The 55,931-nt window shown below is 71.0% G+C and carries 47 protein-coding genes, 2 tRNA genes and 2 pseudogenes (1 of these 51 cut by a window edge); 22 read left to right on the forward strand and 29 right to left on the reverse strand.

Annotation, left to right across the window (positions count from 1 at the left end; genetic code table 11):
* Positions 1-292 carry the 3' portion of a hypothetical protein gene (locus ABH935_RS24500; protein WP_370380254.1) on the forward strand. It extends 125 nt beyond the left edge of the window, so the window shows 292 of its 417 coding nt (coding positions 126-417); its start codon lies off the left edge, out of view; its stop codon occupies positions 290-292.
* Positions 293-439: 147 nt separating this feature from the next.
* Here the strand turns inward: ABH935_RS24500 and ABH935_RS24505 are convergent.
* Positions 440-513 (reverse strand) — tRNA-Ile (locus ABH935_RS24505).
* Between the two features lie 150 nt (positions 514-663).
* Positions 664-736, reverse strand: a tRNA-Asn gene (locus ABH935_RS24510).
* A gap of 194 nt (positions 737-930) precedes the next feature.
* Between ABH935_RS24510 and ABH935_RS24515 the strand changes: the two genes are divergently transcribed.
* The gene (locus tag ABH935_RS24515; protein ID WP_370380255.1) at positions 931-1,224 is read left to right on the forward strand and encodes a YtxH domain-containing protein; all 294 of its coding nucleotides are present in this window, start codon (positions 931-933) and stop codon (positions 1,222-1,224) included.
* A 246-nt stretch (positions 1,225-1,470) separates the two neighbouring features.
* Positions 1,471-1,554 (forward strand): annotated as a pseudogene (locus ABH935_RS24520) (oxidoreductase); the annotation flags it as partial.
* A 106-nt stretch (positions 1,555-1,660) separates the two neighbouring features.
* Here the strand turns inward: ABH935_RS24520 and ABH935_RS24525 are convergent.
* The 3 genes from ABH935_RS24525 to ABH935_RS24535 form a co-directional block, all read right to left on the reverse strand.
* The gene (locus ABH935_RS24525) at positions 1,661-2,116 is read right to left on the reverse strand and encodes an SAM-dependent methyltransferase (RefSeq protein ID WP_370380256.1); all 456 of its coding nucleotides are present in this window, start codon (positions 2,114-2,116) and stop codon (positions 1,661-1,663) included.
* 107 nt (positions 2,117-2,223) lie between these two features.
* The gene (locus tag ABH935_RS24530) at positions 2,224-2,913 is read right to left on the reverse strand and encodes a DUF4352 domain-containing protein (RefSeq protein WP_370380257.1); all 690 of its coding nucleotides are present in this window, start codon (positions 2,911-2,913) and stop codon (positions 2,224-2,226) included.
* A gap of 92 nt (positions 2,914-3,005) precedes the next feature.
* Positions 3,006-3,731 (reverse strand): GNAT family N-acetyltransferase, encoded by a 726-nt coding sequence (locus ABH935_RS24535; protein WP_370380258.1) that lies wholly within the window; start codon positions 3,729-3,731, stop codon positions 3,006-3,008.
* A gap of 75 nt (positions 3,732-3,806) precedes the next feature.
* Here ABH935_RS24535 and ABH935_RS24540 point away from each other — a divergent pair, with 75 nt between their 5' ends.
* Positions 3,807-4,730 (forward strand): hypothetical protein, encoded by a 924-nt coding sequence (locus tag ABH935_RS24540; RefSeq protein ID WP_370380259.1) that lies wholly within the window; start codon positions 3,807-3,809, stop codon positions 4,728-4,730.
* Between the two features lie 68 nt (positions 4,731-4,798).
* Here the strand turns inward: ABH935_RS24540 and ABH935_RS24545 are convergent, their stop codons facing one another.
* Positions 4,799-5,686 (reverse strand): NAD-dependent epimerase/dehydratase family protein, encoded by an 888-nt coding sequence (locus tag ABH935_RS24545; RefSeq protein ID WP_370380260.1) that lies wholly within the window; start codon positions 5,684-5,686, stop codon positions 4,799-4,801.
* Positions 5,687-5,827: 141 nt separating this feature from the next.
* Here ABH935_RS24545 and ABH935_RS24550 point away from each other — a divergent pair, with 141 nt between their 5' ends.
* Together ABH935_RS24550 and ABH935_RS24555 are read left to right on the forward strand one after the other, a co-directional pair.
* The gene (locus tag ABH935_RS24550) at positions 5,828-6,679 is read left to right on the forward strand and encodes a helix-turn-helix transcriptional regulator (RefSeq protein ID WP_370380326.1); all 852 of its coding nucleotides are present in this window, start codon (positions 5,828-5,830) and stop codon (positions 6,677-6,679) included.
* 66 nt (positions 6,680-6,745) lie between these two features.
* Complete coding sequence (locus ABH935_RS24555) at positions 6,746-7,048, forward strand: hypothetical protein (protein ID WP_370380261.1); 303 nt, start codon at positions 6,746-6,748, stop codon at positions 7,046-7,048.
* A gap of 74 nt (positions 7,049-7,122) precedes the next feature.
* On the opposite strand, the gene ABH935_RS24560 is transcribed toward ABH935_RS24555, so the two are convergent.
* From ABH935_RS24560 to ABH935_RS24575, 4 genes are read right to left on the reverse strand one after another with little or no spacing between them, the layout of a single operon-like run.
* Positions 7,123-7,617 (reverse strand): GNAT family N-acetyltransferase, encoded by a 495-nt coding sequence (locus tag ABH935_RS24560; protein ID WP_370380262.1) that lies wholly within the window; start codon positions 7,615-7,617, stop codon positions 7,123-7,125.
* Positions 7,618-7,669: 52 nt separating this feature from the next.
* Complete coding sequence (locus tag ABH935_RS24565; RefSeq protein ID WP_370380263.1) at positions 7,670-9,265, reverse strand: FMN-binding glutamate synthase family protein; 1,596 nt, start codon at positions 9,263-9,265, stop codon at positions 7,670-7,672.
* A gap of 11 nt (positions 9,266-9,276) precedes the next feature.
* Positions 9,277-10,686, reverse strand: coding sequence for a GntP family permease (locus tag ABH935_RS24570; RefSeq protein WP_370380264.1), 1,410 nt, complete (start codon positions 10,684-10,686; stop codon positions 9,277-9,279).
* Entirely contained in the window at positions 10,683-11,369 is a 687-nt protein-coding gene (locus tag ABH935_RS24575; RefSeq protein WP_370380265.1) for a gluconokinase, read from the reverse strand. The genes ABH935_RS24570 and ABH935_RS24575 overlap by 4 nt, the downstream gene beginning before the upstream one ends.
* Before the next feature lie 198 nt (positions 11,370-11,567).
* Between ABH935_RS24575 and ABH935_RS24580 the strand changes: the two genes are divergently transcribed.
* Positions 11,568-12,287, forward strand: a complete 720-nt coding sequence (locus ABH935_RS24580) for a FadR/GntR family transcriptional regulator (protein WP_370380266.1) — start codon at positions 11,568-11,570, stop codon at positions 12,285-12,287.
* A gap of 39 nt (positions 12,288-12,326) precedes the next feature.
* Positions 12,327-13,241: an amidohydrolase family protein gene (locus ABH935_RS24585; protein ID WP_370380267.1), complete on the forward strand. Its 915-nt coding sequence runs from the start codon at positions 12,327-12,329 to the stop codon at positions 13,239-13,241.
* Between the two features lie 7 nt (positions 13,242-13,248).
* Here ABH935_RS24585 and ABH935_RS24590 read toward each other — a convergent pair whose 3' ends face one another.
* Positions 13,249-13,791, reverse strand: a complete 543-nt coding sequence (locus ABH935_RS24590; RefSeq protein WP_370380268.1) for a DinB family protein — start codon at positions 13,789-13,791, stop codon at positions 13,249-13,251.
* Between the two features lie 44 nt (positions 13,792-13,835).
* On the opposite strand from ABH935_RS24590, the gene ABH935_RS24595 reads away from it, so the two are divergent.
* Positions 13,836-14,789, forward strand: a complete 954-nt coding sequence (locus ABH935_RS24595; protein ID WP_370380269.1) for a 2-hydroxyacid dehydrogenase — start codon at positions 13,836-13,838, stop codon at positions 14,787-14,789.
* Between the two features lie 423 nt (positions 14,790-15,212).
* Here the strand turns inward: ABH935_RS24595 and ABH935_RS24600 are convergent, their stop codons facing one another.
* A complete protein-coding gene (locus ABH935_RS24600) occupies positions 15,213-17,453 on the reverse strand; it encodes an MMPL family transporter (protein ID WP_370380270.1) in 2,241 nt (746 codons plus the stop codon).
* Positions 17,454-17,540: 87 nt separating this feature from the next.
* Between ABH935_RS24600 and ABH935_RS24605 the strand changes: the two genes are divergently transcribed.
* Entirely contained in the window at positions 17,541-18,209 is a 669-nt protein-coding gene (locus ABH935_RS24605) for a TetR/AcrR family transcriptional regulator (RefSeq protein WP_370380271.1), read from the forward strand.
* Between the two features lie 370 nt (positions 18,210-18,579).
* Positions 18,580-19,098, forward strand: a complete 519-nt coding sequence (locus ABH935_RS24610) for a DUF3145 domain-containing protein (protein ID WP_370380272.1) — start codon at positions 18,580-18,582, stop codon at positions 19,096-19,098.
* A 117-nt stretch (positions 19,099-19,215) separates the two neighbouring features.
* Here ABH935_RS24610 and ABH935_RS24615 read toward each other — a convergent pair whose 3' ends face one another.
* Positions 19,216-20,157: a nitrilase family protein gene (locus tag ABH935_RS24615; RefSeq protein ID WP_370380327.1), complete on the reverse strand. Its 942-nt coding sequence runs from the start codon at positions 20,155-20,157 to the stop codon at positions 19,216-19,218.
* 73 nt (positions 20,158-20,230) lie between these two features.
* Here ABH935_RS24615 and ABH935_RS24620 point away from each other — a divergent pair, with 73 nt between their 5' ends.
* On the forward strand, positions 20,231-21,109 hold the full coding sequence (locus ABH935_RS24620; RefSeq protein ID WP_370380273.1) for a LysR family transcriptional regulator: 879 nt from the start codon (positions 20,231-20,233) through the stop codon (positions 21,107-21,109).
* 50 nt (positions 21,110-21,159) lie between these two features.
* Here the strand turns inward: ABH935_RS24620 and ABH935_RS24625 are convergent, their stop codons facing one another.
* Positions 21,160-22,140 carry a DUF5937 family protein gene (locus ABH935_RS24625; protein ID WP_370380274.1) on the reverse strand — a complete coding sequence of 327 codons (981 nt, stop codon included), beginning with the start codon at positions 22,138-22,140 and terminating at the stop codon, positions 21,160-21,162.
* Between the two features lie 152 nt (positions 22,141-22,292).
* Between ABH935_RS24625 and ABH935_RS24630 the strand changes: the two genes are divergently transcribed.
* Positions 22,293-22,796: a tetratricopeptide repeat protein gene (locus ABH935_RS24630; RefSeq protein WP_370380275.1), complete on the forward strand. Its 504-nt coding sequence runs from the start codon at positions 22,293-22,295 to the stop codon at positions 22,794-22,796.
* Positions 22,797-22,817: 21 nt separating this feature from the next.
* A complete protein-coding gene (locus ABH935_RS24635) occupies positions 22,818-23,849 on the forward strand; it encodes a hypothetical protein (RefSeq protein WP_370380276.1) in 1,032 nt (343 codons plus the stop codon).
* Positions 23,850-23,925: 76 nt separating this feature from the next.
* On the opposite strand, the gene ABH935_RS24640 is transcribed toward ABH935_RS24635, so the two are convergent.
* From ABH935_RS24640 to ABH935_RS24665, 6 genes are all read right to left on the reverse strand, one after another.
* Positions 23,926-25,383 carry an acyl-CoA carboxylase subunit beta gene (locus tag ABH935_RS24640; protein WP_370380277.1) on the reverse strand — a complete coding sequence of 486 codons (1,458 nt, stop codon included), beginning with the start codon at positions 25,381-25,383 and terminating at the stop codon, positions 23,926-23,928.
* Between the two features lie 17 nt (positions 25,384-25,400).
* Positions 25,401-26,645: a beta-ketoacyl-ACP synthase II gene (gene fabF, locus ABH935_RS24645; protein WP_370380278.1), complete on the reverse strand. Its 1,245-nt coding sequence runs from the start codon at positions 26,643-26,645 to the stop codon at positions 25,401-25,403.
* Between the two features lie 92 nt (positions 26,646-26,737).
* The gene (locus tag ABH935_RS24650) at positions 26,738-26,986 is read right to left on the reverse strand and encodes an acyl carrier protein (RefSeq protein WP_370380279.1); all 249 of its coding nucleotides are present in this window, start codon (positions 26,984-26,986) and stop codon (positions 26,738-26,740) included.
* An 89-nt stretch (positions 26,987-27,075) separates the two neighbouring features.
* Complete coding sequence (locus ABH935_RS24655; RefSeq protein WP_370380280.1) at positions 27,076-28,086, reverse strand: ketoacyl-ACP synthase III; 1,011 nt, start codon at positions 28,084-28,086, stop codon at positions 27,076-27,078.
* Positions 28,087-28,118: 32 nt separating this feature from the next.
* The gene (locus ABH935_RS24660; RefSeq protein ID WP_370380281.1) at positions 28,119-29,312 is read right to left on the reverse strand and encodes an acyltransferase domain-containing protein; all 1,194 of its coding nucleotides are present in this window, start codon (positions 29,310-29,312) and stop codon (positions 28,119-28,121) included.
* 80 nt (positions 29,313-29,392) lie between these two features.
* Positions 29,393-30,616 (reverse strand): PucR family transcriptional regulator, encoded by a 1,224-nt coding sequence (locus ABH935_RS24665; RefSeq protein ID WP_370349788.1) that lies wholly within the window; start codon positions 30,614-30,616, stop codon positions 29,393-29,395.
* 257 nt (positions 30,617-30,873) lie between these two features.
* Between ABH935_RS24665 and ABH935_RS24670 the strand changes: the two genes are divergently transcribed.
* Positions 30,874-32,427 carry a hypothetical protein gene (locus ABH935_RS24670; protein WP_370380282.1) on the forward strand — a complete coding sequence of 518 codons (1,554 nt, stop codon included), beginning with the start codon at positions 30,874-30,876 and terminating at the stop codon, positions 32,425-32,427.
* 181 nt (positions 32,428-32,608) lie between these two features.
* On the opposite strand, the gene ABH935_RS24675 is transcribed toward ABH935_RS24670, so the two are convergent.
* Both ABH935_RS24675 and ABH935_RS24680 read right to left on the reverse strand, forming a co-directional pair.
* Positions 32,609-34,567 (reverse strand): peptidoglycan-binding protein, encoded by a 1,959-nt coding sequence (locus tag ABH935_RS24675; RefSeq protein WP_370380283.1) that lies wholly within the window; start codon positions 34,565-34,567, stop codon positions 32,609-32,611.
* Positions 34,568-34,922: 355 nt separating this feature from the next.
* A complete protein-coding gene (locus tag ABH935_RS24680; protein ID WP_370380284.1) occupies positions 34,923-36,167 on the reverse strand; it encodes a peptidoglycan-binding protein in 1,245 nt (414 codons plus the stop codon).
* A 211-nt stretch (positions 36,168-36,378) separates the two neighbouring features.
* On the opposite strand from ABH935_RS24680, the gene ABH935_RS24685 reads away from it, so the two are divergent.
* The 3 genes from ABH935_RS24685 (at position 36,379) to leuS (ending at position 42,111) form a co-directional block, all read left to right on the forward strand.
* Complete coding sequence (locus tag ABH935_RS24685; RefSeq protein WP_370380285.1) at positions 36,379-38,229, forward strand: phosphatidylglycerol lysyltransferase domain-containing protein; 1,851 nt, start codon at positions 36,379-36,381, stop codon at positions 38,227-38,229.
* Positions 38,230-38,315: 86 nt separating this feature from the next.
* The gene (locus tag ABH935_RS24690) at positions 38,316-39,008 is read left to right on the forward strand and encodes a lysoplasmalogenase (RefSeq protein WP_370380286.1); all 693 of its coding nucleotides are present in this window, start codon (positions 38,316-38,318) and stop codon (positions 39,006-39,008) included.
* A gap of 223 nt (positions 39,009-39,231) precedes the next feature.
* Positions 39,232-42,111: a leucine--tRNA ligase gene (gene leuS / locus ABH935_RS24695; RefSeq protein ID WP_370380287.1), complete on the forward strand. Its 2,880-nt coding sequence runs from the start codon at positions 39,232-39,234 to the stop codon at positions 42,109-42,111.
* Positions 42,112-42,733: 622 nt separating this feature from the next.
* Here leuS and ABH935_RS24700 read toward each other — a convergent pair.
* Positions 42,734-44,042: pseudogene (locus ABH935_RS24700) on the reverse strand (MFS transporter).
* 131 nt (positions 44,043-44,173) lie between these two features.
* Between ABH935_RS24700 and ABH935_RS24705 the strand changes: the two are divergent.
* Positions 44,174-45,100: a LysR family transcriptional regulator gene (locus tag ABH935_RS24705; protein WP_370380288.1), complete on the forward strand. Its 927-nt coding sequence runs from the start codon at positions 44,174-44,176 to the stop codon at positions 45,098-45,100.
* 48 nt (positions 45,101-45,148) lie between these two features.
* Here the strand turns inward: ABH935_RS24705 and ABH935_RS24710 are convergent, their stop codons facing one another.
* Complete coding sequence (locus ABH935_RS24710; protein ID WP_370380289.1) at positions 45,149-46,000, reverse strand: DegV family protein; 852 nt, start codon at positions 45,998-46,000, stop codon at positions 45,149-45,151.
* 122 nt (positions 46,001-46,122) lie between these two features.
* Here ABH935_RS24710 and ABH935_RS24715 point away from each other — a divergent pair, with 122 nt between their 5' ends.
* Positions 46,123-46,533, forward strand: coding sequence for a RidA family protein (locus ABH935_RS24715; RefSeq protein WP_370380290.1), 411 nt, complete (start codon positions 46,123-46,125; stop codon positions 46,531-46,533).
* 98 nt (positions 46,534-46,631) lie between these two features.
* Here the strand turns inward: ABH935_RS24715 and ABH935_RS24720 are convergent, their stop codons facing one another.
* The 3 genes from ABH935_RS24720 to ABH935_RS24730 form a co-directional block, all read right to left on the reverse strand.
* Positions 46,632-47,531 (reverse strand): hypothetical protein, encoded by a 900-nt coding sequence (locus tag ABH935_RS24720; protein WP_370380291.1) that lies wholly within the window; start codon positions 47,529-47,531, stop codon positions 46,632-46,634.
* Between the two features lie 209 nt (positions 47,532-47,740).
* Positions 47,741-48,439, reverse strand: coding sequence for a response regulator (locus ABH935_RS24725; RefSeq protein ID WP_194922270.1), 699 nt, complete (start codon positions 48,437-48,439; stop codon positions 47,741-47,743).
* Positions 48,436-51,108 carry an ATP-binding protein gene (locus ABH935_RS24730; RefSeq protein ID WP_370380292.1) on the reverse strand — a complete coding sequence of 891 codons (2,673 nt, stop codon included), beginning with the start codon at positions 51,106-51,108 and terminating at the stop codon, positions 48,436-48,438. The genes ABH935_RS24725 and ABH935_RS24730 overlap by 4 nt, the downstream gene beginning before the upstream one ends.
* A 238-nt stretch (positions 51,109-51,346) precedes the next feature.
* Between ABH935_RS24730 and ABH935_RS24735 the strand changes: the two genes are divergently transcribed.
* Both ABH935_RS24735 and lysA read left to right on the forward strand, forming a co-directional pair.
* The gene (locus ABH935_RS24735; RefSeq protein ID WP_370380293.1) at positions 51,347-51,739 is read left to right on the forward strand and encodes an SAV_915 family protein; all 393 of its coding nucleotides are present in this window, start codon (positions 51,347-51,349) and stop codon (positions 51,737-51,739) included.
* Positions 51,740-51,807: 68 nt separating this feature from the next.
* Positions 51,808-53,184 (forward strand): diaminopimelate decarboxylase, encoded by a 1,377-nt coding sequence (gene lysA, locus ABH935_RS24740; RefSeq protein WP_370380294.1) that lies wholly within the window; start codon positions 51,808-51,810, stop codon positions 53,182-53,184.
* A gap of 74 nt (positions 53,185-53,258) precedes the next feature.
* On the opposite strand, the gene ABH935_RS24745 is transcribed toward lysA, so the two are convergent.
* Together ABH935_RS24745 and ABH935_RS24750 are read right to left on the reverse strand one after the other, a co-directional pair.
* Positions 53,259-53,849 (reverse strand): hypothetical protein, encoded by a 591-nt coding sequence (locus ABH935_RS24745; RefSeq protein ID WP_370380295.1) that lies wholly within the window; start codon positions 53,847-53,849, stop codon positions 53,259-53,261.
* 141 nt (positions 53,850-53,990) lie between these two features.
* Positions 53,991-55,661 (reverse strand): amidohydrolase, encoded by a 1,671-nt coding sequence (locus tag ABH935_RS24750; RefSeq protein ID WP_370380296.1) that lies wholly within the window; start codon positions 55,659-55,661, stop codon positions 53,991-53,993.
* Positions 55,662-55,931: the final 270 nt, after the last annotated feature.

The following is a 55,931-nucleotide window of genomic DNA, read 5'->3' on the forward strand; positions in this document are numbered from 1 at the left end:
GGTCCTCAAGAGAGCGCGGCAGGCGGTTCTCAGCGAGGAGCAAGTCGCCTCGGCGCTGGCCAAGACGCTGTATGACTGGCGCCACCTGTGCCTGACCAACTGGCTCAACCGTGGCATCCCGCCGGCGAACGTCGCCCAATGGGTCGGCAACTCTGTGCCGGTACTGTTCGCAACCTACGTGAACGTCATCGACAACGAGGCGGTGCTGCGCGGCCTGCTCGACCGGATGTACGACCTGCCGGTCGGCGCGGATGCCCTACGGGACCTGAGCGGAGATCAAGATGACTGTTGACCTGGGAGGCCGTTCAAGATCTTTTGTCGCGTATTTGCTGCGGCCAGCCGGACGAGTCTCGCTCAAAGTCAACCGCTTGAGTCGAGCAGAACGGCCCTGACCTGGTCATTCCCTGGTCAGGGCCGCAAATCTTCATTGAGTTAGGAGTGGGGCGTGAGGGACTCGAACCCACGACCAAGGGATTATGAGTCCCCTGCTCTAACCAGCTGAGCTAACGCCCCAAGTGTGAAGTGTTTCGCCGCTCACGACGATGCTGGGCATCTGCCCGGCGTCGTGGCGGATCAACCCTCCCCTGTGATCGACCCCCCTACTGACGGCAAACGTCTCCGGATCGCGTGGGCTGCCACGTGAGCGGAGACGTTCGTCGTGCGCTCCTGCAATAGGACTCGAACCTATAACCTGCCGGTTAACAGCCGGCTGCTCTGCCAATTGAGCTATGCAGGATCGTTCTGGTTCCGTCGGTCCTTGGCGCTTGTCGCGGTTCCGGTCCAGCGGTGCGTGACTAGGTTAGCGCATCCTGGGGGGAGATCCGCAATCCGCTTTGTCGGGCAGGTCGGGGCGGGTGTGGGAACTCTGGTGGGTCGCCCGTCCGTCGTAAGGTCCGTTCGTCGGATCGGGTCGGGGGTATTGGGGTTGCCATGAAGGCTGGGACGAAGATGACGTTGGCCGCCGGGCTCGGGGCCGGGTATGTGCTTGGCACGCGTGCCGGGCGCGAGCAGTACGAGAAGATGCGGGCGGCGGTGCGGAAGGTCGCCGACGCGCCGGCGGTGCGGCAGACCGCGAACGTGCTCCAGGTGCAGGCGTTCGAGATCACCCGGAACACCGCGTCCAAGGGGCGTGAGGCGGTCGGGCACGTGGTGGAGACGGTGCGGCATCGCGGGGACGGGGATGGGGACGGTGCTGACCCCGGTGCCGGGGATGACCTGCGGTAACGCGATTTAGGGGGCGTTGAGCGCGGCCGAGCGGGTGCAGGCTGACCTGATGCGGGCCGTGCGGCGATGGCGCATGGCCCGGGGCGGGGCCCGGGACTGTCTGCTGACTGGGGTCAGCCGACTGGCGAGTCGGGGCGTCGGGCCGCCGACCAGGGTCAGCCCGCAGTGCTTGACTCTCACACTGATGGCAAGGATCGATCCTTTCGTCACGGGCTCACACCGGGCCCGCGACGAAAGGAACCGATGATGAACGACCTGGCCGGAACCGTAGCCCTGGTGACCGGCGGCAGCCGCGGGATCGGCGCCGCGATCGCCCGCGAACTGCCCGCGCGGGATCACCGCCACCGTCGTCGACCCGGGGCCGATCGATACCGACATTAACCCGGCGGAAGGAAGACTCAGAAGGAGAACTCAGAGCGATCGTCAGAACCGAAGCTCAGTAGTACTCGCGCATCAGCTCGGTGGCCCACTCCGGCTGCGTCACGTCGCCGATCGGCCCGAACTCCGCCATGTACGGCTTCACGTCCAGCACCGGCGTCCCGTCCACCGCGTCGAGCCCGGCGACGTGCACCTCGCGCCCCTCGACCTTCACCAGCCGGCAGCGTGAGACCCCGATCCGGTTCGGCCGGTTCTTCCCGCGCTGCGCGAAGATCCCTACCAGCGGCCAGTCTGTGTTGTTCCGCGGATGACGGGCGCCGGTCTGCACCTTGTCGGGGTCCACCAGGTGGAACTGGTAGACGACCTCCACGTGCGAGAACGCGTCCAGCCCGGCCAGCGCCTCGGGCCCGAAGTGCTCGTCGAGTCGGATGACGGCCTGCTCGCCGCCCCAGTCGTCGTCACGGGGCTCGGTACGGCCGCCGACCACCTGGCCGATCGGAACGATGTTGCTCATGCGGCTCAGGATAGGCAAGTCCTGCGAGGAGGGCGGCCTCCGGGTCCGGCGGGGCACGCCTCGCCGAACCCGGCCGCCGTCACCTGCGCCGCGTCACTTGCCCGCCGTCACTTGGTCAACGAGATCGACGGCGGGTTCTGGCTGGCATGCCACATGTTCCCGTTGAAGATGAGCCGGAACGGCCCGCCGCTCTGCGGCAGGTCGAAGACCACCTCGCCGCGCGCCGTCTCGCCGGGCTTCACCTCGTGGTCCTGGAACAGCTTCCCCGCCGGGAGCGTGTCCCCGGGCACGACCGACGTCAGGTGCGAGGCGTTGGCGTTGTCCCGAAGGTCGAAGGCGCCGATGGTGTCGAACATCGACTGCGCTCCGCTGACGTTGGTGACCGAGAAGTCCATCATCAGCCAGCTCCGGGTGGCCGCGGGCGTGAACTGCGAGCCGGCCGGCGGGTTCCAGGGCATCGTGATGGAGTTGATCTTGAGCGTGAAGCCGCCTTCGGTGACGCTGTCGGTCAGCTTGTAGAGCTTGCCCGGCGTGCCGGCGGACGACGAGCTGTCCGACGCCGGCTGGTCGACCGACGAAGCGGAGTCCGCCGGTGAAGCCGATGACGAACTCGACACCGCGGACGGCGAATCAGAACCCGAAGTCGTGGAAATCGTCGGCGAACCGGTCACCCCCGAAGCCGCCGCCTGCCCAGCCGTCACCCCCTGCGAGGCGCAGCCCGCAGCGGCCAAAGACAACGCTCCCACCGCGAGCAGAGCGCGGACAGGCAGGCTGGAACGCCGAGAACGCAAAGACATTACTTCCCCCATGTCTGAAATCACCCCTGTGCGCGGCCCCTCCCGAGGACGCGCGCACGCAAGGTTAGCGGGCCGCAGCGCCTCTTGCCAGGTCAACCCCGGGGCGCGAGATGCAGCCACCACGTGATGCCCGCGCCGATCTGGCGGAAGCCGCAGGACTTGTACAGCAGCTTCCCCTCCGGCGTCGCGTTCAGGACCGCGTTGCGTGCCCCGGCATCCGCGGCAGCCGCGACCACCGCACGTAGCAGCCCACTGCCAAGCCCCCGCCGCTGGAACGCCGGCCACACCTCCATGTCGAACACGCCGGCCGTCTCACTCGCCGTCTCTGTGCTCATATGCGACCACGCACGACCCGCGAACCGGCCGCTCGGATGGTCGTAGGCGGCGGCGTACCACGTGTGCTGAGGACGCACGCGGGTCATCAGCAAGGTCTTCCCGTAGTCCGCGTACTCGCCGGTGTAATCCAGCGTGTCCTGTTGAAGCTCGACCCGCGGGTCGGCGGCAGCGCCGACGCCGGCCACCGCCGCCGTCATCCACCACGGCTCCCACCCGCGCTCGAACCCCGCAGCCGCCAACGCCGACGCGTCGACGTCCGCCCCCAGCCACGCCCCGATGATCCGCACGCCGGTCTCCCGGGCCCGCTCCACACCGCGCAGGACGGCGTCGGCCGGAAGCCGCTCCGGGAACATCAGACTCTGCTCGTCGCCCTCGCGGACCCAGGTCAACGGTCCATCGGTCCAGGTCTGGCCGCCGAGGACCTCGGCGCGACACGTGAACCAGCAGGTCTGAGCGGCTTCGCAGTCCTCGACGGTCGGCATGCGGCGACCGTAACAACCGCCGCGCGGCGCGCGTCGAGTATCACGCAGGAGGAACCGAGCCGGAAGAGGTGACAGGTGCGCGACGATCTGCCTCAAGCCATGCGGGAGACCGCGCGCCAGTTGGAGCCGGACGTCGTGCGGCTCGCCGCCGGCGGCGTCACGCGCGGGACGCGGATGCGGCGTCTGAAGCGGGGGGTCCAGGTGCTGGGCTCGGCGCTGGCTGTGGCGGTGGTGTTCGCGGCGGTGGTGGTGTTCGGGTCGCATCCGACTGGCGGTGTCGGTGTCGGTGTCGGTGCCGGAGGCACGCCGACGACCAGCACGCCGACGCCCGGCCAGTTGACGAACAGCCTGCCCGGTACGCCGACCGCCACTGCACCGACAGCTGATATAGGCACAGGGACCGGGACCGGAACCGGAACCGACGCCCAGGACGCCGGCACCCCCGCCTCCACCGGCGCCCCACAGGTCACCGGCAACGAGCTCATCAGTACCCTGAAATCCAGATTCCAAGGCACCGGCGTCACCGGCAGCTCCTACCTGGCCCGCGGCAGCGACCTCGCCGCCCCCGCGAACATGATGCCCCTGGGCATGATCATGGTCAGCGCACGCCTTTCCACCCAGCAGAACATCGGATCCATCGCCATCATCGTCTCCGGCCACCAGGGCACCGCCTCCGGGTTGGGCACACCGCAGGCCGTCGGCGGCGGTTCGACCGTATACGTGAACCAGGCCCCCGGAGGCACCGACGGCCCGCAACCCGACCACCTCACCCTCGACGTGACGCTGGTTCGCGCCGACGGCTCAAGCCTGACCGCCATCGAGACCAACTCCCCGAACGACAAAAGTCCCGCAGCGCCCGGCGCACCGTTGCTCCTGACCTCGGATCAGGTCACCACGCTGCTGGACAGTTCGGTTTGGGACGCGGCCATCGCCGCGGCCAAAGCGCTACCCGATCAGGAGCCGACTCTCGCAACGTATTCCGCAACGGCTTCCGGGTGAGCCACACAGCGAAGCGGGCGGTTCGCCGATGCGAACCGCCCGCCTGGCTTCCGGCTGAAACAGGACCCTCACATAGCCCCGGCGTCCACGGCCTGCCACATCGTCGGGTACAGCGGACGGTACCCGAGCACCCGGCGAGCCTTGCCGTTCTGCACGATGCCGAACCAGGGCTCGGTCACTTCCCGCTCGGCCATCTCCGGCGTCAGCTCGCGGCCCATGTAGCGGTAGATCTCCGCGACGGTCGCGGCGGAGTCGTCGGCGATGTTGAACACCTCGCCGCTCAGGCCTTCGGCGCGCAGTGCGAGCAGTACGCCCTGTGCCACGTCGGCGTGGTGCACCATCTGCAGGCGGCGGGAGGAGTGCCAGTCCAGGGGGCGCTGCATGAACTCCTCGATGTGGGGGTCGCCGTCGCCGTAGACGAAGGCCAGGCGTACCACCCGGAGGTCGAGACCGCGCCGGATTCGCAGGTCCTGCAACGACTTCTCGGCGGCGACCTTGGACTCCGGGTACGGACCGCCCCATGCGATCGGCCCGAGTTCGGTCTGCTCGTCCTGCGGGGCGTGGTGGCCGGCTCCGTAGACCAGGTTGGTGCTGGCGAACACGAAGCGCGTGACGCCGGCGTCCAGTGCGGCCTCGGCCAGGGCCGTCGACGCGTCGGTGTTCACCGCGGTGGCCCGCTCCGGGGTCGGGGCGTCGCGGAAGGTGGCGGCGAGGTGGATCACGGCGGCGGTGCCGTCGACGACGTCCTTGAAGCCCGCGGCGTCCAGGGTCGCCAGGTCGCCGACGACGAGCTCGGCGCCGGCCGCGCGCAGCTGTAGCGCCGCCTCCGACTCCGGGTCGCGGACCAGGGCGCGGACCGGATCGCCCTGGGACAGCACGCGCGGGATCAGCCGGCTGCCGACCTTCCCGGTGCCACCGGTGATGAGGATGGGCTTGGCGGAAGTGGTGGTGGTCATGAGGTTCGTCTCCTTCGGGCGACTGCTGATGTCCAGAACGTTGCCGCAGGTCGGAGCCGGTGTGCAGAGACCCGCTCATCCTGGGACTCGCGATCCCTGGATAGCTCGCGGCGGGTGCGCGATGCTGGAGGGGTGCTCAAGATCGATCGCCCCGAACTCGCCGCCTTCCTGCGCACCCGCCGTGAGCGGCTGCGTCCGGAGGACCTCGGTCTGCCCGCGAGCAGCCGCCGCCGGACCGCCGGCCTGCGCCGCGAGGAGGTCGCGATGGCCGCGGGCATGTCAGTGGACTACTACATCCGGCTGGAGCAGGCGCGCGGGCCGCAGCCCTCGGCCCAGCTGCTCGGCGCCCTCTCCCGCGCGCTGCGCCTGACCCGCGACGAGCACGACCACCTGTTCCACCTGTCCGGCGTGATGCCGGAGAACGACAGCTTCGTGCCGACCGACCACGTCCGTCCCGGCGTCCTGCATCTGCTGGACAAGCTGGACGACACCCCGGCGCTGGTGTGCAGCGACCGCGGCGACATGCTGGCCTGGAACGCGATGCAGGCCGCCCTGATGGGCGATCCCGGTCGCTTCCCGGTCGAGCAACGCAACATCGCCTGGCAGCACTTCTGCAACCCGGAGGCCGCGGAGTTCTTCCTGCCCGAGGACTTCGTCCGCAACGGCGAGCACACCGTCGCCGATCTGCGCGCCGGGCTCGCGGCCCGGCCCGACGACGCCCGGCTGCGGGCCCTCGTTGAGGAACTCAAGACGCGCAGTCAGCGCTTCGCGGACCTCTGGGAGCGGCACGACGTCGCGCGCCGCCGCTCCGACCACAAGACCGTGCTGCACCCGGTCGTCGGCCGCATCGACCTGGACTGCGAGGTCATGCTGTCGCCGGAGCACGACCAGCGCCTGATCATCCACTCGGCGCGGGCCGGGACGCCGGCGCAGCAGGCGCTGCAACTGCTCAGAGTGATCGGCACGCAGCGTATGGCCGAGGTGGATACGTAGGCAAAATACGTCGCGAAACGGAGGAGGCGCTCCCGCGTGCGGGTGCCCCCCGATACGGTTGTCAGCATGTTGGCGAGGGCAACGAAGGTCGGACTGGTCGTCGGTGTGGTGCTGGTGATCGTGGCGGCATACTCGATGTATAAGGGCTCGAACACCATTCCGACCTGCGACGGCCGGCAGATGACCGCGACGGACAGGTGCATCACGCACTATGCCGACGGCCACTCCGTCACCGAGGACTACGCACAGGCCAAGCACTACGACGACGCGGGCCTGGCCTGGGTCCTGCTGATCGCCGGCGTCGCGATCGGGGCGGCGTCGGCCGCGGGTTGGCAGCGGCGGCGCGGGTTCCGGCTCAGCGAGGCGTGAGGCGCTGGGACTGAGGCGCTGGGACTGAAACGTAAGGGGTCAGGCCCGAGGCGCGAGGCATCAGGCCCGAGGCCTTATGCCCGGGGCCGATCCAGCGCGTAGACCGTGCAAGGCATCCCCAGCACCGTGTCCTTGCGGCGCGGCGTGAACCCGAGCCGCTCGGCGACCGCGATCGACGCCTGGTTGCCGAGGGCGATCATCGCAGTGATCTGATCGAGGTCGAGCTTGCCGAAACCCCACTCCAGCACGGCCTGGGCGGCCTCGGTCGCGTACCCGTTGCCCCAGTGCTCGCGCCGGAACGTCCACCCGATCTCGGTCTCGCCGAACTCCTCCCACCAGTTGAGTCCGGACCGGCCGATCGCCTCGCCGGTGTCCAGCAGCTCCACGATGCACAAGCCGTAGCTGCGCGCGGCCCAGCTGTCCGAAATGCGACGAAGCCGATCCTCGGCACGCTCTGCGGTGTACGCGCCGACGAACCTGTTGACCTCCGGATCGGCGTGCAGGTCGACCCAGAAGTCGACGTCTTCCATGGTCGCGGGGCGCAGCCGCAGGCGCTCGGTGGTGATCATCACACCACTCTAGGCCGCACAGCGATCAAGCCGGCCGCGGGTTCGCGACGTGCTAGTCCTTTTTCACCCCCACCGCCCGGAACGTGTCCGGATCGGCGGCCTGCCAGTCCTCGTCCCAGCCCTGGACCGGCTCGGCGAGCAGTTCGCCCGGCCGCAGGTAGTGGTAGAGCTCTGCGTAAGTGCTCGTCTTGCGCTGGCTCACGCGCCGCTGCACCATCTCCGGCCGCAGCTCGTGCGGGCCGCTCAGGCCCATCGCGGCGATGAGCTGCTGCGCCTCGGCGACCGTCGCGGACTGGAAGCGCTTCACGCGCAGCGCCTTGTCCGGCACGTCCAGGGCCCGGTAGCGCTTCGGATCCTGGGTGGCGACGCCGACCGGGCAGTGGTTGGTGTGGCACTTCTGCGCCTGGATGCAGCCGACGGCCATCATCATGGCGCGCGCGGCGTTCGTGTAGTCGGCGCCCTGCGCGATGCGCTTCACGATGTCGGTACCGCGCGCGATCTTGCCGCTGGCGCCGATCCGGATCCGGTCCCGCAGCCCCGCGCCGACCAGCGCGTTGTGCACCGTCAGCAGGCCGTGGGTGAGCGGCGTCCCGACGTTGTCCTCGAACTCCAGCGGCGCCGCGCCGGTGCCGCCCTCGGAGCCGTCGACCACGATGAAGTCCGGGGTCACACCCTCGGCCAGCATCGCCTTGCACACGGCCAGGAACTCGCGCCGTGAACCCACGCACAGCTTGAAGCCGGTGGGCTTGCCGCCGGACAGCTCCCGCATCTTCGCGATGAACAGCACCAGCTCGCGCGGCGTGCTGAAGACCTTGTGCGACGGCGGGCTGGTGACCGTGACGCCCTCCGGGACACCGCGGATGTCGGCGATCTGCCGCGTCACCTTCGGCCCCGGCAGCACGCCGCCGAGCCCCGGCTTCGCGCCCTGGCTCAGCTTCAGCTCCACACACTTGATCTGCGGATCTGCGGCCTTGTCGCGGAACTTGTCGGGGTCGAAGTTCCCGTCGGCGGTCCGCGCGCCGAAGTAGCCGGAGCCGAGCTCCCAGACCAGGTCGCCGCCGCCTTCGCGGTGGTACGGCGAGATGCCGCCCTCGCCGGTGTCGTGCGCGAAGCCGCCGGCCTTGGCGCCCTTGTTCAGTGCGAGGATCGCGTTCGCGGACAAGGCGCCGAAGCTCATCGCCGAGACGTTCAGCAGCGCCATCTCATATGGATGCTTGCAATCCGGGCCGCCTATGAGGACCCGCGGCTGCTCCGGCGTCGGCTGCAACGGCGACATCGAGTGCTCCAGGAACTCATAGCCCGAGGACTCGACGTCCAGCTCGGTCCCGAACGCCTGGTCGCCGTGGATGCCCTTGGCCCGTTCGTAGACCACCGAGCGGGTGTCGCGGTCGAAGGGACGCCCGCCGGTGTTCGTCTCGATGAAGTACTGCTGAATCTCCGGGCGTATGTACTCCATCATGAAACGCGCGTGGCCCAGGACCGGGAAGTTCCGCAGGATGGAGCGCCGCGGCTGCAGCACGTCGTAGATCCCGAGCACCAGCAGCAGGGCCAGGGGGATCAGGGCGAAGAGCCAAAGGGGCGAAAAGGACACTGCCCACGCCGAAAGCAGCGTGAGCAGCGCCAAAGCCGGCAGCATGAGCAGTCCCATGCCGCCGCACACTAGTGCACGAAGGTTCCGAGGATCAGGATGACCACGATGGATACGGTCGACAGGATCGTCTCCATCGCCGACCACGACTTGAACGTCTGCTTGACGTCCATGCCGAAGAACTCCTTAACCAGCCAGAAACCGGCGTCGTTGACGTGCGACAGGAACAGCGAGCCGGAGCCCACCGCCAGTGCCAGCAGCGCGGTGGAGGTGTTCGTGTGGGACGCCGCGATCGGCGCGATGATGCCGGAGGCGGTGACGGTCGCCACCGTCGCCGATCCCGTGGCCAGCCGGATACCGACCGCGATCAGCCAGGCGAGCAGCAGCAGCGACAGGTGGGAGTTGTTCGCGGCCTTGCCGATCGAGTCGGCGATGCCGGTGCCGACCAGCATCTGCTTGAAGCCGCCGCCGGCGCCGATGATCAGCAGGATGCCGGCGATCGGGCCCAGCGAGGCGCCCATGACGTCGGAGGCCTTGCGGCCGAAGCCGAGGGCGAACACGGCGTAGACCACGCCGACGATCATCGCCATGATCGGGTCGCCGACGAAGTCCATCACCTTGTGCAGCTCGGAGGCCGGGCTGCTGTCGGCGATGTCGACCACCGTCTTGACCAGCATGATGACCACCGGCAGCAGGATCACCGAGAGCGTGGTGAGCACCGAGGGGGTCCTGCCGTCGGCCCGCTCGGTCGTCGTGTACTGCGCGGCAAGGTTCTCCGGCGGGTGCGGGTGCACGCGCTTGGAGATCCAGGTGCCGTAGAGCGGTCCGCCGATGATCGCGGTCGGGATCGCGACGATGACGCCGAACAGCAGCGTCGTGCCCAGGTCCGCGTGCAGGGCGTTGATCGCCACCAGCGGCCCCGGGTGCGGCGGGATCAGGCCGTGCAGGATGGACAGGCCGGCCAGCGCCGGGATGCCGACGCGCAGGATCGAGCCGCCGGTGCGCTTCCAGACCAGGTAGATGATCGGGACCATCAGGACCAGGCCGACCTCGAAGAACATCGGGATGCCGACGACCATCGCGGCCACCACCATCGCCCACGGCGCGCGCTTCTCGCCGACCCGGTCGACGATCGCGCCGACCAGCCGGTCGGCGCCGCCGGAGTCGACCAGCATCTTGCCGAGCATGGCGCCCAGGGCCACGATCACGCCGACGTTGCCCAGGACGCCGCCGACGCCGGTCTCGGTGGTCGACAGGAGCTTGTCGACCGGGATGCCGCCGGCGACGCCGACGAACAGGCCGCCGATGAGCAGGGCGAGGAAGGGGTGGATCTTCGTCACCGCGGTCATCAGGACGACCAGGGCGATGCCGGCCAGGGCGACGAGGATCAGGCGGGTGTCGTGGCCGGTCCAGGCGGTGGACTTGGCGGTTTTGGCGGCGGCTTCGGCCAGGGCCGGGTGGGAGGCCAGGGCCGGGATCATGCGCCTGCCTCCTTGTCGTGCGCGGCCTTGTCCTGGGCGGCCTGGTTCTGTGCGGCCTTGTCCTGTGCGGCATGGCCCTGCGCTGCTTCGTTATGCGCTGCTTCGGTCCGGTCGTGCGCGGCCTCGACGGCTTCCAGCTTCTCGGCGTGGATCAGGCGCTCGGCGACGGTCAGCGGCGAGTCGTGGTCGTCGACCTTGACGCGTACCGGGTGCTCGTCGTCGGCCGGCGGCTCCAGATCCCCGAACTGCGAGTCGAGCAGCTCCGGCGGGAAGAAGTGGCCGTTGCGCGCGGTGAGCCGCCGGGCCACGGTCTCGCGGTCGGCGTCCAGGTAGATCAGGCGCACCTGCGGACGCCCGGCCAGCAGCCGGTCGCGGTAGACGCGCTTGAGCGCGGACGAGGTGACGACGCCGGGGCGTCCGCGGGCCGTGGTCTCGTCGATCCAGCGCCCGATGTTGTCCAGCCAGGGCCAGCGGTCCTCGTCGGTCAGCGGGTGTCCGGCGGACATCTTGGCGATGTTGGCCGCCGGATGGAAGGCGTCCGCCTCGGCGTACTCCCAGCCCAGCCGGCCGGCGAGCAACGAGCCGATGGTGGTCTTCCCGCTGCCGGAGACCCCGGTGACGAGCAGGATGGGCGGCTGGGCGCCCGGAACGGCGGGCGATGCTGCGGGCGATGCGGCATTCACGGTTCAGTCTCCTTTGACCCCGTACGCGACACCTCGTGACGCGCCACGCGTCACGGTAGGCCAAAAAGTATGACGATTGAAGAGGTGGTGACTATTCCGTAATACGAAACAGCTCGCGCCGGGGCGCTGAACCGGCGTCGTCGGCGCGATGATGGTCTCGGACTCACCCGCACAGGACCTGGCAACGAGAGGAACGGCATGCCGGAGTTGGGCAAAGGACTGGCCGGCAAGGTCGCGGACGACCTCGGCCACGCCATCGCCGGCGGCCGCCACAACCCCGGCGACGTGCTCCGTACCGACGACCTCGCGGAGAGCTTCGGCGTCAGCCGCACGGTGGTGCGCGAGGCGGTGCAGGCCCTGCAGTCGAAGCGGCTGTTGCGCAGCTCCCCGCGCGTGGGACTGACGGTACGGCCGGTCCGCGAGTGGCACCTGTACGACCCGGACGTGATCCGCTGGCGCCTGGCCGGAGCGGAGCGCACGACGGTGCTCGACGAACTGACGGAGCTGCGCGGCGCGGTCGAGCCGGCGGCTGCGGCCGCGGCGGCCCGGCAGGCGGACCGCGCGAAGCGCACGAGCCTGCTGGAGAGCTCGGCGCGGATGCGCGCGGCGGCGGCGGTGGGGGACCGGACGTCGTTCCTGGAGGCGGACGTCGACTTCCACCGGCTGGTGTTGGGCATGTGCGGCAACCCGCTGTTCGCACAGTTGGCGCCGGTGACGGAGGAGCTGCTGCGCGGGCGCGCGGCGCTGAAGCTGCTGCCGACCGCGCCGGACCCTGCCGACGCGGACCGGCACGACGCGGTGGCGGTCGCGGTCGCGGCGGGGGATCCGGAGCGGGCGGAGGTGGCGATGCGGGCTGTGGTGGCGGAGTCGTTGGAGGACATTCACATGCGGCTGGAGGGGCGGCAGGGTTCCGACTAATAACAGGCCTTACAGGACAGGTCGGCTACGGTGGATCGCGTGTCAGAGACAGATCTTGTGTCGGAAACAGATCACGCGGCCACGGCCGAGGAGACTTCCGACGTCCGCCGTTTCTGGCAGGCGTTGGGATTGCCGGGACTGATCGACCTCCACACCCACTTCATGCCGCATCGCCTCCTGGACCGGATCCAGGCCTACTTCGACGCCGCCGGTCCGCTGATCGGGCGTGAATGGCCGATCCGCTACCGCCAGGACGAGGAACAGCGGCTGGAGATCCTGCGTGGCTTCGGCCTCCTCGCCTTCACCTCGCTGGCCTATCCGCACAAGCCGGGCATGGCTGAGAGTCTGAATGCCTGGACCGCCGATTTCGCCGCACGCACCCCCGATTGCCTGCACAGCGCCACGTTCTTCCCCGAGCCTGAGGCGGCCGCCTACGTCCCGGCGGCGATCGAGGCCGGCGCGCGCGTCTTCAAGGCGCACATCCAGGTCGGCGACTACGATCCCGCCGATCCGCTGCTGGATCCGGTGTGGGGGGCGTTGGCGGAGGCTGGGATCCCGGTGATCGCGCACTGCGGCTCGGGGCCGGTCGCGACTCGCTTCACGGGCCCGGCGTCGATGGCGCCGGTGCTGGCCGCGCACCCGACGTTGCGGCTGATCGTGGCGCACTTCGGGATGCCTGAGTACGTCGAGTTCCTCGACCTGGCCGAGCGGTATGACGGCGTGCTGTTCGACACCACGATGGCGTTCACGGACTTCTTCGGGCGCGTCGAGCTGCCGGACCGGGAGCGGAAGCGGATCGCAGAGCTCGAAGAACGGATCCTGTTCGGGAGTGACTTCCCGAACATCCCCTACTCCTACATGCAGGCGCTGGACGCCTTGTCCCGCCTCGATTTCGGTGACGACTGGCTCCGCGCCGTGTGTCACGGGAACGCGGCGCGGATCTTCGGGGCGTGAACTCGTTTCAGCCTTCGTGGCGGCGGCCGGTCACGTCCCACAGGTGGTGGATCGGGTCGTGGACGAAGTAGCGGGCCAGCGACTCGATGGTGAAGTCGGAGCCGTCGCTGCGGTGGCCGGTGCGTTCCCACTCGTCTTCGGACACTGATTCGAACTTCGCGGCGATCACGTCGGTGCTGTCTACGAGTGCTGCGATGACCGTGTCAGGGTCCTGTTCGCCGTACTTGTCGTCCACCGCCGTGGCGTCCTGGTCCCAGTTCGCGTACTGCGGATCGTCCTGCTCGACCATCAACTCGACGCGGCGCAGGTAGACCTGGTTGCAGTCGCGGACGTGGCAGGCGTACTCCAGCGGCGACCACTTGGTCGGCTCCGAGCGCGTGCGGACATGCTCGGCGCCGTTGTCGGCGAAGTAGGTGCGCCAGCCTTCGGCGTTGGCACGCAGCAGGGCCGGGATCTCCTCGCGGGCGACGGCGCCGGCCGCGAAGCCGCACTCCGGGCAGGGGCGCTGGAGGACCCAGGTCCAGTTCTTGGTGTCCGGTGTGATCGTCATGGCGTCACCCTAGCGGCGGCGGCGCGGTCGGTAGAGTGCGTTCCATGCCGCAGACAAGCTCACGCCGGGTATGGGTGCCGTACGGACAGTCGGCGAAGGAGGTGCCCGAGGGGCTGGTGGCCGACGTGTTCACCGGCCGGGACCTCGATGCGCCCGGCGGGGTGCCGGAGTCGATCGACGAGGTCGAGTTCTTCGTGCTGCCGTACATGTTCGTCAACGCGCATCCCGAGTTCATGGGGCGGATGCCGCGGTTGAAGGTGGCGCAGACGCTGACGGCCGGGTACGAGAACGTGCTACCGCATGTGCCCGAGGGCGTGACGCTGTGCAACGCCCGCGGGCTGCACGACGCCTCGACGGCGGAGCTGGCGGTGACGCTGACGCTGTCGGCGCTGCGGGGGATCCCGCGGTACGTGCGGCAGGCAGAGCGCGGCGAGTGGCGGCCGACGTACGCGGTCGACATCGACGCGGTCGACGACGCGCTGGCCGACAAGACGGTGCTGATCCTCGGCTACGGCTCCATCGGCTCCGCGATCGAGCGCCGCCTGGCCGGCTTCGAGGTCGACGTGCTGCGCGTCGCGCGGACGGCGCGCGAGGGCGTGCACCCCTTCACGGAGATCGACGCCCTGCTGCCGCAGGCGGACGTCGTGATCGTGATGGTGCCGGCGACGGACGAGACCCGTGGGATGGTCGACGCGCGCTTCCTGGCCCGGATGAAGGACGGCGCACTGCTGGTGAACGTGGCGCGCGGCGTCGTGGTGCGCACCGAGGCGCTGATGGCGGAGTGCGCCTCGGGCCGCCTGCGCGCGGCGATGGACGTCACGGACCCGGAGCCCCTGCCCGCGGACCACCCGCTGTGGCACACGCCGAACGTCCTGATCACGCCGCACGTCGGCGGCGCTTCGACGGCGTTCCTGCCGCGGGCGCTGCGGATGATCGACGCGCAGCTGCGGCGGTTCGCGGCGGGGGAGGAGCTGGCGAATGTGGTGCGGGCGGGGTGAGGGGCGGGGCGGGGCGTTTGGCGGCGCTGGGCTGAGCGCTGGCTGGGGGTGCTGGCTGGGGCTTGAGGCGCGGCGCGCCGCGACTGGTGCGCGCGGCTGGCTTGGGGCCGGAGTGTTGCGGCTGCGGCTGCGGCTGCGGCTGCGGCTGAGGGCGGCGCGGGCGGGAGGTCTGAGTCGGGGCCAGCGTCGCAGCGGCGGTGCGCGGCTGACGGTGTTGGTGAACCACGCCCACGTTCGGCCCAACTTCGCCGCGGATTCAGTCCCCGAGCATTGACGGCGGAGCGCGCGCCACCGATCCTGAACTGGATCCGGTGGCGCGCGCTCCTTATTTGAGGTGGTCAGCCCCCTTGGTAGGGCGGGGCCCTACACACTGGGGCTTTGCATGCTCGGGCCCTGAGCGGCGGCTATAGCCTCAGCAACGCCCTACGCCTCGTTCCGCGAAGTCCCGACCAGTTCGACCGGTCGGCCTTCGGCTCCGCCGCTTCCGGCGCCGTCACCCGCGTCCTCGCTGAGCCCGAACCGCTCGTGCACCCACCGCAGCGGTCCCGGCGCCCACCAGGCGCTGCGTCCCAGGACGCGCATGGCGGCGGGGACCAGGATGCCGCGGATTAGCACGGCGTCGATCAGAATCGCCACGCCGCAGCCCAGGCCGAAGAACTGCAGGAAGCTCACCGACGCGGTTCCGAAGGCGAAGAAGCTCACCGCCAGCAGCCCTGCCGCTGTCGAGACGATGCGGCCGGTGCGTGCCAGTCCCTCACTCACCGAGTGGCGCAGGTCCGCGCCCTGCGTGTGGAGTTCCTTGATGCGGCTCGTGACGAAGACCTCGTAGTCCATCGAGAGCCCGAACGCGATGCAGAACAACAGTACTGTCATCGCCGTGTCCATCGGCCGGGCCGTGAAGCCCAGTAGGCCGGACAGGTGTCCCTGCTGGAAGATCCACACCATTGTGCCGATCGATGCCGACAGCCCCAGGGTATTCAGCACCAGTGCGCGCAGCGGCTGCGTGACGCTGCCCGTGAACAGGAACAGCACGATGAACGTCGTCAGTACCACCCACCCGATCGCGTACGGCAGCCGCGCCGTGATCCCGTGCTCGGAGTCGATCAGCCGCGCCGTCTCGCCGCCGATCAGCGTCGACGTGCCCGCCGGGCCCGGGACCGCGCGGGCGTCCCGCACCAGCTGCTCCGCCGCGGCCGAGTGGCTTTCCGCGGACGTGAACACCGTCAGTTCCTGGGCGGACTTCGTCCCCATGCCCGCGTCGGAGGGGTTCATGCCCTGCGCCGCGCCGTGGGCGTACGAGCCCGCGCTGCTGTCCACGCGCACCGCGCCCGGCAGTGTCGAGAGCTTCGCCGCGTACGTTCCCACCGAGGCTGTGTCGGCCGGTCCCGTCGTGACCACCTGGACCGCCGTCGCCTGGTTGCCCTGGAAGTCGTTGTGCAGGGCGTCGGCGGCCTGGCGCGCCGGGGCACTCGTCGGCAGCACTGTCTCGTCGGGGGTGCCGAAGGACGCACCCAGGAGTGGCGAGGCCAGGAAGGCCAGCACCGCGACCACCGGCAGCGCCATCAGGGCCGGCCGCTTCATCACGAGCGAGGCCAGGCGGCCCCACGCCGGCGCCGCCGAGCCCTGCTGCGCACCCCGTGCCCAGGGCAGTCGGCCGGCGTTGACGCGGGTGCCGAGCGCCGCCAGCAGTGCCGGCATGATGATCAGGGCGCTGGCCGCCGCGATCGCGACCACGCCGATGCCGGCGTAGGCGAACGAGCGCAGGAAGTAGAACGGGAACACCAGCAGCGCGGCCAGGGCGGCGGCGACCGTCAGCGCCGAGAAGGCGATCGTGCGGCCGGCCGTGCGCATCGTCCCCAGCACCGCGTCCTGGACGCTCGTGCCGTGCGACAGGTACTCGCGGTAGCGGGCGACCATCAGGAGGGCGTAGTCGATGCCCAGGCCCAGGCCGAGGGCGGTGGTGATGTTGATCGCGAAGACCGAGACGTCGGTGATGCGGCCCAGGATCGCCAACTCGGCGAAGGTGCCCAGGATCGCGACCAGGCCGATCGCCAGCGGCAGCAGCGCCGCCACCAGGCTGCCGAAGGCCAGGACCAGCAGGATCAGGGTCAGCGGGACGGCGATCGACTCCGCGACCGCCAGGTCCTTGGTGACCTGGTCGGTGACGTTGTGGTTCACCGCCGCGTCGCCGCCGGCCTGGACCGTCACCGCCGCGTTGTCCTTGACGTAGTCGCCGAGCAGGCGGTTCGTGGTCTTGCCGACCTGGTTGTCGTCGCCCAGGACGCGGACCAGGACCATCGCGTCGCGGCCGTCCGTGGAGCGCAGGCCCGGGCTGTGGTTGGCGAAGTAGGACACGACGTTGCTCACGCCGTGGTCCGCGGACAGTTCCTGGGTCAGGGTCTGACCGGCCTGCGCCGCGGCGCCGCTGTCGACGTCGCCGGTGCGGGCGCCGACCACCAGGACCAGGTTCGGCTGGCCGCCGAACTGGGCGTTGATCGCCTGCTGGGACCGCCAGGACTGGGAGCTGGTGTCGTCGAAGCCGCCGGACTTCAGCACGCCGAACGCGCCGATGCCGACCACGGCCATGGCCACCAGCAGTATCGATGCTGCCGTCAGGACGGCTTTGGGCCGCCCTACCGCGAGTCTGCCGATTCTTCCGAGCATGGTGTTACAGACCCCCTCCGGGTCGGGCGTCGCGTCAAGTTGACGCCGTTAACATCGAGCATGCCGATCATTGTTAACGGTGTCAACATGAGGCACGATGAACAGGTGACCACGTCGAAGACCACCCCCCGGACCCGCTACCACCACGGCGACCTGCGCAACGCCATGATGGAGTCGGCGGTGGAGCTGGCGCGGACCGGCGGGCCGGACGCGGTGGTGCTGCGCGAGGTGGCGCGGCGGGTCGGGGTGTCGGCGACCGCGGCTTACCGGCATTTCTCTGATGCTGAGGCGCTGCTGGACGAGGTGAAGCGCAGCGCGCTGGAGGTGCTCGCCGAGGCGATGGCGGCCGCTGTGGCGCGGGTCCCGGTCGACGGCGACCCCGGCGACGTCGCGGTGGCCCGGCTGCGCGCGGTGGCGCACGCCTACATCGACTTCGCGGTCGAGCAGTCCGGGCTGTTCATGACCGCCTTCTGCCGCACGAACACCGTGCCCGGCCACGAGTACGGCGGCGAGCCGTACAACGAGACCGAAGCGTTCCGGGGGCTGGGGGCGCTGCTCGACGCGCTGGTCGCGACCGGCCGGATGGCCGCCGAACGCCGTCCCGGGGCCGACATCGCGGCCTGGTCGATGGTGCACGGGTTCGCGCTGCTGCTGGTCGACGGGCCGTTGCAGCGGCACCTGTCGGCCGAGGAGCAGGACTTCGCGCTGGAGCGGACGGTGGACGTGATCGTCCGGGGGCTGACGGCCGGCGAGTGAACGGCCGGCGAGTGAGTGGCCGACAGGGCAGTGGGGGGGCGAGAGGCGGAGTCGGCGTTCCGGTAGTTCGGCGCAGGTATGGGGAAAACCCCGAACCGATCCGTCGCGTATACGACGGTCTGCTCATATCAGTGATCATATCTAAGGACTCAGAGGGTCTGGTGGGTTCTGATCCGTTTGGAGATCACCCAATTGGCGGCCTGTGCGCGGGCCGCTGGGCAGCTTAGAGTGCAAGAGCACTAAGACAACTGGTGCCGCGCCCCGAGCGTGCGGCAGAATAAAGGCCGCTGACATGGGGCTCCACGAGTTGTGGTGCGGGCAAGGCCGCTGGGGAAGGCGAACCTCGCCGCAGCACAGCCAGGAGGTCCCGATGACGGCACAGTCGGCAAACAAGACAGTGACAAGCGGAGTCCTCTACATCCACTCCGCTCCACGCGCGCTCTGCCCGCACATCGAGTGGGCGGTGGCGAGCGTACTCGGCGTGCGCGTCAGTCTGGACTGGACGCACCAGCCCGCCGAACCGCACACGTGGCGGGCCGAGCTGTCCTGGCGCGGGCAGGCCGGGACCGCCGCGAGCATCACCTCGCAGCTGCGGGGCTGGCAGCAGCTGCGCTTCGAGGCCACCGAGGACCCGTCGGACGGGACCGAGGGGGAGCGCTTCTCCTCCACGCCCACGCTCGGCGTCTACCGGGCCGCCACCGGCATGCACGGTGACATCGTCATCGCCGAGGACCGGCTGCGCGCCGCCCTGGGCCGGGCCCATCGTGGCGAGTCCACGTTGGAGCGCGAGGTCGAGGCGCTGCTCGGCAAGCCCTGGGACGACGAGCTGGAGCCGTTCCGGTACGCGGGTGAGGGGGCGCCGGTGCGGTGGTTGCATCAGGTCGGGTGATGCCCGCCGGGCGGTGCTCCGGACGCCGGATCATGGCGCCGTTCACTCCCACGGGTGGTCTTCGCCGACCGGTTTCTGAGCCGAGGTGATGATCGGATCGGCGGAAAAGAGGCATGATCAGCTGAACCGAGCCGTCCGCGCGTCCACCTCGTCGCCGTACTTCGCCGTCAGCGGCCGGTACAGCTCCGGCCGCCGGGCCCGCAGCCAGCGCCGGCCGGTGGCGGTCGGGACCAGGTCCAGGTCGAGGTCGGCGGCGACCAGGTCGTCGGCCGCGGCCGCGGACTCGGCGAGGATCCGGCCGTAGGGGTCGATGATCATCGCGTTGCCGGTGCGGACCTCGTCGTCGTCCCGGCCCACGCCGTTGCTGAAGAGCACGAACAGGCCGTTGTCGTGGGCCCGGGACGGCAGCCAGCGCAGCAGCCACTCCCGGCCGTTCGGGCCGCGGAAGGCGTCCTGGACGGCGGCCGGGTCGGCGTGGCGGTTCTCCCAGACGCTCATCGGGATCGGCTTCATGCCGTGCGGGCTCACCGAGTTCGTGCCGCCGGTCTGGTGCGGGGCCAGCAGCACCTCGGCGCCGAGCAGCGCGGTGGCGCGGACGTTCTCGACGAGGTTGTTGTCGTAGCAGATCAGGACCCCGACCCGGACGCCCCACGGCGTGTCGAACACCGTGTAGCGGCTGCCGGAGGAGATCGCCTCGTGTTCGAAGGCGTGCACCTTGCGGTGGATGTGCACGGTGCCGTCGGGCAGGCAGACGGCGTAGGCGTTGAACAGCCAGCCGTCGCGCTCGGTGAGCAGGCCGAACCCGATGCCGAGGCGCAGCTCCGCGGCCAGGGCGCTGATCCGGGCGATGCTCGGGCCGTCGTCGGGCTCGGCGACGTCGTGCAGATAGGCGGCGTCGCGCTTGGTCAGGTGCCAGTAGCCGAGCAGGCACATCTCCGGGAACGCGACGAGCTGCACGCCGTCGGCCGCGGCGGCGCGGGCGAAGTGCTCGACCCGGGCCAGGTTGTCCTCCTTGGCGCCGGGGCTCGGCTCGAACTGGACTGTCGCGGCGCGAAGCATCATGCGTCCATGCAAGCTCCGCTGCCTTCGATGAGTCCAATGAATGTCGCGAGGCTTTCGATAAGCTGGAGGAATGGAAGACCGGCTGGTGCGGGCATTCGTCGCGGTCGCCGACCACGGCACGTTCGGCGCCGCGGCGAAGGCCCTGGCCGTGACGCAGCCGGCGCTGACCAAGCAGATCCAGGCGCTGGAGGCGCGGCTCGGCGGGGCGGTGTTCCGGCGCGGACGGCTCGGTGCCAGCCTGACCCCTCTCGGCCGCACCCTGCTGCCGGATGCCCGGGACGCCCTGGACCGGCTCGACGGCTTCGAGCTGCGGGCCAAACGGCTGACGGCCGGCGGTGCGGGGCGGCTGGCGCTGGCGTTCGGGCTGTCGACGATCGACTTCGCGCCGCGGGCGGTCGCCGAGTTCCGGCGGCGGCACCCCGACGTCGGCGTCACGCTCGACGACATGGCCTCGGCGGTGCAGCTGGAGCGGCTGCGGCGGGGACAGTTGGACGCCGGGTTCGCGCGGCTGCCGGTGGACCCGGACTTGTCCGTGCTCGAACTCGGCGTCGACCAGCTGACGCTGGCCGTCCCCGGGAACGTCGACACCGCGCCCGGAGTGCGGGAGCTGATCCGCCGGCACGGGATGGTGGCGCTGGTGCAGACCAGAGGGCCGGGGTTCGTCGACCAGGTGCAGCGCTACCTGGCCGCTGAGGGGATCAAGCCGCGGGTATTGCAGCGCGCGAACGATCTGCAGACGGTGATGGCGCTGGTCGCGGCCGGGGTCGGGGTGGCGCTGGTGTCGGCGCGGGCACCGGTGGTGATGGCGCCGGAGCGGATCCGGTGGGTGCCGATCGATCATGAGGCGGCACGGTGGCGGATCGGGCTGGTGTGGGGCGGGGGTGAGGTCGCGCCGGCGTTGGAGGCGTTCTTGGAGGTGACGCGGGAGTTGGCGGCCGGTGGGTGGTGATCGGGGATCAGGTCTTGGCGATCGAAGCCTGATGCTCGGTGCTGAAGGGGCTAACGCCCCCGCACGACCCGGTCGCCGAGCTCGGTCCGCCGGTACCGGATCTCGTGCCGGTGCCGCTCCCCGACGACCATACCGGCCTCCCGCAGGACCGTGAGGTGTTCCGAGACGGTCCCGAGCGCCAACGCGTGCCGGTGGGCCAGGCGGCTGGTCGAGGTCGGCTCGTCCAGCCCGGTCAACAGGTGCGCGCGGGTGCGGCCGACGAGCTTGGTCAGGGCGGCGGCGGAGGTGCCGCGGCGCGGCTCGAAGGCGTTGCCCAGGCCGCGCGCCGGGTAGACGAGCGTCGGCTGCCAGGGCGCGTCGGTGATGACCACGACCTCGTCCCACTTGAACACGCTCGGCATCAGGATCAGGCCCCGGCCGTCGAGGTCGTGGTGCTCGTCGCCGCCGGGGTCGCGGATCAGGGTGTCGCCGGTCCAGTGCACGGTCGGGTGCAGGTCGGTGAACAGGCCGTCCAGGCCGCCTTCGGCCAGGCGGCGGGACTGGTGGGCGACGTCGGCCTCCAGCAGCGCCCGGATCCGCGGCCAGTGCGGGGCGACCAGGGTCTCCCAGGCGCCGCGGATCAGCTGCGTCAGCAGGCTGAGGACCTCGGCGGGGGCGCCGAGCAGCAGCCGGCCGCTCGGGGTGTCGCGGGCGCCGGGGGTGTAGCGGAGCGCCAGCTCGATCTCGCGGCGCACCACGGGCTCGGGCGTGGCGGCGATCCGGGTGAGCTCGGCGTCGAAGTCGCCGACCGGGGCGGTCGGGGGCGGGGCGAGGAAGTCCGGGGTGTAGCCGCGGCGGGGCTGCAGCAGGACGATCGGGTCCAGTCCCAGGCCTAGCAGGGCCGGGCGCACGCTCTCCAGCCAGCGGCCGTGCGCGCCGGGGCCTTGCGAGCCGGTCGCGTCGCGGATGGCGGACAGCGTCTCGAAGGCCGGCGACACGGCGAACCGGCATCGGGCCAGGTCGGCGGGGCCGAAGCCGAGACTGATGGCCATCTGGCTCCTTCCCTCGGGCTGTCGGCGGGCGGTAAGTCTTCCGGGGTGCTTCTGGGGTCTTTCGGTGGTGGCCGAAAGAGTATCCCTGATCCCAGTGCTCCGGCACGATCTTCCTCGCACCGCGGAACGCTTTGACGAAACGGAGAACGATCATGACCGCCGCCCTGAAGGCCGACGTCAACCGCCAGGTCGCCGCGCTGTTCGCGACCATCGACGACTACTCGGAGGAGGCGTTCATCGCGCAGGTCGACGCGCTCGCCGCCGAGCTGCCCGAGGGCGACGCCGACGGCATCTTCCACCGCGGGAGTGCCCGCGACAGCTGGGGCCACTCCGACCTCGCCGTGCCGCTGTACGCGCAGGCGCTGGAGATCGGGGGCCTGACCGGGGAGAACCGGCGGCGGGCCGTGATCCAGATGTCCAGCTCGCTGCGGAACGTCGGCCGCGTCGAGGACGCGCTGGCGACGCTGCTGAAGGAGAAGGAGACCGGCGGGGAGGACCACCTGTCCCACGCGCTGGACTGCACGATCGCGCTGTGCCTGGCCACGCTGGGCCGAGAGCGTGAGGGGCTGTCGCTGGTGCTGGTCGCGCTGGCCAAGCACCTGCCGCGTTATAACCGGTCGATGGCGAACTATGGCAGGGTCCTGCTTGAGGGCTAGCTTCTACGGCAGGATGACTGCATGTTGATGAAGCGTCATCCCGCGAACCCGATCCTGCGTCGCAACCCCGACCAGCCGTGGGAGGCCGGCTCGGTACTCAACGGCACGGTCGTGCGGGGCGCGGACGGCGTCGTCCACATGCTGTACCGCGCGACCAACGGGGTCGAGTTCAGCACCGCGGGGCAGTACGTGTCCTCGATCGGGATCGCGGACAGCACCGACGGCGTGCACTTCGTCCGGCGCCCCGAGCCGCTGATCGCCCCGGACCAGCCCTACGAGCACGGTCTGGGCTGCGAGGACCCGCGCGTGGTGTACCTCGACGGCGAGTACTACATCTACTACACCGCCGTCGAGGGCACGCCGCCGGACATCAAGGTGCGCATCGCGTTGGCGACGACGCCGGACCTGCGCGCCGACACCGTCACCAAGCACGGCGTCGTCGGTCCGCACGGAGCGCCGTCGAAGGCCGCGACGCTGTTCCCCGAGCCGGTCGACGGCAAGTACCTCTGGTTCTTCACCTGGTGCTCCGACACGCCCGGCGCGGCGATCATCCACACCGTCTTCGACGACCTGGACGCGGTCAAGAACCCGCCGCCGGGCCACGTGGCCGCCGCGATCGACAACTACGACGACACCGCGGTCCTGATCCCCGGCGACCGCGCGGAGCTGGCGAAGAAGCGGGTCCGCCGCGGCCCGGAACTCGGCGCCCCGCCGATCCGCACCGACGCCGGCTGGCTGTTCTTCTACTGCAACTCCGACAGCGAGGAGGAGCCGGAGTGGCAGATCAGCGTCGCGCTGCTGGACCTGGCCGAGCCCTGGCGAGTCATCGCGCGCACGCCCGCACCCCTGCTGACCCCGCAGACCGAGGCAGAGCTGACGGGCGTGGTGAACCGGGTGACGTTCCCGTCCGGCGCGCTGGTGATCGACGGGACGGTGCATTTGTACTACGGCAGCGGGGACCAGGGGATCTGCTTGGCGACGTGCGAGCTCGACGCGCTGCTGGAGCATCTGACGTCGTTCCCGGTGAAGGAAGACGGTCCCTGCGTGGGCTGAGGCTGATCTTCGCGAGAGGCGAATCAGCCCCCGACCGGTGCCGGAGCACCACGCCGGGGGCTGATTCGATGAAGAGCTACAGCGGAATGTTCCCGTGCTGCCCGCGCACCAGCGCACCCCCGCCGATCCCGCCGGGCGCCGCGGCGATCGCCGCCGCGATGGCGCTGCGCGACAGCGCCGGCTCCACGACCTCGTCGACCACGCCGATCTCGATCGCGCGCTGGAGGCCGCCGGAGACCTTCTCGTGCTCGGCCGCGAGTTCCTGCTCCAGTTGCGGGCGGATGTCCTCGGAGACCTCCGCGAGTTTGCGGCGGTGGATGATGCGGACCGCCGCCACCGCGCCCATGACCGCGACTTCGGCGGTCGGCCAGGCGAAGACCTTCGTGGCGCCCAGGGCTCGGGAGTTCATCGCGATGTAGGCGCCGCCGTAGGTCTTGCGGGTCACCAGGGTGACGCGCGGGACCACGCATTCGGCGAAGGCGTGCAGGAGCTTCGCGCCGCGGCGGACCACGCCGTCCCATTCCTGGCCGACGCCGGGCAGGTAGCCGGGGACGTCCACCAGGACGATCAGCGGGACGCCGAAGGCGTCGCACATGCGGACGAAGCGGGCCGCCTTCTCCGCCGAGGAGGAGTCCAGGCAGCCGCCGAGGCGCAGCGGGTTGTTCGCGACGACGCCGACCGTGCGGCCGCCGAAGCGGCCCAGGGCCGTCACCACGTTCGGGGCCCACTTCGGGTGCAGCTCCACGCCGGCCTTGTCGAACACCGCGTTCACCAGCGGGTGGACGTCGTAGGCGCGCTTCGGGGAGGCCGGGAGCAGGTGCGCCAGGTCGCGGTCCTCGACCGAGGGGACGTCCAGCGTGCCCTGGTCGCCCAGCAGCGCGGCCAGCTTGCGGGCGTTGGAGTACGCCGTGTCGTCGGTGTCGCAGACCACGTGCACCACGCCGGAGCGCCGGCCGTGCGGCTCCGGGCCGCCCAGGCGCAGCGCGTCCACGTCCTCGCCGGTGACCGAGCGGACCACGTCCGGGCCGGTGACGAAGATGCGGCCGGCCGGGCCCAGGATCACGATGTCGGTCAGCGCCGGGCCGTAGGCCGCGCCGCCGGCCGCCGGGCCCAGGACCACGGAGATCTGCGGGATCTTGCCGCTGGCGCGGGTCATGGCCGCGAAGACCAGGCCCACCGCGTGCAGCGAGGCCACGCCCTCCTGCAGGCGGGCGCCGGAGGAGTGGAAGAGCGCGACGATCGGGCAGCCGTCGGCCAGGGCGTGCTCGTAGGCGGTCAGGATCACCTGGCAGCCGGTGGCGCCCATGGCGCCGGCCTGGATGGTGGCGTCCGAGGCGTAGGCCACGGTGCGAACGCCGTCGATCAGGCCGGCGGCGGCCAGGAAGCCGGAGTCGTCGACCGGGGTCAGCAGCTCGGTGGTGCCGGCGTCGAAGAGCCGCTCCAGGCGCTTGACCGGGTTGCGCGGGTCGTCCTCGCGCGCGGGCTTGGCCGGCGCCGGGATCGCCGGCGCCGCCGTTGTTTCGGTCAATGACATCGCTGTGCCCTCGGTTCTCAGACGGACCGGAAGGCCACGACCACGTTGTGCCCGCCGAATCCGAAGGAGTCGTTGAGCGCCGCGATCTGGCCCTCGGGCAGCGCCCGCGGCTTGTCGCGGACGATGTCCAGGGTGACCTCGGGGTCCAGGGTCTCGATGTTGATCGTCGGCGGGGCCTGGCGGTGGTACAGGGCCAGCACGGTGGCCACCGACTCGATCGCGCCGGTGCCGCCGAGCAGGTGCCCGTGCATCGACTTGGTGGCCGAGACCGCGACGTCCTCGGCGGCCGAGCCCAGGATCTTGCGGAAGGCCATGATCTCGGCGAGGTCGCCGCGCGGGGTGCTGGTGGCGTGCGCGTTCAGGTGCCTGACGTCGCTCGCCGACAGGTCGGCGTCCTCCAGCGCGAAGGCCAGCGCCTCGGCGACGCCGCGGCCGTCCGGCTCGGGCTGGGCGATGTCGTGGGAGTCCGCGGAGAAGCCGACGCCGGCGGCCTCGGCGTAGACCCGGGCGCCGCGCGCGGCGGCGTGCTCGGCCGACTCCAGGACCAGGATGCCGCAGCCCTCGCCGAGCACGAAGCCGTCGCGGCTGACGTCGAAGGGCCGGGAGGCGTGCTGCGGGTCGTCGTTGCGCTTGGACATCGCCATCATGTTGGCGAAGGCCGCGATCGGCAGCGGGTGGATGGCCGCCTCGGTGCCGCCGGCCAGTACCACGTCGGCGCGGCCGGAGCGGATCATCTCGATGGCGTGGCCGACGGCCTCGGCGCCGGTGGCGCAGGCCGACACCGGCGCGTGCACGCCGGCGCGGGCGTCGAACTCCAGGCCGACGTAGGCCGCCGGGGAGTTCGGCATGAGCATGGGGACGGTGCGCGGGCCGACCGAGCGCGGGCCCTTGGCGAGCAGATCGTCGTAGGCGCTCAGCAGCGTGGTGACGCCGCCGATGCCGGAGCCGACCATCACGCCCAGGCGGTTCGGCTCGGCGGACTTGCCCTCGAAGCCCGCGTCCTTCCAGGCCTCGCGGGCCGCGATCACGGCGAACTGCGCCGAGCGGTCCAGCCGGCGCATCTCGACCGGCTTCAGGTGCGCCGACGGCTCCACCGCGACGCGCGCGGCGAACCGGACCGGCAGCTGCTCGGCCCACTCCTCGGTCAGGTTGCGCACCCCGGAGCGTCCGGCCAGCAGCCCGTCCCAGAACGAGGCGGCGTCTCCGCCGAGCGGCGTGGTCGCACCGACACCGGTGACGACGACAGACTTGCGAGCAGTCACGAGCCTTACCTTCTATCTGGAAGTTCTACGGGTTCTGCCGGCCGGACGGCCGTAGTGCGGGTCCTGCGTCACAACAGGTCTAGCCGGTCGGCTCAGGCCTGGTTCTTCTGGATGTAGCCGACCGCGTCGCCGACCGTGGACAGGTCCTTGACCGCGTCGTCCGGGATCTTCACGCCGAACTTCTCCTCGGCGGCCACGACGACCTCGACCATGGTCAGCGAGTCGACGTCCAGGTCGCCGGTGAAGGACTTGTCCAGCTGGACGTCGGCCTTGTCCACGCCCGCGACTTCTTCGACGATTTCGGCGAGGTCCGCGAGGATCTCATCCTGGGTCAGAGCCATTGTGTGGCGCTCCTTCGTTGGTTTTCTCTGTTGGGTGGATCCCGGATCCGCGGGAAGCGCGGGCCCGGGGTGAATCTAACGGCTAACAGCTAGGGGAGCGTAACGACCTGCGCCGCGTACACCAGACCCGCCCCGAAGCCGATGAGCAGAGCCAGCCCGCCGTGCGGTGCGCTGCCCTCGGAGAGCATGCGGTCCATGGCCATCGGGATGGTGGCCGCGGAGTTGTTGCCGTACTCGGCGATGGTCCGCGCGACCGGCACGTGCTCGGGCAGGTCCAGGACCTTCACCAGCCGGTCGGTGATGCGCATGTTGGCCTGGTGCGGGATGAACGCGTCCAGGTCGCCGGAGGTGATGCCGGCCTCGGCCAGCGCCTTCAGCGAGACCTCGGCCATCTGGTACGAGGCCCAGCGGAAGACCGCCTGGCCCTCCATCTGCAGGAACGGGCCGCGCACCGCACCGCCGTCCTCGCCCTCCTCCGGAACCTCGTTCCAGGGGAAGGTCTGGGTGATGGTGCCGTACTTGTCGCCCTCCGAGCCCCACACCACCGGGCCGATCCCGGGGGTGTCGGAGGGGCCTATCACCACCGCGCCCGCGCCGTCGCCGAAGATGAAGGCGGTGCCGCGGTCGTGGATGTCGGTCAGGTCCGAGAGCCGCTCCACGCCGATCACCAGCACGTACTCGGCGCTGCCGGCCTTGACCATGTCCGAGGCCTGAGCCACGCCGTAGGAGAAGCCCGCGCAGCCGGCGGAGATGTCGTACGCCGCGCCGTTGGTGCCCAGCCGGTCGGCGACCAGGCAGGCCAGCGCCGGGGTCTGGTGGAAGTGCGAGACCGTGGAGACGATGATCGCGCCGAGCTGGTCGCCGGCGATCCCGGCGGCGGCCAGCGCCTTGCCGGCCGCCTCGACCGACATCTCCAGCACGGTCTCCTCCGGCGTGGCCCAGCGGCGCTCGGTGATGCCCGAGCGCGTCCGGATCCACTCGTCGGAGGAGTCGATCCAGGTGATCACCTCGTCGTTGGTGACGACGCGGCTCGGGACGTAGCTGCCGACACCCATGATGCGGGTGTGCGCCGCGCCCTGCTTCTCCCTGATGGTTGCCATGATCGGATCCCCTTTACCGAGTGTCGGGCCGGCTAGACGTACGAGCCGGTCGGGTGGACGCGCAGCAGCGGCTGCCCCGGCGCGACCGGGTCCCCGTCTTCCACGAGCCACTCGAGGATCTCGCCCTCGTGTCGCACCGTGATCTCATGCTCGTCACCGCGGGCGGCGACGGTCGCCACCGCGGTGTCCCGCTCCAGCTTGTCGCCGGCCTCGAAGGCGCCCCGGCGCACCGTCCCGCCGTGCGGGGCGATGACCAGGCGCCAGGTCGGAGCCGTGTCCAGCGAGTCGGCGCCGGCGGACTCGCCGTGCTTGGCGACGAAGGCGCGCGCGGCGTCCAGGTCGTCCGGCGTCTTCAGCGCGAAGGTCTCAACACCCTTCAGTGCGCGCTTGGCCAGACCCGTCAGGGTCCCGGCCGGCGGCACCTCAAGGATGCCGGTTACCCCGAGTTCGCCGAAAGTATCCATGCACAGGTCCCAGCGCACCGGGTTGGAGACCTGGGCGACCAGGCGGCGCAGGACCTCGCGGCCGTCGTGCACGACCGCGCCGTCGGCGTTGGACACCAGCCGGGTGCGCGGGTCGCGCGTGGTGATGCCCTTGGCCAGCCGGGAGAGTTGCTCCACGGCCGAGCCCATGTGTTGGGTGTGGAACGCGCCGGCCACGCTCAGCGGACGCAGCCGGGCCCCGTCGGGGCCGTCGTCCCCGAACCGCGCCAGGTCCTCCAGCGTGCCGGCGGCCACGATCTGGCCGGCCCCGTTGTTGTTCGCCGGGATCAGGTTGTGCTCGGCGATCTTGGCCAGCACCACCTCGCGGTCGCCGCCGAGCACTGCTGTCATGCCGGTCGGGGTGACCGCGGCGGCCTGCGCCATCAGCCGGCCGCGCTCGCGGACGAACACCATGGCCGCCTCGGCGGTGATCACGCCGGTGCCGGCGGCGGCGGCGATCTCGCCGACGGAGTGCCCGCCGGCCGCGCCGATCATCTTGAAAGCGTCCGCCGGGTGCGGGAACAGCGCGAGGGCCGAGGCGATCCCGGAGGCCACCAGCAGCGGCTGCGCGATCGCGGTGTCCCTGATGGTCTCGGCGTCGGCTTCGGTCCCGTAGTGCACGAGATCCAGCCCGGCCACGGCGGACCACCAGGTCAGCCGGTCGGCGAAACCTGGGACCTCCAGCCAAGGGGCGAGGAATCCGGGGGACTGGGCACCCTGGCCCGGCGCGACGAGTACTAGCACGTCATTCACTCTCGTTCGTCAACCGCGAGATTGCCTTTAGCGGGGCGGACGAAGATCATGGTCTGGATCTTGGAGGGTTCCTACAAAGCGTTCGACGGTCCAGCCAACCTTCCCAAGGCCAGCGCCATATGGAGGGTGAACGCGGCGCGCGGTTGCGCGGGATTGAGGCCTGTGAGTTCGCTCACCCTTTTGAGCCGGTAGCGCACGGTGTTGGGGTGGACGAACAGCATTCGCGCGGCGCTCTCCAGCGACGCGGCCTGTTCCAGATACGCCGAAACGGTTTCGAGCAACGCCGCGCCCGCGGACTCCAGCGGCCGATAGACCTCAGCCACCAGTTGAGCCTTCGCGGCCTCGTCGCCGGCCAGGGCACGTTCCGGGAGGAGTTCGGCGGCCAGCACCGGACGCGGCGCGTCGGGCCAGGCACCCGCAGCGCGCACCGCGGACAGGGCGGCTTGGGCGGAAATGCCCGCAGACAGGAGGTCCTCGACAACCGGACCGATCACCAGCGGCCCCGGCCCGAACTCGTTGGCCAGCGCGCGGGTCGCGGTCAGCGGATCGTCGGCGCCGCCGATGATCACCACCAGCCGGTCCGACTGCACCCCGGTGAGCACGGTCAGCCGGGCCCGGCGCGCGGCGCGGTGCACGGCGTCGGCCACCAGCGCGGTGTGCTGCCGGACGTTCTCCCGCCCCGCCAGCGGCTCCGGGGTGGTGCCGACCACCACCACCAGGCCCGAGGCGCTGTCCCAGCCCAGGGCCGCGGCGCGGGAGCGGACGGTGTCGTCCAGCACGTCGCCGCGCATCAGCTCGTCGACGACCAGCGCCTCCAGCCGTGCGTCCCACGCGCCGCGCAGCTCGGCGGCCTGCGCGTAGACCTGCGCGGCGGCGAAGGCGATCTCGCGGGAGTAGCGCAGCATGCCCTCGCGCAGCGCGGCCTGCTCGGCCGGGCCCTGCGCGATCTGGCCGATGCCCTCCTCGACCACTTCTATGGTCGTGCGGACGAGTTCGACGGTCTGGCGCAGGGTCACCGAGCGGGTCAGCTCGCGCGGGGCGGTGCCGAAGACGTCCGCGCTGATCGCGGTACGGTCCTGCGGATTGCGGAACCACTCCACGAAGGCCGCGATACCGGCCTGCACGACCAGGCCGATCCAGGAGCGGTTGTCCGGGGGCATGGCCCGGTACCAGGCCAGGCGCTCCTCCATCCGCTGGATCGCCACACCGGCCAGTGAGCCGATCGACTTCTCCAGACGCCGGACCGCGGCTGCCCGTTGGGCGGGGGTCAGGTCGTCAGTGGTGCCGGTGGTCATCTCCTCATTCTCGCTCACGGAATGGGACGGCCGTGTCCATGTCCGCGCACAGTCCTGGACAAGCAGGAATCATCGGCCATGTCGGGGGTGCTCCGGCGGGCTCGCGTGTGATGCGACGCACAGGTGGCCGGGGGCTGTTCGCGGGTCAACCTTGAGTCGTCCGCGAGCTGTCGGTGAGTCTTCGTCGTATGCATGACTAGTCGCGGTCGAGTGCGTGGTGAAACGGTCATTCCTCAGCAATCTGGTATACGTGGGCTGTGAAGGACACGCACCACCGGGGCCCCGCGACCGCGATCACCGAGCTCCAGGGCACCGCCGAGCAGGGTCGTCTGGTGCTGGCCGAGGTGCTGGACCGGATCGAGGCGGCGTTCCCGGCCGCGGCCCGCCGGCACCGGCTCGGGCCGGGCGCGTGGCTGGTCCCGCTCGGCGTCGGCGGGGATGGCAGCATGCTGATCGCGATGGCGCCGGCCGGCCGGCCGCGCGACCGGGGGAGCGCGCAGCTGGTGTTGTCCGCGACGCTGCTGGACCGCGCGGAGATCGGCGAGGCGGACGCGGCGAAGGCGCTGGGGTGCCTGGAGGGCGTGCCGTTCACCGAGTTCGAGACCGACGCGTTCGCCGAGCAGCTGCCGTTGCTGGCCGGGCTGCTGGAGCGGGTGACGGACAAGCCGCTCGGGGGGTGCGGGGTGGTGCTGGTCGGGCACCTGCTGTCGGACCTGGTGGTACAGGCGCAGACGCTGATCGCGCTCGGAGCGCGGCCCGAGGCGATGACGGTGCTGAAGAAGGAGTACCCGCACAAGCTGCGGTCGCGGGTCGAGGCGCACCTGGCCGCGCTCGGCATCGCGGTGCTGCCGGTGTCGGACGCCGAGACCGCGCTGCGGCTGCACGCGGCACGGGTCTGCGAGCCGAGCGTGGTGATCGACGACGGCGGGCATGTGCTGCCGACGGTGACGCGGCTCGCGCCGGAGTTGCTCCCGAGTTTCCAGGGGCTGGTCGAGCAGTCGCCGGCGGGTATCGAAGAGCTCGGAGACGCGGTACCCGTGCCGGTGTTCAGCGTGGCGCAGAGTGCGGTGAAGCGCGGGATCGAGGCGCGCTGGATCGCCGAGTCCGTGGTGCGCTCGATCCGGGAACTGGTGCCGGAGAAGAACTTCGACGGCGGGCAGGCGCTGGTCATCGGGTACGGCGTCGTCGGGGAGCAGGTGGCGGCGGTGTTGCGGGGGCAGCGGATGCGGGTCGCCGTGTACGACACCGAGTGGCGCCGGCTGGTCGCCGCGCACGAGGCCGGGTACCTGACGGCGCCGGACCTGTCGGCGCTGCTGGACGGCCACCGGCCGACGCTGATCGTGTGCTCGACCGGGCAGGCGGGGCAGGCCGGGCAGGCCGGGGCGGCCGTGCAGGCAGGAGAGGACGGGCAGGCAGGGCAGGCCGGGCTCGGTGGCGAGGATCTGGACTTTCTGCCAGGGGACTGTTTCGTGGCGAGCGTGTCGGGGCGGGCCTCGGAGATCGACCTGCCGGGCCTGATCGAGCGTGCCGAGCGGGTCGAGGAGGTGCCGCGTGTCGGGGTGCGGTACGTGATGCCGAACGGTCCGGTCACCGTGCTCGCCGACGGGCTGCGGGTGTCCGGGCCGCGAGGCGACCGGGTGCCGGCGCGGCAGTCGGATCTGACGATGGCGGCGCTGGTGTGGGGCGCGTGCACGCTGGCCCGGCCGGGGAACGGTTTCGCGGCCGGGCACGACGTGGCGCGGACCGACGCCTCGATCGCCGAGAGCGGGCTGGTGGAACGGTATTACCAGCTCTACGGTCCGGATCGCTGAGGTCTGATTCGCCGAGTCTCGCTACCGCGCGAGGTAGCCGCCGTCGACCGGCGGCACGACACCGGTGCACCGCCGCGGTCAGCCGCCCTGGGCTGCCTTCGAAGGCCGCGCCGGGAGTTTCCCGGCCCCGGCGCGACCTTTCGGCAGTTTGTCAGTGTGTTTCGATATGTGGAGCGGTGATTCAGTGTGCTGCCAGCGTGTTGATCGCCACGGCCGTGGCCGGGCCGCACACGCCGCGCGGGTCCGCCGTGATGTTGAGCATGTTCTGGACGTAGGCGACGGCCTCGGTGGTGCGGGTGTCGTAGACCCCGGTCACCGGGACCCACGTCGGGGTGCCGAGGCGGTCCAGGAGCGTCTGCAGGGTCGAGACGTCCGGGCCGGTGTCGCCGGCCTGCAGCGTGCCCGCGCTCGGCGAGATCTGCGGGGTGCTGCTCGACGGGCTCGGGGTCGGTGTCGGCGTGGGGGTCGGCGTGGTCGTCGGGCCGGTCGGCGTCGGGGTGGTCGGGCCCGAGGTCGGCGTGCTGGGCGTCGTCGGGCCCGACGGGGTCTGGGGCAGCGTCGAGGTCGGCGGCGCCGGCGTCGTGACCGGGGTCGTCGGCGTGGTGGTCGGGGTGCCCGGCGTGGTGGGCGTGGTGCTGAGCGGGGTGCTCGGCGCGCCCGGTGCGCTCGGCGGGTTCGAGGTCTGGACCGGGCCGTTCGTCGGCAGCCCCGGCCCGGAACTGCCCGGGGAGCTCGGCCCCGACGGCGTCGAGGTCGCCTTGGTCGACGTACTCGGCGGCGCGGTGCGGCTGCCGGGCGCGGTCGTGGTCTGCTGGCCGGGGTTCAGCCCGGACGGCGCGCCGGAGCTGGAGGCGGTCGCGTCCAGCGGCGAGGTCGCCGGATCGGAGCTGGCCCCGCTGGAGCCGAGGGTCGAGCCGTCCCCGGAGGGGGCGTTGCTCAAATCGGTGGTGACGGACGAGCCGTTGCTCCCCGACCCCATGTCCACGCTGGACCCGGGTGCCCCGGAGCTGACGGCGTGCACCAGCCCGAGCGCCCCGCCGCTGGCCGCGAGCACCGCGGCGATCGGCACGGCGGCCCGGAACGCGGGACGGCGCGGGCCCCGGTGCCGGCCGCCGTTGCCGCGGTCGAAGGGAGGCAGGTCGCCGCCGTCACCGCCACCGCCGTCGCCGCCGAACCCGGAGCCCGAGCCGCCGAAGCCGCCGGACGACGGCAGCAGCGCGGTCTCGTTCACCGGCCGCCGGACCAGATCACGCCCGACGGCGCGGTCGGACAGGCGCGTGACCTCGCCACGGCTCTCAGGCGCGTGGCCATCGGAGCCGGGTATTCGGCTCTCGCCGGTCGGCCGGAACCACTCGGCCTCGGTACGGCGCGCGGGCGCCGGAGTACGCAGATCGCGCGTGAGGCCTTCGGCACGCTGAGCGGCAGGCGCCGCCGACTGCCGCTGGGGCAGGGCGCCCTGGCCGCCGGGAGCCGGAGGCTGCGGCGCGCTCGGGCGCGGCTGGAACGAAGGGTGCTGCGCGCCGGGAGCGGCCGGGCGGGGCTGGAACGACGGGTGCTGGCCGGTCGGCGCAGCGGGCCGCGGCTGGAACGAAGGATGCTGCTGCGGCGGCGCGCTCGGCCGGGGCTGGAACGAAGGGTGCTGACCGGTAGGAGCAGCGGACTGCGGCGCGGCCGGTCGCGGCTGGAAGGAAGGATGCTGCCCGGTGGGAGCGGCGGGCTGCGCTGCGGCCGGTCGCGGCTGGAAGGAAGGGTGCTGCCCAGGAGGCACACTCGACCGAGGCTGGAATGCCTGGAAGGAAGGCTGCTGCGGGCCAGGCGCTGCGGGCCGCGGTTGGAACGAGGGCTGCCGCGCGGCAGCCGGTCGCTCGCCGAAGAACGGATCCCGTGCCGCCGGCGCGGAATTCGGCTGCGTCCCAGCAGCCTGCGGCGCGTTCGGGCGCGGCTGGAACGAAGGCTGCTGCCCGTGGCCGGCGTGACCGCCCTGGCCACCCTGACCACCGTGCGGCGCACCCTGCTGCCCCGCCCCCGGCACCCACGAGGGGTCCGGCACCCGGCGCTGCGTCATCGGCAGGTTCGCGTCGGTGTGCGGTGCGTTGCCCGCGTTTCCCGGGTTTCCGGTGTTCCATTCCTGGTCGGGCATCGAGCGTTTTTGTCTGGGGGCCGGGCGACGGCCGCCATTCGTATCCGCCACGCTGAACTCCTCCGTTCGCGGGCCGGAACCGGGTGGCGCCGGCGCCGGCTTCGGTGCGCTCTCGCGGGGATCGGTGCGGGTCGCGGGGTCGCGGCGAAACAAGTCCGCTTCGTGCCGTGACTGCACCGGTATCCGGGGTAAGTCGGGCTCCAAAGGCTGCTGCGGTGCGGACATCTCTGCCTCCGTAACGTCCTTCGTGGCGTGGCGCGACTTTGGGCGATCACCGACGCTATCACTCTGATGTTCGTCGGGGGATGTGAATCAGGCTATAGGCCGGTACCGGCCTATGCCCGTCCGCTTACGCTCAGTTGCCTACCGCGGATTGCAACGCCTTGTCGGTCGCCGGTCCATAGGTTCCGTAGGCGTCGGGCGGGCTGGTACCTGGGTTTGCGTCCTGGAAGTTCTGGACCGCGTTCGTCGTGTCGCTGTTCCAGGTGCCGGTGACCTTGAGCCACCAGTCGCCGGACTTCTTGAGGTTCTGTTGAAGTTGCGACACCGCCGGGCCGCTGGAGCCGGGACCCAGAACCGTGAACGCCGGCGAGGCGGAGCTTGTCGGCGGCGGCGGCGGTGCCGTGGCGCTGCTCGTCGGTGTCGACGGCGCGCTGCTCGGCCGCGACGTCATCTGCGAGCTGCTCGGCGACGAAGGGTGCGACGTACTCGACGCCTTCGACGGCGACTTCGAACTGTGCGACGTCGAAGGCGTGCTCGCGCTCTTCGACCCCGAGCTGGAGTCGGTCGGCGATCCGGTGGGCGTCGGCGTGCCGGGCGCGGACGTGGCGCTGTCCGACGGCGTCCCCGGGGCGGCGCCGGCCGCGCCGTTCGTCGTGGACCCGGCCGCCGCGGGGCCCGCCGACGGCTGGCCCGATCCGCCGCCGAGCACGCTGTAAGCCGCCACTCCGACCACCGCCACGCCGGCCAGGATCGCCCCGATCTTCACCGCGCGCGGCGGCCGGTTCCCGCCGCGGTGCCGGGCCCAGTCGGCGTCGTCGTGGAAGTGGCCGTGCTCGCCGGGCGCCGGGTTTTCGTGCTCCGGATAGTGGTCCGGGTAGCCGTCGTAACCGTCGTAGCCGTCGTCGGCCGGCACGGCCAGGATCGGCATCGTCGTGGTCAGGTCGCTCATCGGCGGATCCGGCTCCGGGGCGGGATTCTGCGGCGGGGCGTTCCGGGCCACCGCGCGCGGCGGCGGCATCGGGGTCGAGAGCAGTCCGGGGACCTGCTGCGGGTCGGCGTCGCGGGGTGGTCGCGGGCCGGGGACGCCCTGACCTCCCGGGCGCGAGCCTTCGGGGCCGGGGCCGTTCTGCCGACCGCGACCGTTGGGCTGCTGCCGCCCATTGGGTTGCTGCTGCCGACCGTTCGCCTGCGGTTGCCGGCCGTTCTGCCGTCCCTGTCCGCCGCCCGGTGCGCCTTGTCGGGGCCGTCCGCCGGACGAAGCCCGCACGAACGGGCGCACCATCGTCGGGTCGTCCTCGACGAAGTCCTCGGGTGGGCGCGACGACTGGTCCCCAGCGCGGCCACGTCCAGGCTGCCGCCGTCCGGGTTGTTGCTCCATCGGGTAAGCCCCCAACATCCGTCCGCCAGTGATCGCTTTACTACCGCCCCACCCGCGGTGCCCCGGAGAGTACCAGTAAATTCCCGCGCCGCTCCGGCAATGACGCCTCCCCGCGCGCGTCGCCCACGGCACTCCAGGATGAACCCGGGCGTTGAGTAGATTGGACGGCTATCAGCTTCGAAACCATACACAGCCGGAGGTAAGGGTTCGGATGACGGAGACCGCGACTACGAGCCGCGTGCAGCGTTTCCGCGCCCGGATCCCGACGCTGCTGGTCTGGTACTGCCGGATCGTGGCGCTGGCCTCGTTCCTGTCCGCGCTCTCGCCGCGGACCAACGAGCGCATCGACCGGCTGCCGGACTACATCCTGTTCAGCCTGGGGTTCCTGCTCGGCGTGCCCTCGATCGGCTTCGGCGTGCTGATGCTGATGCTCGGCGCGGCCGTGCGCCGGCGCAAGCGCGTCGCCTGGTGGCTGCTGATGGTGCTGGGGCTGTTCGTCGGCCCGCTGGGCTGGCTGGCGATCAGTGCGCTGCTGTACAACGTCACCTCCTCCGACCTGCAGCCGCTGGCGCCGCTGATCGTCGCCTTCGTGGTCCAGGCGCTGTTCATCGGGCTGGTGATCTGGTCCCGCAAGCAGTTCTACGCCGTCTTCGACGCCGCCAACTTCCGGCTGGCGCTGATCGTGCTCGGCGTGTCGCTGGCGCTGTCGACGGTGCTCGGCGTCACCCTGGTGGCCTGGAACGACGCCAACCCCGCCACCGACCTCGGCGACCAGGCGCTCTACACGCTCAAGGCGGGCATGGCCGGCACCGGGATCTGGTGGTACGACACCGCCGTCGAGGTGCCGCACTGGGTCGACGTGACGGTCAACCTGATCGGCTCCCTGATGATCCTGGCGGTGGCCTGGGCCCTGTTCCAGCCGCGCCGCGGTACCTACCGGCACCTGGCCGAGGACGACGACCGGCTGCGCACCCTGCTGGACAAGTTCGGCGACCAGGACTCGCTGGGCTATTTCAACCTGCGCCGGGACAAGGCGGTGATGTGGTCCCCGACCGGCAAGGCGGCGATCGCCTACCGGCCGGTCGGCGGGGTGTCGCTGGCCTCCGGCGACCCGATCGGGGACGTCGAGGCCTGGCCCGGGGCGATCGAGGCCTGGCTGGCCGAGGCCCGGCAGCACGCCTGGGTACCGGCCGTGATGGGCGCCTCGGAGGAGGGTGGCAAGGTCCTGACCCGGTTCGGCCTGGACGCCATCGAGCTCGGCGACGAGGCGGTGGTCGAGGTCGACGAGTTCACCCTGGAGGGCCGCGCGATGCGCGTGGTCCGGCAGGCGTACAACCGGGTCGAGCGCGCCGGCTACCGCACCCGCATCCGCCGGCACGCCGAGATCCCGGCCGACGAGATGGCCCGCCTGGTCCGCAGGGCGGACGACTGGCGCGACGGCAGCGTCGAGCGCGGCTTCTCGATGGCGCTGGGCCGGCTCGGCGACCCGGCGGACGGCCAGTGCGTGATGGTCGAGTGCCTGGACGGCGACGGGACACTGCGCGCGCTGCTGTCCTTCGTGCCGTGGGGGACCAAGGGGCTGTCGCTGGACCTGATGCGCCGCGAGCGCGGGACCGAGAACGGCCTGGTCGAGTTCATGGTGATCGACCTGATCAAGGCCGGCCCCGACCATAAGGTGGAGCGGGTCTCGCTGAACTTCGCGATGTTCCGCAGCATCTTCGAGCGGGCCGGCCGGATCGGCGCCGGGCCGTTCCTGCGGCTGGCGCGGGTCGTGCTGTCGGTGTTCTCGCGCTGGTGGCAGCTGGAGTCGCTGTACCGGGCGAACATGAAGTACCGGCCGGTCTGGGAGCCGCGCTACCTGTGCTTCCCGAAGGCCCGGGACCTGGCGCGGATCGCCATCGCGGCCGGGCGGGCCGAGGGGTTCCTGGCGTTCCCGACGCCGCGGTTCCTGCGGCTGCGGCGGGAACCGGAGTTGGCGGCGGTTCCGGCGGCCGCGGTGGCGACCGAGGCTCCGGCGGCTCCCGCAGCTGCTCCGGAGCTGGAGAAACCACGCGGAGACTGAACATTTGAGCGTCGTACATATATACAAGGAGAGCTTTCGCGCCGAGGGCTGCTGACATCGAAGCTACCGAGTAGTAGCTTTCCGCTGTGCCTCTGACGCTGACGCTGCTGACCCTCGTGGTGGCCTTCGCCGACTGGACCGCCGTCTCGCGGCGCGCCATGGATTCGGCGTCGGTGGCTGCGCGCCGTGCGGAGTACGTCGCCAAGCCGCTGACCATGGTCGCGCTGACCGCCGCGGCCCTGGCCATCGCGCACGCACAGCACGCCCCGGCCTACCTCGTGGTGACCATGACCGCGGCCCTGGTCCTGAGCCTGGTCGGCGATGTGTTCCTGATGCTGCCGGAGGACTCCCCGGCGGCCGACCGGAACTTCGTGCTCGGCCTGGGCGCCTTCCTGCTCGCACACGTCGCGTACATCGCGGCGTTCGTCCGCCTCCATGCCCACGGCGGCTACGCGATCTCTTTCGTCCTCACCGGCCTGGTCCTGGCCGGCGCCCTGTTCGCGACTGTCGGCCTTCCGATCCGCGCCGCAGCGAAGGACGAGGATCCCGCCCTGGCCGTGCCGGTCTTCGCCTACGTCACCGTCATCTCGCTGATGGTGGTCGCGGCCTGGTGGACCGGTGACCTGCGCATCATCCCCGGCGCGCTGCTGTTCGCCGTCTCCGACGCGATGATCGGCTGGACCCGGTTCGTCCGCAAGGACTGGGAGCTGGACGTCCCGATCATCGTCACCTACCACCTGGCGCAGATCCTGCTGGTCCTCGGCCTGGTCCGCAGGTAGGGCGGATATCTCGGAGGCGTCGCTGGTACCCTTGAGGTATGCGGGCTGTGACGCTGCTTCTTATGTCGCCGCGCTGAAACAGGACGGAGCCGCCATAGGCTCCGGTCAGCGCGGCTCCCCTCCATGCGCGAGGGGCTTTTTCATTTCCAGCACAGACCTTCATATCCAGCACAGACCTTCATGCCTGATTCTGACCAGACGTATCCCGAGGACTGAGACGACAATGAGCGAGCAGACCGACACACAGCCCAAGCCTGCTAGCGATGAGCCCAAGTTCCGGTACACGGCTTCCGTAGCGGCCGACATCGAGCCCAAGTGGCAGGAGTACTGGGCCGAGCACCACACCTTCGAGGTCCCGGACCACCCGGCCGACACCGCGGAGCCCAAGGCCTACATCCTGGACATGTTCCCGTACCCCTCCGGCGCCGGCCTGCACGTCGGCCACCCGCTGGGCTACATCGCCACCGACGTGCTGGGCCGGTACAAGATGATGACCGGCCACAAGGTGCTGCACACGATCGGCTTCGACGCCTTCGGCCTGGCCGCCGAGCAGTACGCGGTCGAGCACGGCATCCACCCGCGGATCAGCACCGAGGCCAACATCGCCCGGTACAAGGAGCAGATCCACCGCATCGGCTTCGGCCACGACACCCGGCGCGGGGTGTCGACCATCGACGTGTCCTTCTATAAGTGGACGCAGTGGATCTTCCTGCAGATCTTCAACTCCTGGTACGACGACCAGGCCGACAAGGCCCGGCCGATCAGCCTGCTGATCGGGCAGTTCGCCGACGGCGCCCGCCGCACCCCCGACGGCCGCGCCTGGAGCGCGCTGTCGGCGCAGGAGCAGGCGACGATCATCGACTCCTACCGCCTGGCCTACATCGCCGAGGCGCCCGTGAACTGGTGCCCGGGCCTGGGCACCGTGCTGTCCAACGAGGAGGTCACCGCGGACGGCCGCTCCGAGCGCGGCAACTTCCCGGTGTTCAAGCGCAACCTGCGCCAGTGGATGATGCGCATCACCAAGTACGGTGACCGACTGCTGGCCGACCTGGACCGGCTGGACTGGCCCGAGCCGATCAAGCTGCAGCAGCGGAACTGGATCGGACGTTCCGAGGGCGCTCGCGTGCACTTCGGCGTGACCGCCGTCGACGGCTCCCAGAAGACCATCGAGATCTTCACGACCCGCCCCGACACGCTGTTCGGCGCCACGTACATGGTGTTGGCTCCGGAGCACGAACTGGTGGACTCCTTCGTGGCGAAGGAGTGGCCGGCCGGCACCCGCGAGAAGTGGACCGGCGGACACGCCACCCCGGCCGAGGCCGTCGCCGCCTACCGCGCCGCCGCCGCGGCCAAGACCGAGGTCGAGCGGCAGACCGAGGGCCGGCAGAAGACCGGCGTGTTCACCGGCACGTTCGCGGTGAACCCGGTCAACGGCGAGGGCGTGCCGGTGTTCATCGCCGACTACGTGCTGATGGGCTACGGCACCGGCGCCATCATGGCCGTGCCCGCGCACGACCAGCGCGACTTCGAGTTCGCGCGGGCCTTCGACCTGCCGATGCAGATCGTGGTGGCGCCGCCGGCCCAGTGGCCGGAGGATGTCGCGGACTGGACCGAGGCCTACGACTCCAAGACCGCGCAGATCACCAACTCCGCCAACGACGAGGTGTCGCTGGAGGGGCTGCCGGTCCCGGCGGCGATCCGCGCCATCACCGAATGGCTGCAGGCCAAGGGAATCGGCGAGGGCACCGTCACCTACCGGCTGCGCGACTGGCTGTTCTCGCGCCAGCGGTACTGGGGCGAGCCGTTCCCGATCGTCTACGCGGCCGACGGCCCGGAGGCCGGCATCGCCCGCGCACTGCCGGAGTCCATGCTGCCGCTGGAGCTGCCGGAGGTCGAGGACTTCTCGCCGAAGACCTTCGAGGCCGGCGACGTCACCAGCGCCCCGGAACCGCCGCTGGCGCGCGCCACCGACTGGGTGAACGTCACCCTGGACCTGGGCGACGGCCCCCGCCAGTACTACCGCGAGACCAACACCATGCCCCAGTGGGCCGGCTCGTGCTGGTACTACCTGCGCTACCTGTCACCGACCGACGACACCCGCTTCGTCGACGCCGCAGCCGAGAAGTACTGGATGGGACCCCAGGACGACGAGGACACCGGCGGCGTGGACCTGTACGTCGGCGGCGCCGAGCACGCGGTACTGCACCTGCTGTACGCGCGCTTCTGGCACAAGGTGCTGTTCGACCTGGGCCAGGTGACCAGTGCCGAGCCATTCCGCAAGCTGTACAACCAGGGCATGATCCAGGGCGCCTCGTACACCGACGCCCGCGAGATCTACGTCCCAGCCGACGAGGTCGAAGAGCGCGACGGCGCGTTCTACTACAAGGGCGAGCCGGTCACCCAGCACTTCGGCAAGATCGGCAAGTCACTGAAGAACGTCATCTCCCCAGACGACATGATCGACGAGTACAGCGCCGACACCCTGCGCATCTACGAAATGTCGATGGGCCCCCTGGACATGTCAAAGCCCTGGGACACCCGCGCCTCGATCGGCAGCTTCCGCTTCCTGCAGCGCCTGTGGCGCAACGTGATCGACGAGGAAACCGGCGAAGTCACGGTCACCGACACAGAACCCGACGAGCCAACCCTGCGCGCGATGCACAAAACCATCGACGGCGCCCGCGCCGACATGGAGGCCATGCGCTTCAACACCGCGATCAGCAAACTGATCGAGCTGAACAACCACCTGACCCGCCTGCCCACCGTCCCCCGCCCAGCCGCCGAAGCCCTGGTGGTCCTGACAGCCCCCTTCGCCCCCCACATCGCCGAGGAACTGTGGTCCCGCCTGGGCCACAAGAACTCGGTGGCGCGCGCGGTGTACCCGGCCGCGGACCCCGCGTACCTGGTCGACGAGACGGTGACATGCGTAGTGCAGGTCGCCGGCAAGGTGAAGGACCGCCTGGAGGTCCCCCCGAGCATCGACCAGGACGCACTGCGCGAACTGGCGCTGGCCTCGGAAGGCGTGCAGCGCGCCCTGGAGGGGCGCGGAGTGCGGACGGTCATCGTACGGGCGCCGAAGCTGGTGAACGTGGTGCCGGCTTAGGGTTTCGCAGCTTGGCGGCCCGGCGCTGATCGCTTCGGCGGTCAGCACCGGGCGCTGACGGGCCAGCGCTGGCCGGCCACGTGGTGAGTCGTGTCCGACCGGACCATGCGGGGTGTTGGTTCTGGGTCCCTCGCCGCGTCGGCGGGCGAAGCCAACCTGCCCGGTTTGGTGGTGTCCAGCCGGACGAAACAGCACCACAGCAACAGCGATGCGGCTTGACGCCACCGGACCGGGCTGGTTCCGTAAGGCGACGACGTGGCGAGGGGCACAGAACCCTGGTGACCACAAGCAGCGCCGCCAGCAGACAGCGCGGCGCACCACGAGCGGACAGAAAGCCGAACAGTCGCGGGCCGCCGCCAAACAGCCGGACGCGCGGGTCGCCCCCTCGCTGTAGAGCGCCCGCCGGAGGCCTCAAGGTGCCCACCACGCACGACGATTGCCGCCTACGCAACGTGTGCGCAGTGACTCGGACCGGCGCGCGGTCGTGCCCACGAAAACCGGCGGCCGCCAGCGCTACATGCGGGGCACAACCGAACTGCGTCCCCCCGCGAGGCCATAAAACCATCCGCGAAGCCGTAAAAATCGCCTAAACCACCAACCAGCTGCGCCCCGAGTCCTTGGCTCACCCCGCAGAATCACCAACAGCCCCCGAACCAGCCACCCCAACCACCCCAACCACCCCAACCCCCGAACCAACCACCCCACCCCCCAACCCCCGAGGCAACAACAGCGGCGTCGCCAACAGCAGCGCGCCCGCCACCCCAAGCCCGAACCGCGGGCTGGTCGCCGACGCGAGCACCCCCCACAGCGCGGTGGCCGTCGCGATGCTGATCTTGTTCGTGATCGACCACGCAGACAGCACCCGCGTGACGTTCGCGCCCCCGGCGTTCTCCAACCGGTGCGTGGCCAGCACCGGGTTGTACACCCCCGACGTGGCGATCAGCCCCGCCTCCATCGCGATCACCAGCAGCAGCCCCGGCAGCCCCGGCCCGACGAACGCCAGCCCGACCGGCCACACCGCCCGCACCGCCCCGGCGACGCGCAGCACCGCGGGGCGGCCGTAGCGCGCGACCAGCCGTGGGCTCAGGCGCGAGCCGAGCAGGCCGCCGAGACAGGGGATCGCGAACCCCAGCCCGTACTCGAACGGCGAGAACCCGAGCCGCCCCAGCATCAGCACCGCGAGCAGCGGCGACTGCGCCATGATCAGGGCATTGACAGCGGCCGCTGTTGAAGTACAGCGGCCGCAGCGCCGGGTTCGTCAGGATGTGCCGCCAGCCCTCGACGAGGTCGCGGACGCGCAGCCCGGCGGCGCCGTCCCGCTCCGGCGGATCGGCCTCCCCGCCCCCGATCGCGCGGATCCCGACCGCCGACAGCAAATAGCTCACCGCATCCGCGACCACCGTCACCACCGGCCCGAACAGCCCGATCGCCGCCCCACCGAGCGGCATCCCCAGCACCGTCGCCGTCCACTGCGTGGACTCGAACCGGCCGTTGGCGACCAGCAGGTCCTCCTGCGCGACCAGCGTCCGCATATGCGCGCCGGCGGCAGCGGTGAACGTCAGGTCGGCCGCCCCGGTCACGATCGACACCACGAGCAGCTGCGCGAACGTCAGCACCCCGAAGCCGTACGCGAGCGGGATCGACAGCAACGTGAAGAACCGCACCAGGTCCATGCCGATCATCACCGGACGCTTGCGCCGGAACTCCACCCACGGCCCCAGCGGCAGCGCCACCAGCGCCCCGGCCGCCGTCCCGGCCGCGGACAGGGCCGCGACCTCCGCCGTCCCGGAATGCAGCACCCTGATGAGGATCAACGCGAAGGCGTTGAACGCCAGCCAGGTCCCCAGCGTGCTGACCGCGTACGCCGACCAGAGCCAGTTGAACTGCCGCCCCAGGCTCCGCCGCACCTTCGGTTTCGATCCGTCCGCCATACCCGCACGCTCCTGGGAATCCACAACCAGCTGCTGACTCCCGGCATCCAATCGGCCCCGAGAAACCCAGGTCAAACAACCAAAGTGACCACTGAACACAACTCCCAGTTGTGTAGCTAGGCTGACCCGCCATGGACCTCGAAGCGGTGCGCACCTTCCTCCTGGCCGCCCAAACCGGACGCTTCCAAGACGCCGCGACCGAGCTCGGCATCACCCAGCAGGCGGCCTCCAAGCGCATCGCCGCCCTGGAGAAGGAACTCGCGGTGCGCCTGTTCACCCGGTCGGCCCGCGGCGCCCAGCTCACCATCGATGGCCAGGCGTTCCTGCCGCATGCCAGGGCCCTGATGCAGGCCGAGGCGAAGGCGCTCGCCTCGGTGCGGCCGGAGCGGCGCGCCCTGCGGGTGGACGTCATCGCCAAGCGCAGCGGGATGTCGGCGCTGCTGCGCGGCTTCCACGAGGCGCGGCCCGAGGTCGAGCTCGACGTCGTCACGCTGGTCGACATCGGCCAGGCGCTGGACGCGGTGCGCGGCGGGGAGATCGACGCGACGTTCCGCTACGTCGCGGACGTGCGCGTGCTGCCGCCCGGCGTGGAGTCCGCCCGGGTCTTCGACGACCGGCTGGACCTGCTGGTCGGCCCGCGGCATCCGCTGGCGGGGGCGCGCACCGTGACGCCCGCGCAGCTGGCCGGGCACCGCATCTGGATTCCGGGGATCGTGCCGGACGGCGTCGAGTGGTCCGTCTACTACAAGAAGCTGGCCGCGGAGTTCGGGCTCTCCATCGACGGCATAGGGCCGTTCTTCGGCAGCGACCACCTGATGGACGTCATCGCGGACTCGGTCGACGTCGCGTCGTTGGTGGCGGAGAAGCCGCGCCTGGCCTGGCCCGACGGCCACGACCTGCGGCGGATCCCGGTGCTGGACCCCACGCCGGTGTATCCGCACTCGCTGGTCTGGCGGAGTGACAACCCGCATCCGGTGCTGGCACTGCTGCGCGGGCATCTGGCGGCCACGGGCCGGCCGGTCGGGGCTCCGGGGTCCTGGACGCCGGCCGGGGCTTGACGGGCTTGAGGGCCTGACGCGTTTGAGGGCCTGAGGGCTTGTGACCCCTCACCGCGGCGAAACCACGACCCCCAGCACCCCCGGCCCCACATGCGCGCCGATGACCGCGCCGACCTCGCACACCGTGACGCCGGTCAATCCGGGCAGCCGCTCGCGCAGCCGGCCGGCCAGGGCGTCGGCGCGCTCGGCGGCGTCGAGGTGCTGGACGGCGATCTCGACCGAGCCGCCGTCGCCGCCGGCCCGCTCGACGGCGATCTCCTCCAGCCGGGCGATGGCCTTGGCGGAGGTGCGGACCTTCTCCAGCGGCTCGACGCGGCCGTCCGCCATATGGAGCAACGGCTTCATCGCCAGGGCGGAGCCGAGCAGGGCGCGGGCCGAGCCGATGCGGCCCCCGCGGCGCAGGTACTCCAGGGTGTCGACGTAGAAGAAGGCGGAGGCGGTCGCCGAGCGCTTGGCGGCGATCTCGGCGACGGCGTCCAGGTCGTGCTCGCCGTCGCGGCCGGCCTCGGCGGCGGCCAGCACCGCGAAGCCCAGCGCCATGCCGATGGTGCGGCTGTCCAGCACCCGGACCGGGATCGGTGCGTCCTTCGCGGCCAGCTCGGCGGACTCCAGCGTCGCCGACAGCTCGGCCGAGATGTGCAGTGAGACCACGCCCTCGGCGCCCCGCACGGCGGCCGCCCGGTACGCGGCGGCGAAGTCCTCCGGCGAGGGACGCGAGGTGGTGGCGGTCTCATGCGAGCGCAACGCCGCGACCAGCAGCGCACCGGTGTCCGGAGCCGCCTCGCTGTGCGGCGCGCCGCGCACGATCACCTCCAGCGGCACCGCGGTGACGCCGAAATCGAACGCCGTCTCCGCGGAAAGGCAGGCCGTGGAGTCGGTGACGAGCGCGATGCGGGACATACCGCCGAGGTTATCCGGAGGTGGCGTCCGGGCAAATGGGCGGGAGTCGGAACGGGCGTCCGATGCGGCGACCGTCACATAATCACCTGCCTTCCACGCGCCTGGCAACCACAATGCCCAGCATGAACGACGACAACCTCACCCTCATCAACCCGCCCGGACTGCACCCCACGTCCGGTTACGCCCACGTGACCATCAGCCCCGCCGGACGCACCGCCCACCTGGCCGGCCTGTGCCCCCTCGACGCCGACGAGAAGGTGGTCGGCCCGGACCTGGACGCCCAGATCGATCAGGTGGTGGCCAACGCACTCGCGATCCTGCAAGCCGCCGGCGCCACCCCGGCCGACGTGGTCCGCTCGGTGATCTACGTGGTCAGCGACCAGAGCCCGGTCCTGGCGGCGGCCTGGAACCGGCTCACCTCCTCGGCCCTGGGTCCCGCGTTCCGGACGGCCAGCACGCTGCTGGGGGTCGCGGCGCTGGGGTATGGAGGGCAGCTGGTCGAGGTGGATCTCACGGCGGCGCTGGAGGGCTGAGGCGGCGGCGTGCTTGTTGGCACAAAGCAAGAGCCCGGCGTGAGAACGCCGGGCTCAGTGTTCTTTGTATCGGGTTCTTTGTGTCGGTGTTCTTTGAATCAGCGCCGCGCAGACCGCCTGACCAGAACGAACCCGCCGGCCACCAGCAGCAGCCCGACCGAGGCGGCACCGGCCAGCATCGGCGTCGACATGCCGGTGAAGGCCAGACCGCCGTGCTTGACGCAGCTGCCTGACTTGCCGGTCGATCCGCAGCATCGACTGTCGCCTGCCGCCACGTGTCCCGAGCAGCACCGGCCATCATCCCCGGCCCCATTCGAACACCCGCCACGTGCGACCGGCGCGACCGGCGCGACCGGCACCACCGACCCGACCGGCGCCGCCGGAGCCAAAGGCGCCTTCCCCGGATCCCCGCTCGCCGGCCCCGGCGGGTCCGCGGGGTCCGGCGGGTCCAGCGGCGGCGGGGGCATGAACACCGGCGCTCGCGGCGGTCGCCCGGAGGCCGGGTCCGGTGCCAGCGGCGCGTGCAGCACCGATGCCGGGGGCGGCGGGGGCGGCGGTGGCATGAAGCCGTCGTAGTGCAGCGGGTCCGTCCGGACCAGGCCGCCCTCGCCGGGGACGTACGCCGTCGCGCGGGCCACCAGCGTGCGGAAGCCGACTGCCGCCGTCACCAGCGACGTGCACTCCAGCGACTGGCCCGGCTCCAGGGACAGGTGCCCGTTCTGGCCGTCCGGGCAGTCCACGTGCAGGGGCCGAGGGTCCAGGTCCTTGAGGCTGATCGTGATGTCGCGCAGGTCGGCCTCGCCCGGTGTGTCGGCCAGCGTGATGTGCACCAGGTGCTTGGTGCCGACGAGCAGGCGCTGGTCTTGGCCGTCCATCGTGGCGGTCAGGGTCATGCCCGCGCCGCCGCCGGCGAAGGCCGGCGTGGTGCCGGCCGCCGTCGCGGCCAGCGCCGGGGCCAGGCTGAGCCCGACCGCCAGCAGTAATCGCAAGGTACGCATGCTTCCAGATATGGGGAGCACGGCGTTGCGTTATGTCCGGCGCGCCGTCAGTTCCTACCGATGGCGCATTATGTGACCGGGCGTCCAATCGTCGGACCAGTGGAGGTCTGGCGGTTGACCTGGAATGTTCCCCGCAAGGGTGGCGCCAGGTGTGTCAATATGCGTATAGCAGGACAATTTCTGGCGGATCAGCCCGCGCGGACCCTGAATCAGGGCTGGAACCGATACCCCATCCCCGGCTCCGTCAACAGGTGCGCCGGCCGCGACGGCTCCCGCTCCAGCTTCCGCCGCAGCTTCGTGAAGTGGAACCGCAGCAGCGGCGTGTCGTTCTCGTACCCGTGCCCCCACACCTCGGTGAGCAGCTGCCGCGCCGACACCAGCCGCCCGGCGTTCTTCAGCAGCACCTCGACGATGCCCCACTCGGTGGGCGTCAGGTGCACGGTCGGCGGCACCGTCTCCGGCGCCTCGGCGATCCGCGTCACGGTGTGCGAGGCCACGTCCACGTCGAAGTCCCCGACCCGCTGCACCGCCGCCTTCGGCGCGTTGCGGTCGGCGTGGCGCCGCGCCACCCGCAGCCGGGCCAGCAGCTCCTCCATCGAGAACGGCTTGGTCAGGTAGTCGTCGGCCCCGGCGTCCAGGGCCTCCACCTTGTCCGAGGCGTCGGCACGCCCGGAGAGCACCACGATCGGCACCTCCGTCCAGCCCCGCAGCCCCTTGATCACCTCGGCCCCGTCCAGGTCGGGCAGGCCCAGGTCCAGCACCACCAGGTCGGGCAGCGTGCGGGCGGCGATGGCCAGCGCCGAGGTGCCGTCGACGGCGGTGACCACCTCGTACTTGCGCGCGGTCAGATTGATCCGCAGCGCGCGCAGCAGCTGCGGTTCGTCGTCGACCACCAAGACCTTGATCATCGAGCGGGCTCCTCAGCGCCGGCGGACACGTCCGACAGGGAGTCTGACGCGGATTCCGACATTGGATCAGACGACCCCTGCGACTCCGCATCCTGCGTCGTCCCCGCGGCCGGCAGCGAAACCACCATCGTCATCCCCCCGCCCGGCGTCTCCTCCGGCGTCAGCGTCCCACCCATGGCCTCCACCAGCCCCCGGGACAATGCCAACCCCAGCCCCACCCCCGTCGTGTTGTCCCGGTCCCCGAGACGCTGGAACGGCGTGAAGATCCGCTCCCAGTCCTCCGGCCGGATCCCCGGCCCCCGGTCGGCCACCCGCAGCTCCACCCGTCCGCCCAGCTCCGAGGCGGTGAGCAGCACCGAGCGGCCCTCGGCCCCGTGCTTGAGCGCGTTCGCGATCAGGTTCGCCACGGCCCGCTCCAGCAGCACCGGGTCGGCCTCCACCTCCTGCACGCCGCTCAGGTCCCGGACCTCCACCCGCGAGCGGTCGATGCCCAGTCCGAGGCTGTCCAGCGCCATCGCCGCGACGTCCTCGATCGCCACGTCCTCCATGTGCAGGTTCAGCGCCCCGGCCTGCAGCCGGCTCATGTCCAGCAGGTTCTCCACCAGCCGCGAGAGCCGGTCCAGCGACTCCTCGGCGCCGGCCAGCAGCTCGGCCCGGTCCTCCTCGGACCACTCCACCGAGGTGTCGCGCAGCGAGGCCACCGACAGCTTGGCCGCCGACAGCGGCGTGCGCAGGTCGTGCGAGACCGCGGCCAGCAGCGCCGTGCGCATCTTGTCCGCGGCCGCCAGCGGCGCCGCCGCGGCGGCCTGCCGGGCCAGCCGCGAGCGCTCCAGCGCCACCGCCGCCTGCGCCGCGAACGCGGTCAGCACGTGCTGGTCGGCGGCCGGCAGCGCGCGCCCGCGCAGCACCAGCATCGCGTCGGGACCGGCGTGCACCATCACGTCGCCCTCGCCGGGCGTGCGGCACGGCAGCTCGCTGCCGCCCGAGGTGGCCGCCACGATCCGCCACGCGTCGGCGTCGTCGACGTCGTCCGGCAGCACCGGGGCGGTCGGGTCGACGCGCTCCAGCAGCGCCACCGAGTCCATGCCGAAGGTCTCCCGGAACCGGCCCAGCAGCGCCCCGATGGCCTCGTCGCCGCGCAGCACCGAGCGCGCCAGCTCCGAGAGCGTCTCGGCCTCCGCCGAGGCCTTCCCGGCGCGCCGCTCCTGCCGCGAGGCGAAGTCCACGACCGAGGCCACGATCAGCGCCACCAGTGCGAACACCACCAGCGCCAGGATGTTCTGCGGATCGCTGATGGTCAGCCGGTAGAACGGCTGGATGAAGTAGTAGTTCAGCAGCAGCGAGGCGGTCAGCGAGGCGAAGAACGCCGACAGCAGGCCGCCCAGGCGTGCCACCGCGACCACCCCGGCCAGGAAGATCAGCACCTGGTTGGTCAGCTTCAGCTCGGAGCGCAGCTGCGCCAGCACCATGGTCAGCACGATCGGCACGATCAGCCCGGCCACCGGCCCCCACCAGCGCGGTCCGGTCTCCGGCTGCCGAAGCACCCGCCGGATCCAGGTCCAGCGGCTCTGGTCGGCCGCGGACTTCTCGTGCGTGACCATGTGCACGTCGATGTCGCCGGACTGCTGCACCACGGTTTCGCCGATGCCGTAGCCGCCCAGGAACCGCTCCACCCGGCCGCGCCGCGACACGCCTATCACCAGCTGCGTGGCGTTCTCGGCGCGCGCGAACTGCAACAGCGCGTTCGGGATGTCGTCGCCGACCACCGAGTGGAAGGTCCCGCCCAGGGACTCCACCAGGTCGCGCTGCTCGGCCAGCAGCGCCGGCGAGGCGCCGGTCAGGCCGTCGGAGCGGGCCACGTGCACGGCCAGCAGGTCCGAGCCCTTGGCCCCGACCCGCTGCGCGATGCGCGCGCCGCGGCGGATCAGCGTGGAGCCCTCCGGCCCGCCGGTCAGCGCCACCACTATCCGTTCGCGGGTCTCCCAGACCTTGTCGATGCCGTGCTGGTCGCGGTAGCGCTGCAGCGCCTCGTCCACGCGGCCGGCCACCCACAGCAGCGCCAGCTCGCGCAGCGCGCCGAGGTTGCCGGGGCGGAAGTAGTTGGACAGCGCGGCGTCGATCTTCTCCGGCTTGTAGATGTTGCCGTGCGCCATCCGGCGGCGCAGCGCCTCCGGGGCCATGTCGATCAGCTCGATCTGGTCGGCGGCGCGCACCACCTCGTCCGGCACGGTCTCCCGCTGCGGCACGCCGGTGATCTTCTGCACGACGTCGTTCAGCGACTCCAGGTGCTGGACGTTGACCGACGCTATGACGTCGATCCCGGCCGCCAGCAGCTCCTCGACGTCCTGCCAGCGCTTGGCGTTGCGCGAGCCGGGGATGTTGGTGTGCGCGAGCTCGTCGATGAGCACCACGGTCGGACGCCGCTCCAGGATGGCGTCGATGTCCATCTCCTCGAACTCCGCGCCGCGGTACTCCATCCGGCGGCGCGGCACGATCTCCAGGCCGTCCAGCATCGCCTGGGTGTGCGGCCGGTCGTGGGTCTCCACGAAGCCCACGACGACGTCGCCGCCCCGCTCGGCGCGCCGCTGGGCCTCGTCGAGCATGTGGTAGGTCTTGCCCACGCCGGGGGCCGCACCCAGGTAGACGCGCAGCTTGCCGCGTGCGCTCATCGCACCTTCACCTCAGTCGCCACAGCCACGCACTGATCGTCCCACGTGCGCGAACGAGTGGATAACCGCCGGCGTTTGCATCGCGTTTGCGATTGGGGCCCGGACCTGCATCGTGATCGCGTTCACAAGGCTGCTTGCGAGCCGTGGGCATCCGGCTCCGGGCCGCTTGGATCATGTTGGCGGCTCTGCCGGAGGGGGTTTCAGGCTCCTACCTTCGGAAGCAGGAAGGGAGCACACCATGGACACCACTGTTTTGGAGCCCGACGAACGGACCGAGGACGACCGGCGCCTGCTGCTGGTCCCCGTTCGGTCGAGCCGTTGCGGCTCGACCGCCGTGCGCACCGGCCGCCTTCCCGACGGCCGCCGGGTCGGGCTCGCGTTCACCTGCGAGGCCGCGCTGGCTGCGGTGTTCGGGCCCGAACAGAGCTGGATCCCGCTGAACACGCGGGTCGCGCGCTTCATGTTCGCCGAGGCTGGCGCCGAGGAGACCCGTGTGGACGCCGTCCCGTTCGCCCCCGAGCGCGCCACGGTCGCCATCGCGCCGAAGCCGCTGGTGGCCCTCCAAGCCATCGCTCCCACGCGCCGCCGCGCCGGCGCGCGCATCCGCCTGGCGGCCCGCCATGCTCACTGAACATCATTCCACCGAGTCCGCGCCGCAGGTCTGGTTCTGCGGCTGCCCCACCGACGATTGCGACTGCGATGACGAACCGACTGCTGTCGTCCGCCGAGACGACTCCGTGGCCGCTGACCACGACCGGCCTGGCGACCCCGACGAAGACCCCTTCTTCACCCACTGCCACCGGTGAGGAGGATCTGGCGGTCGGCGGCGTCCGGCTGGCGGAGATCGCCGCGACCTACGGCACTCCCGCCTACGTCCTGGACGAGGCCGACGTGCGCGCCCGGGCCCGGGCCTATCGTGCCGCTCTGCCCGAAGCTGAGATCGCCTATGCCGGCAAGGCCTTCCTCTGCCGCGCGATGATCACCTGGATCGAGGCCGAGGGACTGTCGCTGGACGTCTGCTCCGGCGGCGAGCTCGCGCTGGCCCGCCACGTCGGCTTCCCGCCCGAGCGCATCGTGTTGCACGGCAACGCCAAGACGCCGCGCGACGTGCAGGACGCGCTGGCCTACGGCGTCGGGCGCGTCGTGGTGGACTCGACGTACGAGATCACGCAGCTCGCGGTCGCCGCGCACGCGGGTCGCCCGCAGAAGGTGCTGATCCGCGTCACCCCGGGCATCGACGCCCACACGTACAAGGCGGTCGCGACCGGCGTCGAGGACCAGAAGTTCGGGTTCTCCCTGTCCACCGGCGCGGCGGCCGACGCTGTCCGCCAAGTACTGCACTGGCAGTTGGCCGACAAACCCGCCCTGGAACTCGCCGGCCTGCACTGCCACCTCGGCAGCCAGATCACCTCCGTCGACGTCTTCGCCGAGGCCGCCCGCCGCCTGATCGCGCTGATGGCGTGGATCCGCGACGAGTACCGCGTCACCGTCCCCGAACTCGACCTCGGCGGCGGCCACGCGGTCGGCTACCGCGACGGCGACCCGGACTTCGATCTGGACCTGTACGCGCGCACGGTCCGCACCGTGATCGCCAAGGCCTGCCGGCAGCACCGGCTGCCGGTGCCCGAGCTGACCGTCGAGCCCGGCCGCGCGATCGTGGCCAAGGCAGGCGTGACCCTGTACCGGGTGCTCACGATGAAGCGCATTCCCGGTGTCAGGACTTTCGTCGCGGTCGACGGCGGCATGAGCGACAACCCGCGCCCGGCCCTCTACGGCTCGGCCTACACCGCCCGCCTCATCGGCCGCGCCTCCGCGGCCCCGACCGAGCCGATGACCGTGGTCGGCCGGCACTGCGAGGCCGGCGACGTCCTCGCGCACGACCTGCCGCTGCCCGCCGACCTGCGCCCCGGCGACCTGCTCGCGGTCCCGTGCACCGGCGCCTACCAGCACTCGATGGCCTCGACCTACAACCAGGTCTGCCGGCCCCCGGTGATCGCGGTCCGCGACGGCGTCGCCAGGGTCCTGATACGGCGCGAGACGCTGGAGGACCTGCAGGCGCGCGATGTGAGTCTGTAGCGCCGGGTCTCCTTGAAGTCGGGCCGTATGCGCTTCACCGCGGCGCATACGGCCCCTGATCCACGGGCGCCGGCCTACTGGAACTTGCAGTTGGCGGAGGCCCAGCTGAGAAGGCGGTCCGCCGCCGCGTCGGCCTGCGGGTTGTTGGACTTCGTCGAGGCCGGGTCGGCGGGCTGGCCGTTCGCGGCGTCGGCGTGGACGGCGTTGTCGATGATCTGCATGTCTGCCTTGACCGGGCCGGGGGCGTCGGCGAGGGCGGTGTCCACGTCCTTCACGGCGATCGCGTTGGTGACACTGGTGTCGCCCGAGTCCATCTTGGCCGAGTCGTCGGTGGCCTTGGCCACGTCCGCACAGAACGCCGAGGACGCGACGTAGCTGTGCGTATCCGACGCGGATGTCGGGTTCGAGTCCGATCCGGAGGCCGTGGTCTCCGAGTCCGATCCGGAAGTCGTGCTGTCCGCGCCCGGAGTGTCGGCAGTGTTCTGCGACGTCGGGGTCGGAGCGTTCTTCGGAGTGCTGGGCGCCGTCGGCTGGTTCAGCTGAACGGTCTTCTGCCCGAGAGCCCCGAGCGGCCCGTCCCCGCTTTTCCCGCTCGACGAACAGGCGGTCAGCGCGAAAGGCAGCGCGATGACTGCGGCCGCTGCCGCGAATCGACGACAGTGCATTGATGGATCCCCCCACATGCTTGTGAATGCCCCACTCCCCTCGGTGGGGCATCGACAACGCTAGGCAGTGCCGCCCGGCCGCGAACCCGTAGAACCACGTGATTCGCGGTCGAAAACCCACCGATCCGTCTGCGTCTCACCTCACCGCGCTGCGTACGGGCCGCCCTCGTACACGACCTTGCCCCCGACCACGGTCAACACCGATTCCAGGTCGGCCAGCTCGGCCTCGGGAACGCTGAAGTAGTCCGCGGACAACACCGCGAGGTCAGCGAGCATCCCCGGCTCCAGCGCGCCGCGCAGCCGCTGCTCGCCGGTGAACCATGCGCTGCCGCCGGTGAACAGCCGCAGCGCCAGCGTGCGGTCCAGCCGGTCCTCCGGACGCCACATCTCTAGGCCGCCGAGGGTGGTGCCGGTCGTGAACCAGTGCAGTGCGCCCCAGGGGTTGGCGCCGGCCAGCCAGGTGCCGTCGGTGCCGCCGCCGACCGGCACGCCGCGGGTCAGCATCTCCATCACCGGCTGCACGTGCCGGGCCGCCTCGGGGCCGTAGCGCTTGAGGAACCGCTCGCCCCGGTAGGCCATCCGGTGCTGCACCGTGATCCCGCCGCCGAGCGCCGCCACCCGGTCGATGGTCTGCGGCCGGATGGTCTCGGCGTGCTCCACGGCCCAGCGCAGCCCGTCGAAGGGGATGTCGTGGTTCACCGTCTCCAGCACCCCGAGGAAGCGGACGATCGTCTCGTCGAAGGTGGCGTGGAAGCTGAACGGCCACCGGTTCTGCACCAGCAGCCGCACCACCGGTTCCAGGTGCCGTCCCAGGGCGCCGGGCAACTCCGGACGCGGCTCCGCGAAGTTCGAGAAGTCCAGGCCGTCCAGCGCCAAGCCTTCGCCGACCCCGTTGAACCACAGCATGTCGTCGCCGCCGAAGTTCAGGCCCTGGAGCAGCGCGGCCAGCTCATCGCGCTCCTCGCCGGGCCGGGAGGCGGATACGTTCAGCGCCGTCCGCACGCACAGCCGGTTCTGCGCGCGCAGTGTCCGCAGCGCGTCGTGGCAGTCCGGGACGCCGACCGCCCCGACGCCGCTCGCCCCGACATCAGTCACCCCGGCGTCGATCACGCCGGTCACCCCGCGCCGGCTCAGCTCGCCCAGGAACCGGCGCGTGGAGTTCAGCCGCTCGTCCGGCGCCAGCCGCGGCGCCCCGGCCATGGCCAGCGCCAGCACCGCCGGGCTCGGCTTGGCGATGAGCAGCCCGGTGGGGTTCCCGGACGCGTCCCGCTGGATCTCGCCGCCGGGCGGGTCCGGCGTGGACTTGTCGTAGCCCAGGGCTCGCAGCGCGGCTCGATTCAGGAAAGCAGCGGTGTCCAGGAAGACCACCAGCACCGGCACGTCCCCCGACACCGACTCGATCTCCGCGAGCGTGGGCAGCCGGTGCTCGGCGAACTGGGCGTCGGACCAGCCGCCGAGCACCCGCACCCACTGGCCGGGCACGGACTCGGCGGCCCGGACCGCCAGCAGCCGAAGCGCGTCGGCCAGGGACGGCACGCCGTCCCAGCGCACCTGCAGGTTCCAGCTGTTGCTGGCCTCGGCCAGGTGCAGGTGCGAGTCGTGCAGACCGGGAACGACCGTGCGGCCTTCCAGGTCCCGCACCTCCGTGTCGGGGCCGAGCAGCGCCGCGGTCTCCCGGTCGTCGCCGACCGCCGCGACGACCCCGTCGGTCACGGCCACCGAAGAAACGACGGTGTCCGCGGCGTCCAGCGTGTGCACACGGCCGCCGCGCAAGATCAGATCAGCGTGCCGGATCACCGGTATGTCGCTCATGGTTTGCACTCACCTGATGTCTCACGGAAAGTCAGGAACAGGCACTTCACGGATAGTAATTGAGCGACTACGGACCTGCATGTTTGGGCCGTGTGCGCATCCGTGCCGGGTCCGTTTGCATCGCGCTTGCGCACCCGGCACGCGCGCTCCCGGCGGCTTCACTGATCTGCGTAACCCCGTCCTCGAATCCAAGGAGCACCTGATGGCCGACGTGATTTTCGTCGGGATCACGATCGCGTTCTTCGCCCTTCTCGCGTTGATCATCAAGGG

The sequence above is a fragment of the Catenulispora sp. GAS73 genome, from assembly GCF_041262085.1.
In the GTDB taxonomy this organism is placed as follows: domain Bacteria; phylum Actinomycetota; class Actinomycetes; order Streptomycetales; family Catenulisporaceae; genus Catenulispora.

Bases quoted from the DNA above. Each gene is read 5' to 3' on its own strand.
- ABH935_RS24595 (WP_370380269.1), top strand. From the start codon at position 13,836: ATGCCGCAGACAAGCTCACGCCGGGTATGGGTGCCGTACGGACAGTCG.
- ABH935_RS24715 (WP_370380290.1), top strand. From the start codon at position 46,123: ATGAACGACGACAACCTCACCCTCATCAACCCGCCCGGACTGCACCCC.
- ABH935_RS24720 (WP_370380291.1), bottom strand. From the start codon at position 47,531: ATGCGTACCTTGCGATTACTGCTGGCGGTCGGGCTCAGCCTGGCCCCG.
- ABH935_RS24605 (WP_370380271.1), top strand. From the start codon at position 17,541: ATGAGGCACGATGAACAGGTGACCACGTCGAAGACCACCCCCCGGACC.
- ABH935_RS24620 (WP_370380273.1), top strand. From the start codon at position 20,231: ATGGAAGACCGGCTGGTGCGGGCATTCGTCGCGGTCGCCGACCACGGC.
- ABH935_RS24515 (WP_370380255.1), top strand. From the start codon at position 931: ATGAAGGCTGGGACGAAGATGACGTTGGCCGCCGGGCTCGGGGCCGGG.
- ABH935_RS24590 (WP_370380268.1), bottom strand. From the start codon at position 13,791: ATGACGATCACACCGGACACCAAGAACTGGACCTGGGTCCTCCAGCGC.
- ABH935_RS24680 (WP_370380284.1), bottom strand. From the start codon at position 36,167: ATGGAGCAACAACCCGGACGGCGGCAGCCTGGACGTGGCCGCGCTGGG.
- ABH935_RS24555 (WP_370380261.1), top strand. From the start codon at position 6,746: ATGTTGGCGAGGGCAACGAAGGTCGGACTGGTCGTCGGTGTGGTGCTG.
- ABH935_RS24730 (WP_370380292.1), bottom strand. From the start codon at position 51,108: ATGAGCGCACGCGGCAAGCTGCGCGTCTACCTGGGTGCGGCCCCCGGC.
- ABH935_RS24750 (WP_370380296.1), bottom strand. From the start codon at position 55,661: ATGAGCGACATACCGGTGATCCGGCACGCTGATCTGATCTTGCGCGGC.
- ABH935_RS24530 (WP_370380257.1), bottom strand. From the start codon at position 2,913: ATGTCTTTGCGTTCTCGGCGTTCCAGCCTGCCTGTCCGCGCTCTGCTC.
- ABH935_RS24675 (WP_370380283.1), bottom strand. From the start codon at position 34,567: ATGCCCGACCAGGAATGGAACACCGGAAACCCGGGAAACGCGGGCAAC.
- ABH935_RS24570 (WP_370380264.1), bottom strand. From the start codon at position 10,686: ATGATCCCGGCCCTGGCCTCCCACCCGGCCCTGGCCGAAGCCGCCGCC.
- ABH935_RS24610 (WP_370380272.1), top strand. From the start codon at position 18,580: ATGACGGCACAGTCGGCAAACAAGACAGTGACAAGCGGAGTCCTCTAC.
- ABH935_RS24655 (WP_370380280.1), bottom strand. From the start codon at position 28,086: ATGGCAACCATCAGGGAGAAGCAGGGCGCGGCGCACACCCGCATCATG.
- ABH935_RS24745 (WP_370380295.1), bottom strand. From the start codon at position 53,849: ATGCACTGTCGTCGATTCGCGGCAGCGGCCGCAGTCATCGCGCTGCCT.
- ABH935_RS24650 (WP_370380279.1), bottom strand. From the start codon at position 26,986: ATGGCTCTGACCCAGGATGAGATCCTCGCGGACCTCGCCGAAATCGTC.
- ABH935_RS24630 (WP_370380275.1), top strand. From the start codon at position 22,293: ATGACCGCCGCCCTGAAGGCCGACGTCAACCGCCAGGTCGCCGCGCTG.
- ABH935_RS24560 (WP_370380262.1), bottom strand. From the start codon at position 7,617: ATGATCACCACCGAGCGCCTGCGGCTGCGCCCCGCGACCATGGAAGAC.
- ABH935_RS24705 (WP_370380288.1), top strand. From the start codon at position 44,174: ATGGACCTCGAAGCGGTGCGCACCTTCCTCCTGGCCGCCCAAACCGGA.
- leuS (WP_370380287.1), top strand. From the start codon at position 39,232: ATGAGCGAGCAGACCGACACACAGCCCAAGCCTGCTAGCGATGAGCCC.
- ABH935_RS24710 (WP_370380289.1), bottom strand. From the start codon at position 46,000: ATGTCCCGCATCGCGCTCGTCACCGACTCCACGGCCTGCCTTTCCGCG.
- ABH935_RS24725 (WP_194922270.1), bottom strand. From the start codon at position 48,439: ATGATCAAGGTCTTGGTGGTCGACGACGAACCGCAGCTGCTGCGCGCG.
- ABH935_RS24735 (WP_370380293.1), top strand. From the start codon at position 51,347: ATGGACACCACTGTTTTGGAGCCCGACGAACGGACCGAGGACGACCGG.
- ABH935_RS24640 (WP_370380277.1), bottom strand. From the start codon at position 25,383: ATGTCATTGACCGAAACAACGGCGGCGCCGGCGATCCCGGCGCCGGCC.
- ABH935_RS24635 (WP_370380276.1), top strand. From the start codon at position 22,818: ATGTTGATGAAGCGTCATCCCGCGAACCCGATCCTGCGTCGCAACCCC.
- ABH935_RS24525 (WP_370380256.1), bottom strand. From the start codon at position 2,116: ATGAGCAACATCGTTCCGATCGGCCAGGTGGTCGGCGGCCGTACCGAG.
- ABH935_RS24535 (WP_370380258.1), bottom strand. From the start codon at position 3,731: ATGCCGACCGTCGAGGACTGCGAAGCCGCTCAGACCTGCTGGTTCACG.
- ABH935_RS24685 (WP_370380285.1), top strand. From the start codon at position 36,379: ATGACGGAGACCGCGACTACGAGCCGCGTGCAGCGTTTCCGCGCCCGG.
- lysA (WP_370380294.1), top strand. From the start codon at position 51,808: ATGACGAACCGACTGCTGTCGTCCGCCGAGACGACTCCGTGGCCGCTG.
- ABH935_RS24600 (WP_370380270.1), bottom strand. From the start codon at position 17,453: ATGCTCGGAAGAATCGGCAGACTCGCGGTAGGGCGGCCCAAAGCCGTC.
- ABH935_RS24665 (WP_370349788.1), bottom strand. From the start codon at position 30,616: ATGACCACCGGCACCACTGACGACCTGACCCCCGCCCAACGGGCAGCC.
- ABH935_RS24580 (WP_370380266.1), top strand. From the start codon at position 11,568: ATGCCGGAGTTGGGCAAAGGACTGGCCGGCAAGGTCGCGGACGACCTC.
- ABH935_RS24565 (WP_370380263.1), bottom strand. From the start codon at position 9,265: ATGGGACTGCTCATGCTGCCGGCTTTGGCGCTGCTCACGCTGCTTTCG.
- ABH935_RS24625 (WP_370380274.1), bottom strand. From the start codon at position 22,140: ATGGCCATCAGTCTCGGCTTCGGCCCCGCCGACCTGGCCCGATGCCGG.
- ABH935_RS24545 (WP_370380260.1), bottom strand. From the start codon at position 5,686: ATGACCACCACCACTTCCGCCAAGCCCATCCTCATCACCGGTGGCACC.
- ABH935_RS24615 (WP_370380327.1), bottom strand. From the start codon at position 20,157: ATGCTTCGCGCCGCGACAGTCCAGTTCGAGCCGAGCCCCGGCGCCAAG.